Genomic DNA, 55498 nt, shown 5'->3' with positions numbered 1-55498 from the left:
CAGGCGACCCCAAGGCACCACCGCTCTTGTTCCTGCACGGGATCGGCGGGGCGGCCCGGGCCTGGCGTCATCAACTCGCATATTTCGGCAACCACTTCCGCGCCACGGCGTGGGACATGCCGGGCTATGGCGGATCGGCGCCGTTGGCCAATGTCAGCATTGCTGCCCTGGCGGATGCGCTGCAGGAATTCCTGCAACAGACAACAACCGCAAAACCAATCCTGGTCGGACATTCGATCGGCGGCATGATCGTCCAGCAATGGCTGACCCGACACAAGACCGACGCGCATGCCGTGGTGCTGGCGCAGACCAGCCCGGCCTTCGGCAAGGCCGACGGCGACTGGCAAAAATCCTTCATCGCGGCGCGGCTTGGCCCGCTCGATCGCGGCGAGACGATGGCCTCGCTCGCACCCTCGCTGGTCAAGGAGCTCGTCGGCGATGATCCCGATGCCGACGGCATGGCGCTCGCGCGCGATTGCATGGCCAGTGTTCCCGCGGCAAGCTATCGCGCGATGATGCTGGCGCTGATCGGATTCGACCAGCGCAACGCGCTCAAAGACATCGCCGTGCCGACGCTCCTCCTGTCCGGATCGAAGGATAATAACGCGCCTGCCCCGATGATGGCAAAGATGGCGGGCTATGTCCCCGCGGCCCGCTATGTCGAGCTTGCGGGCGTCGGCCATCTCGCCAATCTCGAGCGCCCCGACGCCTTCAATGAGGCCTTGAGCGGCTTCCTCAACTCCGTTGCGCCCACAACGGCGACGAATGCGCCATGACGATGCAGGTCAGCAAAAGCATGAATTCTCCCGACAAGATTGCGCTGGACGCGCCGATCTTCGATCCATCAGCGTTCCGCCTCGGCGACGAACAGGCGGCGATCATCGCGCGCGCACGCGAGATCGGCCAGACCGTTTTCGCCGCCCGCGCGGCGGCCTACGATCGCGACGCAACGTTTCCGACTGAAAACTACCGCGATCTGCATCGCATCGGCCTGCTTGGCATCGCGATTCCCAAAGCGCAGGGCGGGCTCGGCGCCGGCTATCAGACCTACGCGCTGGCGGCGGCCGAGATCGGCCGCTATTGCGGCGCGACCGCACTGACCTGGAACATGCACGTCTGCTCGACCTTGTGGACGGGCCCGCTTGCGGACGATCTCGACATGGACACCGCGATGCGCGCCGAGCACGAGACGCGGCGCGCGATCCACTACAAGCGCATCGTCGAGGACGGCGCGATCTATTCCCAGCCCTTTTCGGAAGGCGGCGCCGCGGCCGCCGGCGGCGTTGCCTTCGGCACGGAAGCAAAGCCGGTCAAGGGCGGCTGGATCATCAACGGCAAGAAGATTTTTGCATCGCTCTCCGGACACGCCGACTACTACGGCGTGCTCTGCACGGAGGTCGAGGAAGGCGCCAAGGCCTCGCGCCGCAACACCCTTTACCTGGCTATTCCTGCCAAGTCGGACGGTGTATCTGTGGTGGGGGATTGGGATCCGCTGGGGATGCGGGGCACGGTGTCGCGCACGCTCCTGTTCAAGGACGTGTTCGTGCCCGAGGACGCGGCGCTGATGCCGCGCGGCGTCTACTTCCAGGCGGCGCTACGCTGGCCGCACATGTTCCTGACGCTGTCGCCGACCTATATGGGCCTCGCGCAGGCGGCCTATGATTTCACCGTACGTTACTTGCGCGGTGAGGTGCCGGGCACGCCGCCGGTCAAGCGCCGGATGTATCCGACCAAGCAGATCGCGGTTGCGCAGATGCAGGTCAAGCTGGAGCAGATCAAGGCGATCTGGTTCCAGGCCATCACCGAAGCGCGCGCCAATCCCAGCAAGGAGCAGGTGCTGCGCGCTTATGCGGCACAATATTCCGTCATGGAGGGTGCGAACGAGCTTGCCGCGCTCGCGATCCGCACCTGCGGCGGACAAGCCATGCTGAAATCGCTGCCCCTGGAGCGCATCTATCGCGACAGCCGCTGCGGTTCGCTGATGCTGCCCTGGACGGCCGAGCTTTGCCTCGACCGCATCGGCCGCGATGCGCTGTACGAGCCCGGCGAAACGGACGACTAGCGGTGGACCTCTCCAGCCTGATCGATCGCAACGCGGCGTTTGCGCCAGACAAGGCGGCCCTGCGCTTCGAAGGCGCGAGCCTGAGCTATGCGGCCCTTGCCGCCCGGATCGAGCAGACCGCGGCTGCACTGAAGAGCGAGCTCGGCGTCGGCCGCGGCGATCGCGTGGCGATCCTGAGCCTGAACCGGCCGGACTATCTGGTGCTGCTCTATGCGTGCGCGCGCCTCGGCGCCATGCTGGTGCCGCTGAATTGGCGGCTCGCGGTCGCCGAGCAGATCTTCATTCTGTCCGATGCAAGCGTCAAACTGCTCGTGCTCGAGCAGGCCTTTGCTGGCGTAATCCCCGAGCTCGCGCGGAGCCTGCCGGGCACTTCCGTCGTCGGCCTCGACTTCGCGCCGCCGCATGGTCTCGCCTTCGACGCCCTTCTGGCGCGCGGGACTGGCGCTGGCCGCAATCCGCATATCGATCTCTCCTGCCCGCTGCTGATCGTCTACACGTCAGGCACGACGGGCCGGCCCAAGGGCGCGGTGCTGCGGCAGGAGGCGCTGTTCTGGAATGGCGTCATGAGCCAGCACATGCACGACCTCACATCTAGCGATCATGTGCTGACGGTGCTGCCGTTCTTCCACGTCGGCGGGCTCAACATCCAGACCACGCCGGCGCTGCAGATCGGGGCCACCGTCACGGTCCTGGCCCGCTTTGCGCCCGACGCGGCCTTGGCCTGCATCGAACGCGACCGTCCGACGCTGACCGTGCTCGTGCCGGCGACGATCCAGGCCATGAGCGATCACCCAGCCTGGACCACCACAGACCTCTCGTCGTTGAAGGCCATCGCAACGGGATCGACGATCGTGCCGCCGCCGCTGATCCAGCGGTTCGTCGACCGCGGCGTCCCCGTGCTCCAGGTCTATGGTTCAACGGAGACCAGCCCGATAGCGATCTACACCCGGTTCGGCGCGGACCTGTCGCGGCTGGAATCGACCGGCCTTGCCGGCCTGTGCTGCGAAGCCAAGGTGATCGACGATGCGGGTGTCGAGGTGCCGACGGACACGCCCGGCGAAATCGCCGTCCGCGGTCCAAACGTATTCTTCGAATATTGGGGGAATGAAAGCGCGACCCGCGAAGCGCTCAGGGATGGCTGGTATCGCACCGGCGACATCGGCCTTTGCGATGCCGAGGGCTACTTCTGGGTCCGTGACCGCAAGAAGAACATGATCATCTCCGGCGGAGAGAACATTTATCCGGCCGAGGTCGAGCGCGTCCTGCTGGAGCATCCCGATGTCAGCGAATGCGCGGTGATCGGCCGCGCCGATCCTCGTTGGGACGAGGTTCCCATCGCCTATGTCATCCGACGACAGGGGTGCAGGATCGAGGCAGATGAACTCAAGCACCATCTTCAGGCGCAGCTCGCGCGCTTCAAGGTCCCGCGCGACATCGTCTTCGTCACCGATCTGCCGCGCACCGCGCTGGGCAAGGTCCAGCATTTCCTGGTGAAGCAGATCGACGCACAATCGCGCACGCAAGGAGAGGTCTCTTGAAGATTGCGGTTCTTGGTGGCGGCAACGGTTCGTTCGCGGCCGCCGGTGACTTTGCGCTCGCCCGGCATGAGGTTCGGTTGTGGCGACGGGATGCGGACCAGGTTGCCGCTCATCGTGCCGCCGGCTCGCGCATTCTCGTGAAGGATCACGCCGGCAAGCACGACGTGAAGCTTGCGTTGGTTACGACCGATATGGCCGAGGCGGTTGCGGGCGCCGAGCTGATCCTCTGCCCCGCCCCGGCTTTTGCGCAGCCCGACATTGCGCGGCTGCTTGCGCCGCACCTCGCGGATGGGCAGGTCGTGTTCCTGCCGCCGGCGACTTTTGGCTCGATGATCTTTGCGATGGCCATGCGCGATGCAGGCAACCGCGCAAAAGCGTGCTTTGCCGAGACCGGCACCCTGCCCTGGCTGACCCGCAAGCACGGACCGTTCGAAGTCGCCATCACGATCCGCGCCAAGCGACTGCCGGTCGGCGTGTTTCCGCTGAGCGCGGCGCCGCACGCGTTGGAGGTAATCGGCCGCGCGTTTCCGAACGCCATTGAACCGTGTGGAGACGCGCTCTCCGGCGCACTGATGAACGCCGGTTGCATCATCCATCCGCCCCTTATCGTCATGAACGCCGGACCGATCGAGCATTTTGAGCGGTGGGACATCCACAAGGAAGGGACACAGGCCGCGATCCGCAGGGTCACAGACGCGCTCGACGCGGAACGCATCGCGGTGCGCGAGCGGCTGGGCTACGGCGCGCCGCATTTTCCGCTGGCCGATCACTACGCCAAGGAAGGCGAGATCTGGATGTACGGCCGCGGCTCGCACGACCGTCTCACCGATTCCGGTGACTGGCGCGAACAGCTCGTGCTCAGGGAGCATCGCTATATGCGGGAAGATCTGCGCCTCGGCCTGTCGCTGCTGGTCTCGGTGGCCGAGCTGGCCGATGTTTCAACGCCGCTCGCAAGGGCGTTTCTCGCCATCGGCGGCGCAATCTGCGGCGAGGACTTTTTGCGCGGAGGCCGCACGCTCGCAACGCTAGGACTGGGTGACCTGAAGAAGGCGGAGCTTCAGACAGTGCTGCGTGAGGGATTTTGAGCGATGACGACACGACCACTCATCGCCTGTCTCGGCGCCGGCCGCATGGGCCGCGGCATCGCGGTCGCGTTCGCCTATGCCGGGCATCCCGTGACGATGATCGACGTCAAGAACCGGTCGGCGGAGGATTTTGCCAAGCTCGAGGCCGACGCGCTGGGAGAGGTGCGGACGACCCTGGCGACGCTCGCACGTCTGGGATTGCTCACGGAAGCCGACGCTAGCACCGTGATGGCACGCGTCGCGGTCGTGCCCGCCGCCGAACATGACGCGGCCCTGTCACGCGCCGACCTGGTCTTCGAGGGGGTTCCTGAGATCGTCGATCTCAAGCGCGAGGTGCTGGCCGCGGCCTCAAGGCAGGTCAGCCGGGACACCATCATCGCGTCCACGACATCGACGATCCTGGTGGACGATCTCTCCGGCGCAATCGAGCATCGCGAACGCTTCCTCAACGTGCACTGGCTCAACCCGGCCTATCTGATCCCGCTGGTGGAGGTTTCTCCGGGAGCCGCGACCGATCCGGCGGCTGTCGAGAGGGTCAAGGGGCTCTTGGAGGGAATCGGCAAGGTGCCCGTGGTGTGCGCCGCCACACCCGGCTTCATCGTACCGCGCATCCAGGCGCTCGCCATGAACGAGGCGGCGCGCATGGTCGAGGAAGGTGTCGCGAGCGCTGAGGAGATCGACAAGGCGATCCGCTACGGATTCGGCTTCCGCTACGCAGTGCTGGGGCTGCTCGAATTCATCGACTGGGGCGGCGGTGACATTCTGTACTATGCCAGCCGCTATCTCGAAGGCGCGCTCGGCAGCGATCGCTACCGTTCGCCGGACGTGATCGCACGCAACATGCATGAGGGCCGGATCGGCCTGCGCACCGGCGCAGGCTTCCTCGACTATTCCGGTCTCGACGTCGAGGCCTATCGCGAACAGCGCCTCAAGGCGATGGTGGACATGCTCAGGCACTTTGGCCTGGCACGGCCACCCGTACTTTAGCCAAACACGTCCTGAAGCACGCCTTCACGCACAACCGCGACGCCATCCAGCTCGATGGTCGTACCCATCATCGGAAGGTCGAAATGACCTGCGGTGTAGCGGCCGGCAAACTCATTGGCCCCGGTGGAGAACAGGAAGTTGCCGGACACGGCGCGGAGCTCGGTGCCGTTGGTGTCACGCTGGTCATACATCGACAACGCCTCGTAGCGCGCCCCCGGATTCATGCCGAAGCCGACATGCGACACCGCATAGGCCTCGCGATCGCCCCAGGCGGCGAGATAGGCGCGCATCATCGCGGCATCGGTGCCCTCGCCCTCCAGCTCCACGACGTAGTCGTTCTTGAGTGTCATCTTCACCGGTGAAGACAGGTAGCGCTTGAACGTCAGGTTGATGTCGCCGGGTGCCATCACCAGCGTGCCGTTGATGGTTCCGCTCTTGGGGAAGCTCACGACGATCCCGCCCGGCCAGTGGGCCAGCGTTCCCGGCTTGTCGGTCCATCCCCACACGCCGACCGTCGATGCGCCGACCATATCGACGTCGAGCGCCGTGCCCGCCTTCGATGTCACGCGCATCCGCTTGGTTCCCCTCAACATCTTGGCAGCCGCGCGAACCCGCTTCTCCAGCGCCGGATCCGGCAACATGCGCTCGAGCGCTTCGGGATGCTCGTTGGAGATCACCTGTATGCGGGCGCCTGCCTTGAGAATCTCCGGCGTCTCCTTGGCGTGCATCAGGCCCTCGATGGTGCAGTCGACGACGAAACCCGCTTGCTGAAGCGCCGTCACGACCGGTCCCAATCCCTGGATCGCTTCGCTCGCGCCGGTGGACCGAACCGGCACGATGTGCCGGTTGCGCGGGGTCGGCAGAACCACGTGAAAGGGACGCGCGCCCATGCGCAACAGGGCGAGCTCTGCGATGTGAACGTTCAGCGCGCGCGACTGGGTTTCGGACAGGATCGCCGCGGTATCGCCGGCCTTGACGGCACACCTTTCAAAGATCTCGCAGAAGGCGTCGATCCATTTCGCTTCAATGCGATCCGCCAGCATGGTTCACTCCCGCTTCTTGGTCTCTTACCTAGTCAGCTTACGCTTCCGGGAAGCCGCGCAACAGGTAGGAGCGCACGGCTTGCAGCAGGCCGTTCAGGATCAGTCCCAGCAACGAGATCGTGATCAGCGGCACGAACATGTCAACCGCTTGAAAAGTGCGCGCCGCCGTGACGAGCATGTGACCGAGACCGTCGGTCGACGTGATCATCTCGGCCAGGAACACCACGATGCAGGAGATGACAAGCCCGATCCGGCAGCCGGTCAGGATCGACGGCATCGCAGCGGGCAAGACGACCTTGAACAGGATCTCGCGCCGCGGCGTTCCCGCCGCCATTGCCGACCAGATTAGTTTTTGCTCGACCGTTGACGCGCCGTAATATGTCGACAGAAGAATTGGAAACAGCGCGTCGGCGGTGACCAGCAAAATCTTCGATTCGTGGCCGAAGCCGACCAGAAGCAGCAGTGCAGGATAGAGCGCAACCTTCGGAAGCGGTGCGAGCACCCGCACGATCGGCCGCACAACGGCATTGAATGCCGGGTTGGCGGCCGCAGCGATGCCTATGCTTACGCCCAGCACGACCGCGATCAAGAACCCGCCGAACAGCCGGATCAGCGTCGCGGCGATTTCGTGGTGAAATGTGGTGGTGGTGAGTTGCTGCAGCAGACGGATAAACACAAGGCCCGGCGGGGGCAGCAAGACCACCGGCGCGACCCCGAACGATACGAGGCCCTGCCATAGCGCAATCACGAGCGCGATCGGCACCAGGCCAAGCAGGATGTCTCCAGTGATTGCGCTCGTCTTCATGAGAAGCTCACGGGCATGTCGAACTGGGGTTCGGACCAGCGCACCAGCCGCGCGCGGATCCGCTCGAACGCCGCGTCGAGGCAGATGCCCATCGCTCCCACGACGATGATCATGGCGAAGACGGTATCGTACTGGCCCATATCCAGCGCATTGAAGAGGATGTTCCCCGCACCCGATTGTCGCGCGATCATCTCGCTGGTGACCATCGTGATCAGTGCCAGCACCAGACCTGTACGGCAGCCGGTCAGGATCTCCGGCAAGGCCGCCGGCAGCACGATCCGGACAAGGCGCTGGGCCGCCGAGAGCCCCATTGCCGCGCCGGACCAGAGCATCTTCTCCTCGACCGCCTTGGCGCCCTCAAAACTGTGATAGATCACCGGCAGGCTGACGCCGAGAAAGATGACGAGCGTCTTCGAGACGTCGCCGACGCCGAGCCACAGCATGATGATCGGCATCAGTGCGGCCTTCGGCACCGGATAGATAACCATCAGCAGCGGATTGAAGAAGGCTGCCACCGCCCGGCTGCGTCCCATCATCAAACCAAGGGGAATTGAGACGGCGATGGCGAGCGCAAAGCCGATCGCCATGCGGCGGAGCGACGCCAAAATGTTGATCAGGGCGTCCTTGTCACCCAGGATCGAAGGGACGGCCCTGATAGCCTCGATCGCGGTCGGAAAGCTGTCATTCTTCAGCGCGAGCGAAGCGACCTGCCACACCGCGAGCAGGCCGATGCAGGCCAGCACCGGCGCGACACGCTTGAGCAGGGCCGATGACGACATCATGCGCCCGGTCCCGCTTCATCGCCGTCATCGAACATGCGCTCGATGCCGACGACATATTTCTGATAGCGCGGGTCGAGCAGCAGCTCGGTGCGCCGCCGCGGCCGCGGCAGATCGATATCGATGACCTGACGAATGCGACCCGGCGACCGGGACATCATCACGACCTTGTCCGAAAGAAAGACGGCTTCCTCCACCGAGTGGGTCACAAAGAGCACGGTCTTCCGGTCACGTTCCCAGATGTTGAGGAGATCGTTTTGCAGGCGCGTCCGGGTATGGGCATCGAGCGCACCGAAGGGCTCGTCCATCAACAGGACTTCCGGATGGTAGGCGAGTGTCCGCGCCAGCGCGACGCGCTGCTTCATGCCGCCTGATAGTTCCTTCGGGTAGAAGTTTTCGTATCCTTTAAGGCCGACCATCTCGATCAAGGCCCGGCTCTGCGCTTCGGCGTCTGCGGCGCGCACGCCCTGCTGGCGCGGTCCATACATCACGTTGCCGAGCACGCTCTTCCACGGAAACAGCGCGAACTCCTGGAAGACAGGACCGCGATCGGGGCCCGGACCGGCGATCGACTTGCCCTTCATTCGTGCCGAGCCACTGGTTGGGCTGACAAAACCGCCGACGATATAGAGGAGAGTCGATTTGCCGCAACCGGACGGCCCGAGGATGGATACGAAGGCGCCATCCTCGATCGTGAGCGAGATGTCCGAGAGCGCCAGGTGATCCTTGCGCGCCGACGTTTGAAATACCTGCGAGACATGGTCGATCTCGATCATCGCTGACGACGGCTTGCGCGTCGGCACGGCGTCAGGAGTTTCGCTCGACCTTGAAGGCACGACCTTCATTCTCTCTCCCGACTCATCCGCCAACATTCCGTGCCGTTCCCTGAATCCACGCAACTAACAGTGCGAGCTTAGCAAGAAACCTGCCAGACGCGCGTCGTTGCCCGCACGACCGTTCAGCCGAACCACGGCCACTCTGCCGGGCCTTCATGCGTCACAGCCCCGCCCGGCGCTTGGCCAACGAGTCGCGCGTACTTTGCAAGCGCCCCGGCGCGGTGTCGTGGCGGACGTGGCTTCCAGTCGCGTCGTCGCGCGGCAAGTTGATCTTCGTCGACCAGTAAATCAAGCCGCCGGTTGCCGGCGTCAATCCGGATCCTGTCGCCATCGCGCACGAGCGCGAGCGGGCCGCCAACGAAAGCCTCCGGCGATACGTAGCCTATGCACATGCCGCGCGTTGCTCCCGAGAAGCGTCCGTCCGTGATCAGCGCGACCTTCTCGCCCATACCCTGGCCATAGATGAGCGCCGTCACGCCGAGCATCTCGCGCATGCCGGGACCGCCGACCGGTCCTTCATTGCGGATGATGAGGACTTCGCCGGCTTGATAGCTCCGGTTTCGGACAGCCTCGACGCAAGCCTCTTCGTCTTCAAACACGCGCGCCGGCCCCTCGAAGGACAGCCTCTTGAGACCCGCGACCTTGATCACGGCTCCATCAGGGCAGAGGCTGCCTTTGAGCACGGCGACGCCGCCGTCCGACATGATCGGCTTGTGCGTGGAGTAGATGATCTCACCATCCGGCGCATTCGCGCTGCCGTATTCTTCTGCCAATGTTCGGCCGGTGACCGCCAGGCAGCTTCCGTCGACATGCCCGCTCTGAATCAATTCGCGGATGACGACCGCAGCACCGCCGATATCGTAGACGTCCTTGGCGGTGTATTTGCCGCCGGGCCGCAAATTTCCGATCAGGGGCGTCCGCGCAAAGACCTCGCCGACATCGTCGATGGTGAAGGAAATGCCGGCCTCGTTGGCCATCGCAGGCAAGTGCAGCGCCGCATTGGTTGAACCACCCGTCGCAGCCACGATCGCCGCGCCATTTTCAAGCGCCTTGCGCGTCACGATGTCGCGCGGCAGCGGGCCGCCGCGTTCGAGCATCTCCATGACCAGCCGCCCCGCCCGGCGTGAAGCCTGCGCGCGTTCGGCATAGACACCGGGGATCATGGATACGTTGGGAATGGTCAGCCCCATTGCCTCCGAAACCATTCCCATCGTGTTCGCCGTGAACTGGCCGGCACATGCACCGATGGTCGGCAGGCAGCTTCGTTCGATGCGTTCGAGTGTCGCACCGTCGATCTCGCCGGTCATGAAGCCACCGACGGCTTCATAGGAGTCGAGCACGGTCAGCGTTCGACCGTCGAGGCGACCGGGCAGCGCACTGCCGCCATAGATGAAGATCGACGGCACATTGCAGCGGATCATCCCCATCATTACGCCGGGCAGCGTCTTGTCGCAGCCGCCGAACCCGATCAGCGCGTCATAGGCGAGACCATGGACCACGGCCTCGATGGAGTCGGCGATCAACTCGCGCGAAAACAGGGAGAATTTCATCCCCTCGTGATTCATGCTGATGCCGTCGGAAACAGAGATGGTCGCGAATTCACGTGGCGTCCCGCCGGCCTCCTCGATCCCGGCCTTGGCGGCATCCACCTGAAAGTCATGCGTCATGTTGCAGGGCGTCTGCTCGCCCTTCATGCTGACGACGCCGACCATCGGTTTGGCGATGGCTTCATCGTCGAGCCCCATTGCGCGCATGAACGCGCGGTGAGGTGCCCGGTCGAGGCCGTCGGTCGTCACCCGTGATCGCAACTTTTTCATGCGTGCATCATCTTGGTCCGACGCCCGCAAGTCGGGGCGCCGCAGCTTCTTGATCCAGCCGGCCCTGGCGTCGGCTTATTGTATCGGCGCAACGATGGTCGGATGTTTGAATTGCGCAACATCGAGCTTCGGCAGCATCCCCGTCTCCGCGTAGATGTCGAGCATCTTCTGGATCGCAGGGAAATTCGGAGCGGCACCCGGATCGCGGCCGAAGTCGTTGTCCTTGAGCAGATATGTCTCGAGCACCGGAACGGGCGCCTTCAGCACTTCCGAGACCACCTTCAGCGTCTCTTCACGGTTGGCCAGCGCCTTCTTCATGCCCGAAGTGATGTCGCGCACATAGGCTTTCACCAGCTCGGGGTTCTTGTCGACGAAGTCTGCGCGGCAGGCTTCAAGGATATGCACGATGTTCGGCATGGCTTGCGACAACGAGAACAGCTTGCGGGTGCCTCCCTTGGCCTCGGCGCGCGCCGCAAAGGGCTGGTTCATGTTGACCGCATCGACCCGGCCCTGCCGCAGCGCGTCCTCGGACACGGCAAAACCGACTTCAACGAGCTTGATGTCCTTTGCCGGATCGATGCCGTTCTGCTTGAGCAGCATGTTGAACGGTCCCTGTGTGCCGCCGCCGATCACGGAGATGCCAACGGTCTTGCCTTTGAGATCGGCGATCGTCTTGATCGGCGAGTCCTCCATCACGGCCCAATAGACGGAGAAGCCGCCGGGCTTCTCGAACACGTGCTGGGCCACAATATAGGCCTTGAGATTGCCGCCGACCACGCCATTGGACAATGACAGCGGTGCTTGCGTCGCGCAGTCCAGCGCGCCTGCGGCAAGCGCCTGCGTCATCGGGGCTGTGCCCTGAAACTGGGTCCATTCGATGTTGTAGGTCTTGCCGAGATCGGGAAACTCGGCCGGCCTCTTCATCATCCAGTATTTGGACTCCTCAGCCGGAATGGTCCAGCCGACTCGGATTGTCTGCTGTGCCTGTGATGGGCTCGTGCTCGCGATGGCCGCCGTCAATGCCCCGAATGCCAGGATCCACTTCGAAACCGTCCGCATCATGCCGCTCCACTGCCTCGGCGCCAACCGGCGCCACCCAACCCGACCTGGGTCAAATGTTTCATGGTTCAAACAACGAGGCAAGACGGGCAAAACGTCCCAAAATTCTCGATCAGGCCCGACTTTGTGCTAAGGCGACCATGCGCTTGGCATCGCGCGGCGACAGAAGGAGACGACCTATGGCTGAATCCGCCGGAGCTCACCCGCATCCGGCCGAGAAGCTCGGCTATCTCGGCCTTGGGTTGATGGGCGCACCCATGAGCCGGCGGCTGCTGAGGGCCGGGCATGACGTGACGGTCTGGAACCGTTCTCCTGCAAAGACGGCCGTATTGGTCGAGGCTGGCGCGAAGGGCGCCGCGGCGCCGCGCGATGTCGCAGCATGTGCGACGATCATCTTCATGTGTGTGACGGATGCTGCGGCCGTAGAAGAAGTCGTTTTCGGTGCGGATGGACTCACGGCGGAAACCGAGCCCGGAAAGCTCGTGGTCGACTTCTCCTCGATCCACCCTGACGCAGCGCGCGACATTGCTGCGCGACTGAAGGCCGCAAATGGGATGGGATGGATCGATGCACCGGTCTCGGGCGGGACCAAGGGTGCCGAGGACGGTACGCTCGCGGTGATGGCGGGGGGAAATGCGGCCGACGTCGAACGGGTGAGGCCCTACGTCCTCGCCATGGCGCGCCGGCTCACACATATGGGCCCGACCGGCGCCGGTCAGACCACAAAACTCTGCAACCAGGTGATCGTGGGTTGCGCGATGGCCGTGTTGGCCGAAGCGACTCGGCTCGCCGTGAACGCCGGCATCGATGCAAATCGTCTGCCGGAAGCGCTCGCCGGCGGTTTTGCCGATTCCATTCCCCTGCAGCTCTTCGTCCCGCGCATGGTGCAGGGCATTCACTCGCCGCCGCTTGGTCACATTGCAACGATGCTCAAGGATCTCGATACGGTTGCCGACGTCGCACGGGCGACATCGACTCCGGTGCCGATGGCGTCGCTCGCCGGACAACTTTTCAGATTGGCGAAGGCTGCCCGCGGCGCGGATGCTGACGCACTCGAGCTCTACAAGCTCTCGACCGAGACTCGTTGAACTCGTCGCAGCTACTTAGCGTCAGACGATTTGTCGGGCATGAAGCGCCCATAGCTGCCACGCGCGAAAAGCAGCGGCTCCTGCCGGTTGTAGGAATAGGCCTCGACGGCGCCAAGAAAGATCACGTGATCGCCGCCATAGTACCGGTTGACGGACCGGCACTGAAAATTGGCCACGCAATCTACAAGGATCGGTGCGTTGCCGAGGCCCGGCTTCCAATCGACACCGGCAAACTTGTCGTCGGATGATTTCGCGAACGTGTTGGCAAGCGCCTGTTGGGACGCGCCTAGTATGTTTACGACGAAGTGGCTCGCATTCTGAAACACGGTGAGCGTCGACGAATAGACCCCGAGACTCCAGAGAACGAGCGGTGGATTGAGAGACACCGAGGCAAAGGAATTGCACGTCAGGCCAAAAGCCTTTCCGTCCGGAGCCGCAGCCGTGATGATCGTTACCCCGGTTGCAAAAGAGCCGAGGGCATTGCGGAAATCGCGGGGATCGATCGACGAAGAGTCACTCGCAAATTCGTTGGCAGGGTCAGGAGCAGCCGGCTGCTTGGGTTCATTCATCGGCCGGTCTCACAGCGTCAAATTCTCGGATGGCAAGTCAAGCGCCACCCGGCCATAATTCGTTCCCGCGGCATCGAAGCTGAACGCGAGATGCGAGTTGATCGCGTGAGCGTCGCGGAACTGTCGCTGCAGCACTCCCGTCGTGAACAAACCACGCGCGCCGCTCGCCGAAAACAACATCGAGACCGCCTCGGTGCAGAGATTGACCGAAAACGCCCCATCGCGCCGATACTTGGTCTTGGTCGCCATGCTCGGAATATGACCACGGCGCGCGTCATCCATGGCCTCGATGCAGGCCGAGCGCATGATCAGCCGCGCGGCGTCGATCTTTGCGGAGGCCTCGGCAATCTTGATCTGCGTGCTCTGGAAGTCGCTGAGCTTGGCGCGGTTGTAGGTCGAGATGCGATGCCGCACGACCTCGACATAGTCGTCGAGGCACGCTTGCGCATTGCCCAGCGCCACGCCGGAGAGCACGAAGGGAAACAGGGAGAACACCGGCAGCGCATAAAGCGGATTGGGATTCGCCGCGCTTCCGGGTGTTGGACCGCCGGCAAGATCGCCCACGGACACAGTCATGTGGTCGGCGACGAAGGCGTCCCTGACCTCGACATCGCCTGAGCCGGTCCCGCGCAGGCCGGCGACGTTCCAAGTGTCCAGGATCTTGTAGTCGTTCTTGGGAAGCAGGAAGATGCGATACTCGATCCCATCGGCATCGTCCTCCGAGGCGACGACGCTGGCCAGCATGTTCCATTCGCAGGATGCAACCCCCGACGAGAACGGCCAGCTTCCGTGCAGCCGATAGCCGCCCTCCACCTTCCTGGCGCGACCGGCCGGGAAGATGAAGGATGATGCGATCAGGGTGTTGGGATCCTTGCCCCATACCAGCTCCTGCGCCTTCTGCCCGAACATGCCGAGCATCCAGTGATGGCTCGCCAGATTGGCAAAATTCCAGGCCACCGAGGCGTCGGCCTGCCCGAGGAGATCTGCGCAGTCGATCAACGCAACGTAGTCGAACTCCGAGCCTCCGAACCGCTTGGGTTGGAGAATTCTGAACAGGCCGGATTCGTGTAGGTCGCGCTCGGTTTCAGGTGGCAGGCGCCGGAGCTCTTCGGTCCGCGCTGCACGCTCCCGCAGTTGCGGTACGAGCGCCCTACTCCCGGCGACCATCGCCGCGTAGGCCCGGTCACCCGATCCCTGACTCGTCCCTGGTTTTTGACCGCCAGCCGTCATCTGACTTCCTCGCATCCCCAGTGTTATGCGACTGGAACCCCAGCAAATCAAGCGAAGCAGACCTTACCGCGCCCGGTATCCCGGCTGTTCGAAAGGATGCGACGTCGCGAAGGCCGGGAGCGAAAAGCAGTGCTCAGCGAGCCGTGCAACGGTCGGGAAAGGGGTGAGATCCAGCTTGAGGAAATGCGCTCCGACGACCTGCCCCGCAATGCAGATATCCGCGATCCCCGGCTCCGCCCCCAGAACAAAGGGGGTGGACTGACGCTTGGCCAGGAGACGCTCGTAAGTCGCCAGTCCTTCCGTGGCCCAATGCGTGGCCCATTTTTCGATCGCTGCGTTGTCGGCCCCGAACTGGGCTGAGAGGTGGTTGCGAACGCGTGGCGTGACCAGCGGATGGGAGTCGGCAACCGTCATCAGGGCCAGCGCCCGCACATAGGCGCGATCGGCAGGGTCAGACGGCAGCAACCGCGGCTCCGGCTTGATGTCGTCGAGATACTCGAGGATCGCCAGCGACTGAAAAATCCGGCGGCCATCATGGATCAGGGTCGGAACGACGCGTTCGGTATTCACAGCGTCGTAGTCCGGCTTGAACTGCTCCCCGGAGAGGATGTCGACCGAGGTCTCCTCGAACGACAGTCCCTTGAGCTTCAAGGCAACGCGCACGCGGAAGGATGCAAGCGAACGCCAGAACCCGTAGAGTTGTATGCTCATCGCCTCGCTTTGGTGCACTCTGTGTGGGCGCCGACGCCCGTTCCTTCGGCCCTAGTCGGCCTGCTTGCCGAAGACGCCCTTCCCGGCAAGCTCCGCGATCCTACTGTCATCATACCCCAGCGCCTGCTTCAACACATCCTTGGTGTGCTCACCCAACAGCGGTGCCGCGATGGGGTCGATCGCTGGCGTCTGGCCCATCGTAACGGGCGGTTCGATGTTCGGGACCCACCCCGCCGTTGGGTGCGGAATGCGGTTCAGCCGCCCTCGCTCGGTGGCCTCCGGTGCGCCAAAGCCTTCTTCCACGGTACGGAGATAGCCGACAGGAATGTTGGCAAGCTTCATCTTCGCCATCCAATTTTCGAGACGATCGCCGGCAAAGACTTCGGCAATCGCGGCGCGCAGCTTCTCCTTGTTCTCGGACCGCGCCTTTCGGGTCGCAAATTGAGGATCGGTGATGAGGTCGGGCCGGTTCAAAACTTCCACCACGAGGCGGCGGTAAAGCCGGTCATTGGCACAGGCCATGTAGAGCGGCCCGTCGGATGCTTCGTAGACGCCGACGGTGGGAGACCCACTCGGCGAATTGCCGAATCGGCCGGGATTTTGACCGTTGATCAGATAGGCCATGCCATAGAAGCCGGTCATACCCATGGCAACGTCGAACAGTGCGACTTCGACGTGCTGTCCTCGACCGATCCGGTCGCGTGCGAGCAGCGCAAGCAGGATCGCGTTGCAGGCCGACATGCCGGTCGCCATATCGACGATGGGCGGCCCGGTCCGCACCGGTGGACCATCGGGAAACCCGTTCAACGACATGAAGCCGCTTTCGGCCTGGGTAATCGGATCGAAGCCGGGACGGGAGGCAAACGGCCCGCTCCGGCCATAGGCCGAGATCGAGCAATAGACCAGTCGCGGATTGCTCGGTGCGACCGACTCGTAGTCGAGCCCGAACTTCTTCATGACGCCGCTCGAAAAATTCTCGACCACCACGTCCGCCTTCTGGATCAGCTCTCGCGCCACGTCGCGCGCCTCCGGGACGGCGAGATCCAGCACCATGCCGCGCTTGTTGCGATTCAAGCTGAGATAGGCCGCACTTTCGCCTCCGATCTCGGCATGCTCATAAGCACGAGTATCGTCGCCGCCGTCGGGGTTCTCGATCTTGATGATCTCGGCGCCGAAGTCGCCGAGCGTTTGCGTGCACGCCGGTCCGGCCACCACGCGCGTGAAATCGACGACCAGCAGCCCGTCGAGAGCCGTGCCCTGCTTCCTGGCGCCGGGCTGGCGCTCCGGCAATTGCGGGATGACTGGCATAGGCGGGCACTCCCTGGCATCGGCTTCTCTCCGCCGATTTTCTTGCATCTGCGAACTTTTAAACGCGGCCTTAGCCGATCCGCAAGGGCCGCGTCCGGCCCGAGCCACCTCGCCCGTGGCAGACCAGCCATCAAGAGCGGAGTCACTTCACGCAAAAAAGAACCCGACAGCCGTCAGGCTGCTGGGCACTTAGGGAGTCCCAAGACGCTGGAAGCTTAGTCACCCACCAGCCATTCCGCCCGGCGGAAGAAGGGCTATTTTCCCAGCAAGCATTTTCGCCAGTACAGCGAGTTTGGCCAGGCCCATGGCGCTTCGGGCGCATACAGCTCATAGCCGGCCTTGATGAAATTATTCGCTGACGCAACATTGGCGGTGGTGTCGGAGATGATGCTGCGCCAACCGGTCCGACGTCCATGCGACTCGATTGCCCGCATCAGCCTCAACTGCAACGCCCTGCCCCGATGGCTTCTAAGCACGCCAACCCGACAAAAATAACCGGCGTTGCGAGCGCGCGTCGCCGGCACGACGCCGGCGAATGCCACGGGCTCCGCGCCGTCATAGGCAAGCCACCATGCTCCACGGGAGAACCGGAAGGACCGCACCGCCAAGGAACGTCGCATGATGGAGATCGGCGAGCGTCTCGGCGATGTCCTCGTCGTCCGCATCAGCGCCTCCTTCGAGAACAAGAGTGCGGCAGATCGCGGACGAGCGCGATCGTTTCGGGCGCGAACCCTATCCTCTTCCCGAGGGCCGCAGCGGCGCCGGCCTTAAGGCCGCGCCGCGGGCCGCCACGTTCGCGCGTGGGCGGCCAATAACGGAGCTGCGTGCAAGCGCAGCTCGGACAGCGGCGCGCTGATCGGCGCTCAATGAACGCGTGTCAACGAGGGCGAGGCCGCGATGCGCCGCCGCCGTCCGATTTCAGATATCGAAACGAAAAAACCCGCCGCGGATTTCTCCGTGCGGGTGGACCGACGCTTGTTTCGATGATGGCAATATACACCCGATTTGCCCGACGGGTCAAGCTCTATTTCTCTATTTCCGAATTTTTCTCCTCAAGCCCTGCCGGTCGACGCGCAACGAGGACGCTACCGACGCATTGCAACGCAATTTCGCGCTTTTGATTGCGAAGATAGATCTGGTTGCGCATAACACCCCTGTCCGGGCTCGACTTCGACTCGCGCTTCTCCAGAACGGTCACTTCAAGGCTGAGTTCGTCTCCTGGACGCACCGGGGTCGGCAGCCTGAGTTCGTCCCAGCCGAGGCCAGCGAGAACACGGAGCGAATAAGGCTGCGTCTTGCTCAACAAGGAAATGAGTATCGCAAAAGTGTGCGCGCCTGAGGCCGTCAGTCCCGCAAAGACCGATCGTGCAGCAGCCTCCTCATCGATATGGAAGGGCTGCGGGTCGTACTTTTGCGCAAACTGAATGATCTCGTCTTTCGAAACGAGGTACGGACCTGCCGTGCGCAAATGTCCGACCTCAGCATCCTCGAAATACAGTCGGGTCATCAATGCCCCTCCAACCGCATTGGACTGACGGACTGTAGCCTTCGCATCGCTCGAAGTCAGCAGGTCACTCCTGGCCAAATCGCACAACCGATCCGGCCAGCACATCAAAAAACCCGCGGCGGATGTCTCCACGCGGGTTGATCGATGCTTGTCTCAATGATGCCAATATACAGGCGATTTGCCCGACGCGTCAAGCCCTATTTCATAAATTCCGAACTCTTCCGATCGACCTCTGTTCGAGATACGTTTTCCGCCTAGCCGGCCGACAGAAGCGGCTCGTGAGGCAGGCGAACCGGCGCTGTGCCATCCGGCGCATTCGCCTCTTCCGCGAGCTTCCTCTCGATATAGGCGGTCACCGTTTCCGCGAACGAGCGCTGCACGCCGACCACGACGGCATGCTGATCCCATGCGTCCTGCTGCAGGAGACGCAGGCCGCTTTCGCGCTGGCTTCCTTCCGTCACCTCGACGTAGTCATCGATGGCGCACTCGGCCACGGGAATGGCACTGGGATCTCCAGCGGAGATCAGCCGGCGCAACAGGCGCTGGCAATTGTCGAATCCTCGCATGGTCAGGCATTACCCGCGCGACGATTTCGGCTTGGGCTGCCGGATGGGCTGGGTGTGCGTGCCGAAAAGCGCAAGCAGAAGCGCGATCTCTTCTTTCGAGCCGACCTGGATCATGAATATCTCCTTCTCGACCTGTTGGTCGCCCCCAGCGGCGGCGGAGTTCAGAACGATCTGGTTTCAGGCGTGTTTCAGGCGTGTTTCGTCACCCGCAGGGCCCTTCGGATTGCTCCGGAGGCCTGCACCGCCAACTTTAATAAAATCGTACAAACCGAATTTGGCGGAATGAAATCTCCGCCTGCTCAACTCCGCTTGACATCGATGCCGGGCGACGACGCCACGCGGCGATCGCCCGGCGAGAGGACAAGGAGCCGGACCGATGTACTTCGTCGCCGCCGCACTGCTGGTGCTGTCGGGACTGTTCTACTCCGCGAGCCATCACGAGATCGGCTCGTTCGGCGTGACCATGTGCACCTATGGTAGCGCCTTCTGCGAAAACCCGATGATCGTCTTTGCCGGCGCGGGCCTTGCCGCCGCCTGGGGTATGTTCGTCAGCATCAGATAGGCGCCCCCGCCTGCGACGCCTGCATCCCCTGACAATCCGCCGACGCCTTTTAGCGAAGTCTTATTGTGTTCGCCTTTAGGTAGCAGGCGGCTTCGATGCGAGGGGTGATCACAATGAAGCTGGGGATCACCTTCTGCAACGTAAAAATCAAATCGGTCGCCAATCCCGATCAGGCGCCAATCGCTCATGAGTCCTTCATGTTGTTTGCAAAGCGTTGGGGTGAGGCCCTCGTGCCGGTACGCTCGACGAAGGACCGTACCGCAGTCTCGATCTCTTACGCTGCCGAAACCGAGCTCTGGAACCGCACGCTGTCGTTCATGCTCCCGGCGGGCCTCATTGCCCTGTTCGGTCTCGGCTCGCTTGCCCTGTTCCTGAGATCGGACATGACGACGATCACGTCGGACGATGTGAATGATTTCTTCTGGTTGATTAGACCGTGACGTTTTCTAGACCTGTTGGCTGGACATGTTGAAGCGCCATATCGTTCTTGCACTTGTTGTCCTCGGAATAGCTTGGGTTGTGATCCGACAATGGACGCCGCAAGCATCCCTGCGTTATCGCATGACCGTCGAGGTCCAGACCCCGAGCGGCCCGAAATCCGGATCGGCCGTCCAGGAGCACGTGGTCTGGCGACAACGCCTGATTCCGCTCCCGGGCGCCGGCGGCTCGGATTGGGGCGGCGGCCAGCAGACATTCGGGGAAGCCCCGTTCGTGGATCTCGGCAATGGCGCGGTCCTGTTCGCGACGCTGCGCGATGTGCGATACAGCTACGATCGTGAGATCAACACCATCGCCTTCCGGGCTCTCCACATCGACGAACTCCGCAGGAAGCGGCCCAATGCCGGCGATGCAAGTATCCTGGACGACCTTGCCAGGGCCAAGCCGCTGAACGTGCTCGACCGCAAATACTATCCGGTGCTCGCGACCTTCACCGAGATGGCCAACCCGAAATCCCTTGTCGAAGTGTCCCCTGACAACCTCGCTGCTCGCTTCGGACAGGGCACCACACTCAGCAAGATCACATTTCAGGTCGTCGACCCCAGCACGCCGCTGACGACAGCCGTCACGGCCCGGTTTCCAGCTCTCGCCGCCGAGCGCGGACTTCTCACCCTGCCGCCCTCTTAGCGGCGTCTCCTCCGGGCTTCCATTCCGCTAGCGGACTGCTGATCGATGCGGCGCCCGCCTCCGGGCGCTCGGGCGCTCCTTGAAAGCCGGGCAAGACAATGAGGCGCTAATGAACGGCTTTGCCGGCGCGGCTCTTGCCGCCGCCTGTGGCACCTTCGTCAGCGTGCGATAGAGCCGGGTGAGGCAGACGCGTAGGGCGGCCGGTACCGGCCCGATCTGAGTTGCCTGTTTGGAACCAATGCCGGTCCATCGGCATATTTGGATCGGAACTGCAAAACCCAACGGTTAGGACCCGTATGCAGGAGGCTGTATCATGTTGCGTCGCCGTTTCAAGCAAACGCAATCCCTCGAAGAACGACTTTCAGAGCACGCGAAGCGTCTGCGCGAGGAAGCCAAATTGCTCCCGCCTGGCGCGGCGCGCGATGCGGCCCTTAGAAAGGCCCGGCAAGCCGAAACAGGCTCGCACATGAGCGAATGGCTGAGATCACCGGAGTTGCAACCGCCGAAGTGAGGCCGCTCGGAACGGCCAGGCTCGACGTTTTTCGCAATCATGCGGCTCAAAACACGTCCTGCAGCCCTGTGACAATTTCGCCTTGTGACCCAAGCAAACACCGTGCCCGCCGTCAATGTGCTAGGCTGAACTCGATCAGATCCCTCGGGGGGCTCGATGAAGCGGCGCGAGTTCATCACGCTCATAGGCGGTGCTGCGGCTTGGCCGCTCGAAGCACGCGCGCAGCAAGCCGGCCGGCGGTACCGCGTTGCGATATTGGGGCCCTTACCGTCGAGCTTTTTCGATGAATTGGGCAAGGCCGGATTTGCAAAAGGCGGCAATCTTGACATCGACAGCCGTGGCGACGGCGTGGCTGCGGCCTCGTACGCAACGGTCGCCGTTGAACTCGCCCAGGCAAATCCGAATGTCCTGATGGTCGTCGGGACTGAAGCTGCGCGTGCAGCACAGAAAGCAACACAACGCATTCCCATCGTGGCGATCGCGGACGACTTGCTCGGCAGCAAGCTCGTCGCCTCCATGCCCCACCCCGAAGGCAACACTACCGGCGTTGCCATCTTTGCCTTCCAGCTCGACGCCAAGCGATTGGAGTTACTGCATGAGGCACTGCCTCGTGCGCGACGAATAGCCGTTCTCGCCGACCGCGAGCCGATACCGAACATGAGTGCCCTCGAAAGTGCCGCCCGGGGTTTCGGCGTCGAGATCGTTCCGTTTGCCGCACGGTCCGAGGAGGACATCATCCGCGCGATCGACGCCATGTCGAGCGCGCAGGTCGAGGCCGTCAACCTGCTGGCATCGCCAATCCTATCAAGCAAATTCCAATACGTGATCCGCGATCGCCTGGCCCTGCGTCGCCTGCCAGCCATTTATCAATGGCCCGAGCAAGCGGAGGACGGCGGCCTGATAGGCTACGGTCCGCGCATCAGCGCGGTTTTCGACCAATGCGCGCGTCAGGTCGCAAAATTGTTGCGCGGCGCAAAAGTGGCTGATGTGCCCGTCGAGCAGCCGACCAAGCTCGAGTTGATCGTCAATCTCAAGACGGCCAAAACGCTGGGTGTCGAAATCCCACCGACGCTGCTCTCCCGTGCCGATACGACGATCGAGTGAGTTCGCGAGTTCGCAGGCATCGACGTTTCCGGCGATGATGCATGTTTACACCCGATTTGCCCGACGCGTCAACCCGAAATACTTATAATCCGAAAAATGCACGACGGTCCGCCCAAGGGAACTTCCGTCCCTACCCCGAGTTAGCCGGGAGATTTCGGCAACCGCATCTGATCTGAGGCACGGCCTTTCATGACCGAGACCGCCGTCTCCGCACCGCAAAAATCGATCACAATGGTGCTGAAACGGCTCGGGCCCGGCCTGGTGACCGGCGCCGCCGACGACGATCCCTCGGGCATCGCCACTTACTCACAAGCCGGCGCGCAATTCGGCTATGGGCTATTGTGGACGGTGTTTCTGACGACGCCGTTCATGATCGCCATCCAGCTCGTCAGCGCGCAGATCGGCCGCGTCACCGGCAAGGGCCTGGCGGCGAACGTCATGCAGGTCGCGCCGCGTTGGCTGGTGCTGGCGCTGGTTTCGGCTCTCGTCATTGCGAACACGTTCAACATCGCCGCCGACATCGCCGCCATGGCGGAGGCGCTGTCGCTCGTGATCGGCGGGCTCAATCACGAGCACGCACTGATCTTCGCGGCGCTGTCGACGCTGCTCCAGGTCTTCGTGCCCTATCGCCGCTATTCCCCGATCCTCAAATTCATGACGCTGGCGCTGTTCGCCTATGTCGCGACCGCCTTCACCGTAAAAATCCCTTGGAGCACGGCGCTGCTCGCCGCGGTCTGGCCGAAGGTGAATGTCAGTGCCGACTATTTTTTGATGGTGGTTGCGGTGCTCGGCACCACGATCAGCCCATATCTGTTTTTCTGGCAGGCCTCGCAGGAGGTCGAGGAGATGAACGGCAAGCATCGCCGTCCCCTGCGCCGGCTTCCGCGCGACGGCGCCCCCGAGCTCACGCGCATCAAGGCCGACACCACGTTCGGCATGCTGCTCTCGAACGGCGTCGCCTTCTTTATCATCCTGACCACTGCGTCGGTGCTTAACGCCAACGGCGTCACGAACATCAGTTCGGCAACCGAAGCCGCCGAAGCGCTGCGCCCGCTCGCCGGCGACTTCACCTTCCTGCTGTTCGCGCTCGGAATCATCGGAACCGGTATGCTGGCGATCCCGGTGCTCGCCGGGTCAGCGGCCTACGGCGTCGCGGAGATTTTCGGGTGGCGCGCCACGCTGGAGGCAAAACCCGACGAGGCGGTCGGCTTCTACGCCATCATCGCGGCTGCCACCGCGATCGGCTTCGGCCTCGGCTTCACCGGGATCGATTCCATGCACATGCTGGTGTGGAGTGCGGTACTCAACGGAATCGTCGCCGTCCCCATTATGGTGATGATGATGGCGATCGTGTCGAACCGGAAGATTATGGGCCGCTTCAGGGCGCGGACCTGGCTCATCGCGCTCGGCTGGCTCGGCACGGCCGTGATGGCGCTCGCCGTCCTCGCCCTGCTCGGCTCGTCCGCCCTCGGCGCCGCGTGACGCTAGGCCGGCGTCAGCGCCGCCGAGATCTGCGATGCGATGATGAAGGCCGCGAACACGGCCGGCACGCTGATCAATCTCAGAAACTGGTCTACGGAAAGCATCCCTGTCATCCCCCAAAGACAAAGCGCCCAAAGCGGTCCGCGCCTACTGCACCCGGTGCGCGGTCAGCTGATCGGCCGTCAGAAGCTGGTCGGAAATGGCGGCCCCACCCATGGTCAGGAGCGCCAGAATTGCAATCATGCCCAAAATCTTCATGGAACCGATGGTCGGTTCGGATTGTGGCCAAAAACGTCAGCGACTGGCGCAATTTCGGGACGATCCCGCGAAATATCGTGGCTGTCCCCAGCCTTGCCCGGCCCTCCGGGCGCCCCGTCGGGCTTCACGCGCACCCCCCGTTGGCTTAACAAGTTCCAGGGGAATTCCCGTCTGCCTCCGGCCAAGCCGCCGGATTCACAAAACCAAGAAGGCTCAACGGGCCAGCAGGGAGCGATATGACCAAATCATCAAAAGCAACGAGCCTTGAGATCCTCGCCTGCGATGCCGGCTGGCGAAACTACCATTTCGTCAAGCTAACGACCGAAGACGGCATCGTCGGCTGGAGCGAGTTCGATGAGGGCTTTGGCTCGCCCGGCGTCGGCGCCGCGATCCAACGTCTGTCGACCCGCGTCGTCGGCCAAAACGTCTTCCAACACGAGCGCATTCATGCCGAATTGTTCGCGGCAACGCGTCCCGCAGCCGGCGGCGTGGTGGCACAGGCGCTCGGTGCGATCGAGAATGCGCTGCTCGATGCCAAGGCGAAGCTGCTCGGCGTGCCCTGCTACCAGCTCCTCGGCGGCAAGATCCGCGACCGCGTGCGGGTCTACTGGTCGCATTGCGCGACCTGGCGGATCAATCACCCGTCCTGGTACAAGCCGCCGATCGAGAATCTCGACGGCGTCAAGGCGATGGGGCGCGAAGTGCGGGAGAAGAAATTCACCGCACTCAAGACCAACATCTTCTCCTATGACGAAGGCAAGCCGACCGGTTGGCGCCCGGGTTTTGGCTCGCCCTTTACGCCCGAGATCAATGTCGACCGCAAGATCCTGCGCGACCTCCACATGCATCTCGAAGCGATCCGCGACGGCGCCGGCCCCAACGTCGACATCCTGCTCGATTGCAACTTCAACGCCAAGACCGAAGGCTACCTGAAGATCCTGCGCACCATCGCCGACCTCGACATGTTCTGGGTCGAGATCGACAGCTTCAATCCGGAGGCACTCGGCTACATCCGCAGGCAAAGCCCGCATCCGATCTCGTCCTGCGAAACGCTGTTGGGCTTGCGCGAATTCCTGCCCTATTTCCGCGAACAGGCGATGGACGTCGCGATCGTCGATACGCCTTGGAACGGCGTGTGGCAGTCGATGAAGATTGCCGCGGCCGCGGAGGCTTTCGAGGTCAACGTTGCTCCGCATAATTTCTACGGCCATCTCTGCTCGATGATGAATGCGCATTTCTGCGCGGCCGTGCCGAACCTGCGGATCATGGAAATCGACGTCGATCGCCTGGCGTGGGACCACGAGCTCTTCACGCATGAGCCGGAGATCGTGAACGGCCATCTCATCATTCCGGATCGGCCCGGCTGGGGCACCGAGCCGAACGAGGAGGCGCTGCGCGCGCATCCGCCGAAGACGACCGGCGGCCTGCTCAACTACGGCCGCAAGAGCTAAATCACTGCGTGACGGGCCGAATGTCTTTGCCGTCCTACTCGCCCGCGCCGATCGCGTTGCTGGGCGTCGGGCGGTCGACGATCTGCTGACCGAACAGGCTTCCGATCAACTCGACCGCGGTGCGCGCCGTGCGTCCGCGCTCGTCGAGGAACGGATTGAGCTCGACGATATCGACGGAGCCGACGAGGCCGGAATCGTGCAGCAACTCCATGATCAGGTGCGCCTCGCGATAGGTCGCCCCGCCCGGTACCGTAGTCCCGACACCCGGCGCGACACACGGATCCAGGAAGTCGACATCGAAGCTGACATGCAGCACGCCGTCGCTCTCCTTCACCCGCTCGATGAAGCGACGGATCAGCACGCCGACGCCGAACTCGTCCATCTGGCGCATGTCCGCAACCCGGATGCGGCGCGCGCGGACGAGGTCCTTCTCAAGCTTGTCGATCGAGCGCGTCCCGAACAGCTCGAGCTGGCCCGGGTCGATCGAGGCCCGCGGCTCGCCGCCGAGCAGGCCGTCGAGCCCGGGCTCTCCGCAAAGGAACGCCGCCGACATGCCGTGCATGTTGGCCGTGATCGTGGTCTCCGGCGTGTTGTAGTCGGCATGCGCATCCAGCCAGAGCACGAACAGCTTGCGCCCACGCTCTTGCCAATGGCGCGCCATGGCATTGACCGAGCCCATCGACAATGAGTGGTCGCCGCCGAGGAAAATGGGGATTGCCCCAGTCCTGGCGATTTCATGGCCGCGGCTGCTCAGCGTCCGTGTCCAGCGCTGGATCTCGCGGTAGTGATTCGCCTTGTCGGGTGGCGTATCGGTGAGGTCGGCAATCTCGGCGACAGAGAGATCGCCGTAATCGTCCACGTCGAAACCAAGCGAATCGAGCAGCGTCGCAAGGCCCGCCGTTCGGAGCGCCGCAGGCCCCATCAGCGTGCCCCGCTGCGAGGCGCCCATGTCGATGGGGGCGCCGAGCAGCGCGATACGCCTGGTGCGATCCCATATCGTGCGATCGGTCACGGCCATCTCCTCGGCGATCAAGGTTGACCCTTGATATGCAAGCCTAACAGAGATTCGCATCCGTCGCTTCACGGATAGGTGCTCGCCGCTGCGGGAACAAATTCCATCGCGGCGCATTCCTGATTGCAGGGCCGGCACCCGCCGTTTCTCCACGGCGCCTGTCGCGGATAGCCAAGGTCTCTCGACCCGCTGTTCAAAGCAAGCGCTTGCGCGGATAGCCAAAGGTGCCGGCCTTGGAAAAGCGTATCGCGCGCAGCGGAGGCCTTCCTTGAGCACGGAAATACCGCAAGCAAATCCCCAGCCGGGCGTCGCCGAGCGGGCCGTCGATGCAGCAACCGACGTGTCCCGGACCGTCGGCGAAGTCGTGGGAGGATTGCGGGCCGCAGTCGACCGCCTGACGGCCGCGATCGAGGAGGCGCGCAGGCCGGGCAGGCCGCTGTCCACAGTCGCCGCGATCACGCGCGAGGCGCCGCTGGCGAGCTTGTTCGTGGCCTTCCTGTTCGGAGTTGCCGTCGCGCGCCGGCGTTAGAATCAGAACAGCTTTGGTCCGCGCCGATCGAGCTGGGCTTCCCAGGTCGCGATTGTAGCAGCGAGCACCATGATCGCTATTCCGATCACGCTCACCGCAACCTGAGCCATCAGGCTGGCGGACAGGTCAGTCAGGACAACCAGTCCGGCGAAGGACAGCAGCACCCCGAAGCAGTACATCGACAGGGAGTTCTCGCCGCAGCGGATCATCGCGATCGCAAACGGGCGCACCGGTCCGTGCAGATCCGGCGGCGTCAGACGCGAAACGACCACCGCCAGGGCCAGGAAATGCAGCAGGCGGACGGGTGCCAGATGGCTCTTGTAGATCGGATAGATCAGCTTCGTGACACTATCCGGTATCAGAATATTCAAGATGTCGAACTGCCAGCTCAAGACGACGATCAGGCTGAAGGCAAGATAGAGCATTGCCGCGATCAACGTCGCACGCGCCTCCACCAGCGGCCGGATCAGGTCGGCGCCCCCACCCGCATACCAGGCGCCGAACACGAACAAGAGCTGGAACGCAAACGGGTTGAAATACAGCTCTCCGCTCGGCCAGGCGGGCACGTGCCAGCTCTGGAGCTGGACCATCAGATACAGCAAAAACGACGCAGCCAGCGTCACCACCGGGATCCGCATGAGAAGCCACAACAACGGCGGGAATGCGAGATGCAGCAGGACGAAGGTCGGCAGGATGTCGGTATTGACGGGAGCATATTGAAGCAAGGCTGCCCGAACGATGGCCTCGCCCGGATTCTTGAAGAAGAAGCCCGTATTGGTTTCGTCGACAAAGCGTTCGCCGCCGCCGACGAGCCATATCACGGCAATATAGGCGACAAGCAGCAGGAGAAATGCGCAATAGATTTCGAGACTTCGCCGCAGCGCGCGCGTGACAACGGTCGACCAGCCCTGATCCTCCAGCGCGCCGCCATAGGCGAGCATGCAGGTGTAACCGGACACGAAGACGAACACTTCGGAGGTATCGCTGAACCCGTAATTGCGCAGCGTCAGCCATGCCAGCGTGTTGTCGGGAACATGGTCGATGAAGATGAACCAGAGCGCCAGACCGCGGCATGCATCCAGCCGCAGGTCGCGATACCCCTTCTTCTCGTGCGGAGGCGAGGCTTTGCGCGATTCCGGTTGATGCTTCGACACGATCTCGATGGGCCCCACGACAGACGGCCGTCGCTGCTCATGATAACGATTCGACGGCGCTTGTCTTCAGGCCGTCTCGAGGGGGGCCGGTGCCGCCAGGAATTGCCGCTCGAACGCGTCGGCCGGCATCGGACGGCCGAAGAAATAGCCCTGCCCTTCCTCGCAGCCCATGTTGACGAGGAAGTCGGCGGTGGCGCCGTTCTCGATACCCTCGGCAATCACGGACAGACCGAGCTGCTTGCTCAAACCGACGGTCGAACTGACGATTGCAGCATCGTCGGAATCGGCAAGCAGATTGAACACGAACGACCTGTCGATCTTGAGACCGTCCAGCGGAAACTTCTTCAGATAGCTGAGGCTCGCATAGCCAGTGCCGAAATCATCGAACAGGATGCGAACGCCAAGCTGCTGGATCCGCTTGAAGATGTCGAGCACCCGCTCCTCGTCAAGGAGCAGGATGTCCTCGGTAACCTCCAGCTCCAGCAACCCCGGGGACAAACCCGTCGACTTGAGCAACTCCGAGACTGCATGCGCGAGGTCGCCGGAATGCAATTGCGACGGCGAGAGATTGATCGCGACGCGGACGCTGTGACCCGCGAGTTCCCAGGTGCGCGCCTGCCGGCACGCGGTTTCCATCACCCAGTTGGCGATCCGCTCGGATAGAGCGGACGTATTGACGACCGGCATGAACTCCCCGGGTGACACGTAACCGCGCACGGGATGACGCCAGCGGATGAGTGCTTCGGCGCCCATCAAGGCGCCGTCGACGAGGCAAACCTGCGGCTGAAAGAACAGCTCGAACTCGCTGCGATCGGCGGCATGCGCAAGCTCGGCCTCCAGGGTCAGCCGGTTCTCCAGTTCCTGCCTGATGGTGCTCTCGAAGATGACATGGCTGCCGCGGCGGATCGCCTTTGCCCTGCACAGCGCAAGGTGCCCGTTGCCGAGGAGGTCTTCGGCGGTTGCGCCACCGTCCGGATAGACCGCAACCCCGATGCTGATCCTGACACGGTGCTGGCGCGTGCCGGCCGCGAGCGGTAGCTCGAACGCCCCTGTGATACGATCGGCAAACTGCGCGACGCCTTCAGTCACCTCGCTGCAATCGAATGCGACCGCAAACTCGTCGCCGCTGAGCCGCGCGACCAAGCCCTTGTCGCCGACCGTCTTGCGCAGACGTTCCGCTACGGCCTGCAGCACGAGATCTCCCGCCGCATGCCCCAGCATGTCGTTGATCTGCTGGAAGCCATCGAGCCCGATCACCAGGAGCGCGACTTCGTGCGACCTCAACTCGGCTCCCGCGATCAGACCCACGAGGCCGGAATGCAGCGTGTTGCGGTTGGCGAGGCCGGTCAGGGAATCATATTCGGCGAGGTATTTGACGCGCGCGGCTTCGCGCTTTCGCACCGAGATGTCGCGCAGAATCGCGCCGTACTGGAATCCTTCGGTGCCCTGCCAGCCCGAGAAGCTTGCCTCGACCGGAAATGTCTCGCCGTTCTTGCGGCGTCCTTCGAACTCGACGACGACGGCTCCGCCCGGAACGAGGAGCGCCTGACGCGCGGCATCGCGCATCGAAAAGGCCTTGGCGCGCCGATCGGTCGGAGCGGCGCACAGCGCTTCGAAGGGTCGGCCGATCATCTCCGCCGGCATGTAGCCGAAGATCGCGCTCGCACCGGGATTCCACACGGTGATCATATGGTTCTCGTCTGTGCAGACGAGACCATCGCCCAGCGACATGGCAATGCGGTGGAAACGGCTTTCGGCGATGCGACCGAGCAGGCTACGGAAGTCGATCTCGTCAAGTGCGATCGCGGTGAGGTAGGCGACGACGGCGATATGGAACAGCGAGGTGTCGATGACGAGCGGCCATTTCGTCTGCACCAGCAGGGCGGCGAGTTCTACGACGACGGCTGATGCAACGAGTACCACGACCCGGACGCCGGGAGCTTGGCGACGCCACGAAACCAGCATCAGCAGTGACAGAATGGCGATGCCGATCGCCATGCCGACGTCGGAGGTCCAGTGCAGCGTTCTCTGTTGCAGGATCGATTCCGTGGCCAACGCCTGAAGCACGGGCCCCGATACGACGATACCGTTCGGAACGCTGAAGCGATCACCAAGCTCGAGCGCGGTCGCGCCGACGATGACTTTCTTGTCCTTGAGCCGGGCCAGGGCCGCCGGTTCGCCGAGCAGCACATCGGCATAGGAGACGCGCGGAATCGAAGCCGCGCGGATGCTGTAGTCGATCAGGAACGGCGCGCCTTGCTGGGCGTATTGCCCGGCGATGACCGCAGCCATCGACGGCAGGAACTTGCCGTCCAGCTTGTCGCCGAGAGGATAGCGCCTTACGAGCCCGTCGGATTCGATCGCGACATTGACGAGCGCTGCCCAGGACTGATCGCTAAACTGTTGCAGAGGCCGGTTGATGTGAAGACCACCACCGATCGGCGACGGCTGCTTGAAGGACGGCAGGATCGTCGAGCCGCCCGCGTCCTGCAACGCCTTCACGAAGGCAGCATCGGACGCGGCGTCGGACGGCGTACTGAAATCAACGTCGAAGGCGACCTCCTGGACCCCTGCGCTCTCGAGCTTGGCGAGCAGCTCGGCATGCATGCGGCGCGGCCAGGGCCAAACACCGATCCGATCGATCGAAGGTGCGTCGATCGCAACGACGACAATATTTCCGCTCGCCTCGCGCGACTGCCAGGCAAAGCGCAGGTCGGTGAGCGCGCTGCGGAGCGCACCGTGCCATCCCGTCGACAGCACGATCGCAAGCGCGGTCACCACCAAAATGTGCGGCCGATAGCGTTTCACCTTGTTTCCCCCGCACATCACGCGGTCGCGTGAGGCGCCCCCGATCGTTCTCAGCGGCTAGTGCTTGTTGCGGCCATAGGCATGGCCGTGGCCGTTGCTGCCATCACCGCCGCCGTTTCCATTGCCGTTGCCGTTGTTGCCCTTGCCGTTCCCGGTGGCACCACTGTTGCCGTTTCCATTGCCGTTTCCGGAGCTTCCGCCGGAGGCATCGCTCGACGAACCTGACGATGTCGCAACGGTCGTCGTCCCGCCGGACGAGCTCGAACTGCTGCTGCTGCTCGTGGACGAGCTGCTGCTCAGGCTTGCCGCGGTCTGGCCGGTGCTGTTGGAGGCAGTCGTCGTTGTAGTGGTCTTCGTATCGCTCCAGACGGTGTCCGTGCTGGAAGTGCTTCGCGTCGCGGCCGATGTGACGGAGCCGTGGGCGAGCCCGTGCGTGGCCTTGTGCACGTTCAGCTTGACCTCGCCGAGTGCGCCCGAGATGCGTATCACTCCCGGCTTTGATGATGGTGCGCCCGTGGCCTGGTGCGAACGGGAGGACAAACCGCTCGCCTTGCTTCCCTTGTCGATCGCAGCAAGTGCGTGGATGGCACGTCCGTTCGCGGCATTGCGCGGCGCGGTCAGGCCGGACTTGGGCACGGGAATGCGCTCGATCGTCGAGGCACGCGGCTTGCCCTGTTCGATTGGATTGAACGTGCCGGCGCCGCCGAGGCTCAGGCCCGGCTTGCCGTGCTCGAATGCCGTCGCGGACTGACCCGGCATCACCTGGGCAATCTGTCCGGTCTTGAAATCAGACACTTCGACCTGGCCGCGGACCACGCCGACCTTGGTGCTGCCGGCACCCACGGTCACGCTGAACTGCGTTCCCTTGACGACGGCGGCGAGATAGGGCGTCTCGACCTCGAAATGCTTGACGTTACGCTTCTCGACCTCGAGCAGGATCGAGCCAGCCTGCTGCACGATCGTGGTCGAGAGCCCGTCCTTCTTCTCGGCCGGCAACCCGACCACCGAGTTCGGCGAGATCAGGATTGTTTCTTCGCCGCGCACCAGCAGCACGCGCCCGTTACGTCCCGTGCGAATGGTGTCGCCGGGCTTCAGTGCCTCCTCCTGCTTGAGCGAGACCTGTTGTGCGCCGTCGGTCGCGATCCAGACGTCGCCGGACGCCTTGCTGACCGACCAGACGCCGCCGTCCGCGGCGAAGGCGCTTGAGCCGATTCCCACTAACAGGGCGGCCATCAAGGCGCGCCGCATTCCGTCTCTGCCGAGCATGATGATCCTCAGACCGCTTGCATCTGGCAGTGAGGCTTACCGGAAATGTTTCAAGATAGAATTAGCTGGAACCCCGGCAGGGTGGACGGCCGCATTAACGGATCATTGACCATAAAAAACTATGAAAAATCATGCGGCTAACAATTCTTTATCGGACCCGGAGGCTCCCTCCGTCGAACTACGGAGGTCGATCCGACGCTAGGATACGCTGGAGGTTCCGTGTTACCGCTCTTGCCGCCCTTGTATCGACGATCCCGGGAATTCCGCAAACACTCGCGCAACAGGCGAATAACCCCGGCTTCGACCCGCGGCAGACCGAGAAATATTTCGAGACACAGTCCGATCAGGAATCGGGCGCTCGTCCCTCCGTAAGACTACCGATGCCTGGTAGGCCCGATCTGGGCGGCGACACCAGACCGCAATTCGTCCTGCAGGGCGTCACGATCAGCGGCACCCATGCGGTCCCCCGAGACCGCCTCGCAGCAGCCTACCAGCCCTATCTCGGCAAAAAGGTCTCGCAGGCCGATCTCGCCGCGATCGCGGGCGCGATCGGCGATATCTATCGCATGAACGGCTTCCATCTCAGCCGGGCGATCGTTCCGCCGCAGGACATCGAGAAGGGCCGCGTTCGCATCCAGGTCGTCGAAGGAAGCATCGTCGAAGCCCAACTCAGGGGAGACGGCGCCGAGCAGTTTGGCATCAGGCCGATGCTCGGCCCGGTTCTGTCGGAGCATCCGTCACGATTGACCACGCTCGAGCGACAGCTTTTCCTGATCAACGCCCGGCCGGGCGTTCGAATCCTGGACACAGCGATCGAGGAGCTTGGCGGTCCGACCGGACGCTTCCGCCTGATCGTCGTCGTCAAGACCTGGCACATCTTCACCTCGTTCGGGATCGACAATCTCGGTTCGTCATCGGTCGGGCCATGGCAGACCTATGCCACCGCGGCATTCAACTCCTACCTCGCACCCGGTGACACGCTGGCAGTGAACCTGTCGACCATCGCGAATGATCCGCGCGAGCTCGGTTTCGGCCGGCTGTCCTATGACGTTCCGGTCGGCGTGGATGGCGTGCGCCTGGGCATGTCGGCGCTGTATAGCGAAGTCCGGCCGGGTGACGCGCGTCGGCTCGACAACGACGTCACCAAGACGGAAGCAATCGAGCTTCGCGCAAGTGTCGCGCCCCTGCAATCGCAGTTGTCGTCGCTGACGCTGACAGCGGCGCTCGGCTTCAGCAACGTGTCGGAACACGATGCATTCGGCCCGTACTACAACGACCATATCCGGACCGCGAGCCTGACCTCCGACTACCGGCTGCAGGACAGGTTCGGCGGCACCAATTATCTGACGTTGGGCTACCGCCAGGGGCTCGACATTTTCGGCGCCTCGCATTTTTACGACGACCTCCTGTCCCGCGACGGCGCGTCGTCGAACTTCTCGGTGCTGAACTTCTGGTTCACGCGTTACCAGACTCTCACCGACGCCTGGTCGATCAAGCTGTCCGGCGCCGGCCAGACCGCTTCCCGACCACTGTTTACGTCGCAGCAGTTCTACCTCGGCGGAGCAGCCTTCGGACGCGGCTACGGCGCAGCGGAGATCAGTGGTGACAACGGACTCGCCGGCTCGTTCGAGCTTCGCTTCGACCATAAGCTCAGTTTCCGCTATTGGAGCGGCTATCAGTTTTACGGCTTTGCAGATGCCGGTGCGGTCTGGAACGATGGCTACCGCCTGACCGACGGCCTGTCGCTGACATCCGCCGGCGCCGGCGTGCGTCTCTTCCTGCGGGACGATCTGCAGGCTGATTTCGGCGTCGCCTTCCCGCTTAGCTATCGCGCGCCCGACAATGAACGGCGCAATCCACGCTTCCTGTTCACGCTGTCGAGCGCATTGCGGCTTTACCCGGAACGCGGCAAGGGGCACTGCCTCTAGGACGGCCTTTCGCACTGCAAGCCTTCACGTGTGCGGCGCAGTTGCGGCATGCTTGCCTAAATTTAATCCAGACTTCTGCTCACGATTGCTCGATCCGCGAGTTCCCTATCACCATGTTCAGGGGAACGTGATCGGGTGGAAACGATGAAAAGGGCATTTGCAATTCTGGCCTTCCTCTGCGTACTCGCCGTCAGCGAGTACGTCGTCGTGAGCAAGTTCGCCATCCGTCACGAGACGTTGAACTACCTCGACGCCTCGCGCCAGCGGCCGATCTCGGTCGATGTCGCGGTTCGCCGGGACTACGAGGTCAAGGCCAATCTTGGCCTCTGGAAGCTTCCGCTCGCCGTCATCAGCAACGGCAATACCGTCAGGAACACCGAGTATTCATTTCTCGCGAACGCGCTCGCCGCGCGCGGCTATCTCGTCGCCAGCATCCAGCAGGACTTGCCGAGCGACCCCCCGCTGATGACGGTTGTCGGCCAACCCTATGTCGGCCGGCAGGCGGTCTACATGCGCTGCGAGGCGAACATCCTCTTCGTGCTCGGTCAATTGAGGAAGTTGCAGGACAACGCCGATTTCGACCACATTACGCTGGTCGGCCATTCCAACGGCGGCGACGTCTCCATGTATGTGGCCAAGCAGCATCCGGAGCTGGTGTCCAAAGTCATCACGCTCGACAATTTGCGCGTCCCGTTCGTGGTCAGGGATAACCTGAAAATCCTGTCGTTCCGCTCGAAGGATCCGAACTTCACCACGGACCCCGGCGTACTGCCGACGGCGGAGCAGGCCAAGTCGCGCGGTATCGACATCGTCCATACCGGCGCCCAGCACACGGAGATGAGCGATCGCGGACCCAACTCGGTCAAGGAGAAGATCCAGGCGACGCTCGATCAATTCCTGCGCTCGAGCGCCAGCAGCGCGCTGGCGCCCGCCGATACGACCAGCCCGATGATCATGAATCCCGCCGACTACTAGCGGGACCGCTTTGCGGCAGATCAAGGCGCCGCCGGCCCGTTTGCGCGACAAGAGGCTCCATGGAGGCGCCGGAGTGTCCGATGTCGCACTATGCCGAAAGCCTGGAGCTACCCGTCGCGCGGACGCCTCGATTCGTCCGCCGCCTCTATCGCTCTGCCCGGCGGCTTGTCCGCGCGATCGTCACCCGCATCGACCTGTCGCAATTCCCGGGATCGTGTTGTGGGTGAGGATGCCGGTCCACAAAACCATCGGCCAGGAACAAGCATGCACGCGAGTTTGAGACGTTTTCCGCTCTTGCTGGCCGTGGCTGCGAGCGCGTACGGATCAGCAGCGCTTGCCGCCGATCCCGATCATGGCGCCGATCTCGCGAAGCGCTGGTGCGCGAGCTGCCACGCGGTGACGAGCGAGCAGAAGCAGGCGAGCGCGGACGTCCCGACCTTCGTCGCTATCGCACGCAAGCCGGACTTCAATCCGGAGAAGCTCGCCTTCTTCCTGCTCGATCCGCATCCGAAGATGCCGAACTTCCCGCTGAGCCGGAACGAAGCCGCCGACATCGCGGCCTATATCGGCGCCCTGCGCTAGATCATTGCGTCCGCGGCGTTAGCCCTTCCCCTTGCCGCCCTGCATCAGGCTGCCGGTCATCTGGCGCATGTGCTCGCCGGCACTCGTGAACTGGCTGCGCAGGAAATCGGACTGGATGCGCATGGCCTCCTGAAGGTCCGTGGCGTGAACGAGTTTGCGCGCGTGCTCGAACGCCGACTTCATGTTCTGCTCGGTAAACGCCAGCGCCTGCTTCGAGACCTCCGTTCCGGTCCCGGGCACCGATGACATCGACTTGGTGGCAGCTTCGAAGAACATGCCGAAGGCCTTTTCCGCCTGGTCGATGGTCTTTTCGGCCAGATCGCGCAATTCGGCCGGAACTTCGAGCTTGGGTTCGATCATGTCGCCGTCCTCCCTTGTCCGTGACTGGATATCACATTTGCCGGGTGGCGTCCTAGCGGCACAGCCGAACCCGAGCCCGGTCAAGGGCCGGATAGGGCCTGGCTCAATCTCCCGGGTCGCGTCAGGCGGCCCAAAAGGCGCTCGGATCAGGACAGGGGATGCTCGGAAATGGTTTCGTCGGTGGCGAGGTCTTCCACCAGCTTGATGATTTCGAAACGCTGCTGCCTCTCCAGCTTCATGAAGGCTCGCAGAAGCCGCAGGCTCTCAATGCTCTGGCTCGAAGGCGCACCCAGTTTCAGGTGCATTTCAGTGGCGAAACCAAGGTTCTTCATCCTGCACCTATCGCAAGGAACGGCTCTGGATAGCGAACATGTGAATCATGCTCGAATGCCGACGTCAGGGACGCGGCGCTTCAGCTCGGGCGGACCACAGGGCCAACACACCGACCGGCATACCCTGGCTTCATACTGCCGACCCGACCAGGTTGCAATTATGCCAAGGAACAACTCCTCAGGCAAGTTAAACCGGTAACCGAGGGTTGCTCAACGGGCATCGCACCTCGGCAATTCCGGATGGACACACTATGGCGTCGACGTCCGACGGCGGCAAGACACGTGCGATCTGTTGACGCAATCCCGTCTTGATCAGCCTCAATGCGCTGAGACATGCGCCTGTTTTGTTTCCACATGTGTCCATGGAAGCGCCGGATGTGATGCGAACATACTATTTCGATTTGAAGGATGGTGTTCCGGTCCGTGATCGCCGAGGGCTGGAGTTTGCTACCCCGGGCGCGGCGATCGCGCACAGCAAGGATCTGGCGCAGCGGCTTCGCAACGAGCGCAGCATTCAGGACCCGCGGTTGATCATTACCGTGCTGGACGAGTCCGGCACGGAGGTACATCGCGAACCCGTGTACCCGGATCGGCCCTGAGCCCCTATTGCTTCTTTAGCGTGTAGACCGTGTTATTGAGGCCGACCTCGGCAGTGGTCCTGTCAACGAAGTGGAAGTCGATTTCACAACCGGTCTCAAGGGTCTTGGTCTTGTCGCTCGCAAAGCCGAGCGAGGCGGCAAGCGCCTTCGGCTCCGCCTTCTTGTCGGCGCGCTGCATCTCGTCCAGCGCCCCCTGGAAGATCATGTCAGGGCCATAGTCCGTCATCTTGTATTGCGGGTCGAGGGCAGGAAAAGGGACGCGGACCTGAGATCTCCTTTGCCTTGAAGACAACAATCTTGCCCAGCAGGCGCGCACGCTCTGTATCGTCAGGCTTTCGCTGCGGATCGGCCCACGGCGCCGCGACTGCGGATGTGATCTTCCAGCCGCCGACGTAAGAAGGATCGCCGGCACGTGCCGCACATGTCGCCACAAGCGATGCCACAAGGAAAACAAGAGCTGCCAGCTTCACGAAAATGTCCTCAATTGGTTTGCAGCGCTTGGACGCCGCGGCGCGCGCCGGGGTTCATCGGATCCCATCAAATTTCTACAGCCACATGAACCGCCGTTCAGGAATGAGCGACCAAAGCCCATGCGATACGGCCACGCAGATCAAACGGGCGCCATGGCTGATACCTCCTCACGATTCGGGCGCGCGTCAGCACCAAGGGAAGTCGGTATGCTTTCTCGCAGCGATCTCATCAAGGGCGCCGCTTTCGCGCTTCTCACTTTCGCTACCACACACGGCGCATGGGCGCAGGAGACCAAGATGAACCTGTTCAAGATCATTACCGTCAAGGACGAGATCATCGTCGGCCTCAGCCCGGAGGAGCTCAAGGCGCTCGGCGGTAACGATGCAAGCGCCGTCGCCCATGCGCTCGCGCAGAAGGGCGACCTGACCGTGTGGCAGTACAACGTCCACCGCGGCCCGAACGGCGAAATGCAGCAGGCGCCCACCGCCAAGATTGGCCTGCTCGCCAATTCCTCGCTCCGCGTCGAGCCTTACACGACGCCGTATCAGATTGTGCCGCATCCATAAGGCAATGGACCGTGCGCCAACGGCACAAGCCGTTGGCGCACCGCGCTTGCGACGCGAGGTTACCGCTCGATCGATCCGTCCGTCGCAAAGCCGTAAGACAGCGCCAGCCGGTCGAGGCATTCCTGGAGCCGCTTCGAAAAATAGTCGTTCCAGCGCTGGCTGCGAACGGCGCGGCGCTGCCCGATCTCCTCCATGGTCAGCCCGAGGATCAGCACGTCGTGCACCAGGGCGGCACCGTCGGTGCCGAGCTCGCGCTTGATCCGGTTCAACCGCAATACTGCCTGGCGCTGGCTTTCGGTAACGGACTCTCGGCCACGCACTCCGTCGACATATTCGCGCGTCGGGTCGACCGCCTGCGGCCCGCGCTCCGCCCGCTCCCAATCGCTTTGGAAGGCGCGGCCGCCACGGTACTGGGCCTCGTCGATCTGGTGGTGGGAATGCAACCGGCCGAGCGGATCGTTGCGGATCGCACGCAAGGCAACGATCTTCTCCCCCGGTTCCAGCGCGAGTGGGTTATCGACCTCGACCATCACCACATCGGCATTGAGCGTCAGGTCGCGTGATCGGCGGTCATTGGTGCTCGCAAGCCGGTATGACTTGCTACGCTTGGCGCGTGCCACTTCGGTTACTCCTTGCAAACAATGAAAGATGAGCGCGATCGAAGAGTTCGCGGTTCAGGCGACGCCCACGATCCTCAGCACCACTGCGGCACGTTCCGAAGCCGTGTCGGGTCCCCAGGTCAGACGGAAGTGCGGCGCGCAATAGCTCGAGCCCCGGCGCCTTGGATAGCCGCAGAAGGTGATTTCCTCGCCTTCCTTGTCACCGCCATAGGGGTAGCGGCAGTCGTCCGATTCGAGTTCGAGCAGCGAGATCAGGCGCGGGCGGATGCCGACGCAGCAGAGTTTGACCGGTTCGGCCGGCCTGAAGGCCGCCTTCGGCGGCTGTTGCAACCCGCGCGGGAGCGATTGGTGCGAAGCCGCGGAATCGTCCTGCGCCGCTGTCGCCAGCGATGGAACGATGGATGGACTGTCCACGCGCGGTTGCGCCGACAGCCCCATCCGGCGCGCGCGGCCGAGCACCGCGCTCCTGGTATAAGCCGTTCCGAACGTTCTGTTAATTTCCCTGGCGATGTCCGAAAATGAAAGTCCCTTGAGGACAAAGTCGCGCAGCGCGCCGGAATGCTCCGGCGCCCAGTTGCTGGGTTCCATGAATGCCTGCCTGTGATCCGCGCCCGCCGACCAATCGTCCGGGCGCAGATTCACATTCCGATATTCCGAACAAAAAGTCAACGTTCAATTCGGATATTCAGACGATTGCGATTGCATCGTTTCCGAATTTCGGATTACAAGGGAGCAGAAGATGGCCAAATGAGGGAATCACCATGCTTGACGTCACAATGATCGAACGGGGTCTGAAGAGGTCGGGAAAGAGCAAGGGTGGGCTTGCCGCGGCCATGGGCGTTCGTCCCGGCGCGGTCTCCGAGATCCTCGGTGGCGAGCGCCTCGTGAAAGCTTCGGAAATTATTCCGATCATGGAGTACCTTGAGCTGAATCTCGCGCCGATCATGGGCAGGGTCGGCGCCGGCGCCGTGATCGAGCCGGATTATGAACAAGTGCCCCCCGAGGGGCTCGGCGACGTCGCCCTTCCCTTTGCGATCATGGAAGAAACTGTCGCCTTCGAGGTCACCGGCGATTCGATGCTGCCCAAATATGAGAGCGGCGACGTGATCGTCGTGTACAAGGAGCAGCGCTTTCCACTGTCGAGCTTCTACGGCGAGGAGGCCGTCGTCCGGCTGAAGACCGGAGAGCGCTACCTGAAGACCATCGAGCGGGGCAAATCCCCCTCGGTCGTCAATCTGACCAGCTTCAACGCCAAGCCGATCGTCGGCGTGAAGCTCGAATGGGTCGGGGAGATATGCCTCAGCATGCCGAAGGGCCAGCTCGAGCGGCTACGCTCCAAGTCGGCCCGGTCGCGCAAGGGCAAGGGCAAGTAACGCCGCACCGACCAGATTTCCGATTTTTGGAAATCGACTTGACTTTCTTCCGATTTTCGGAAATAATGCCCTGCCTTGGATGACGCCGAGGCAGGGCAGAAAATCTCAATGCAGTATTTCGTCGTGATGATCGACTATGGCCGGCGCGGACGCGAGGCGATCGTCGATCCGGAAGTGACCCGGCGGGAGGTGATTTCCCGCGTCGTCTCCGGCGAAGACCGGAACATATGCTTCATCCACGAAATCACGGACGCCGCGGTCGTCGATGCGACCGAGGACATCCTCGCCGAAGCAGCCCTCCCCGAGGTTCCGCCCGACGACGTCGATCTCCAGGCGGTGCATCTCGACCACGCACGCGACCTGCGCAAGCACGAGCGGGCGTGACGCGAGGCCTCAAGGACCTGCGTCACGGCCCCACGAAAGCGTCACACCAACAGCACCGTCGATCCCGTGGTCTTGCGCGCGGCAAGATCGGCATGCGCCTTCGCGGCGTCCTTCAGCGCATAGGTCTGGTGCACCTCGATCCTGACCGCCCCTGATTTCACGATGTCGAACAGTTCGTTGGCCATCGCAACCAGGTTCTCGCGCTTGGCCGCGTAAGTGAACAGGGTCGGCCGAGTGACGTAGAGCGAGCCCTTCTGCGCGAGCAGGCCGAGATTGAGCGGCTCCACCGCGCCGGAGGACTGGCCGAACAGCGCGGCAACGCCGAGCGGCGCAAGGCAGTCGAGTGATTTCAGGAACGTGTCCTTGCCGACTGAGTCATAGACCACGGGCACCTTCTTGCCCCCGGTGATCTCGTCGACGCGCTTCACGAAGTCTTCGCGCGTATAGACAATGACATGGTCGCAGCCATGCGCCTTGGCGAGCTTGGCCTTGTCGTCGTTGCTGACGGTGCCGATCACGGTCGCACCGAGATGCTTCGCCCACTGGCCAAGGATCAGGCCGACGCCGCCGGCCGCAGCGTGGAGCAGGATGGTGTCGCCGGCCTTTACGCGATAGGTCTGCCGGATCAGATATTGCGTCGTGAGCCCCTTCAGCATCATCGCCGCAGCGGTCTTGTCGTCGACGCCGTCGGGCAGCTTCAGGAGACGATCGGCTGGAATGAGCCGCGCCTCGGAATAGGCGCCGAGCGGCGATGCGCCGTAGGCGACGCGATCGCCCGGCTTCAGATCGGTGACGCCGGGACCGACCTCCTCGACCACGCCGGCCGCCTCGCTGCCGAGCCCGCTCGGCAGTTGCGCCGGGTAAAGGCCGGAACGATTGTAGATGTCGACGAAGTTGAGACCGACGGCGGTGTGACGGATGCGCGCTTCGCCGGGACCGGGCTTGCCGACCTCGACCTGCTCCCAGACCAGAACTTCCGGACCGCCGGTCCTGTGAAAACGGATGGCATGCGTCATGGGCGTTGCTCCCTTATTGTTGGAGTGTAGGTCGGACCACCTGGATCGCGCTGTGAAATAGGCATTTAGTCCGCCCGTTACAGTACAGATCCGTAACAAGAATGTCACAGCCAACGGCAAACGGCCGCCGTTCCGTCTCTGTTCGAAAGAGTTGATGCCCGGGCTTGCGCCGTTGGACGTAGATTCTGCGCGGGGTTGATGGTCGCCTGCGAAGGAGAGTCGAGATGCCAGCCTATGTTCAGCATCATCAGGACATCGAGATCGCGCCTGTGATTTGCCCCTCATGCATGGGGTTCTTGCCGATGTATGTGCGCGAGGTGGAGCCGCACTGGAGCCTTGCCAAGATCGACTTCGTCTACGAATGCGCCGATTGCGGCGGTGAGGTCAGGCAGACCATCCGCAAGCACTGATCGCTCGCGCGGGCTCGCCGGTATTTGCGCTCAGCGGAAATAGTCCGCGAGCGCGCAGGCCTATTCCCTCCCAAACGAGGCTTGTTCTTTGCCGGGAACGTTGGCAGAACAAGCCTCACGCAAGACCATTTGGGAGCGCCCTTCGTGGCTGATCAGAAGGCCTCGACCTCGATCGAGGCAGTGGAGAGCGGCCTCGCCGCGCAAGGCTATATCGCGAGCCGGCAGATCGCGACCGCCGTTTATTTGTCGCAGCAGATCGAGAAGCCGATCCTGGTCGAGGGCCCCGCGGGCGTCGGCAAGACCGAGCTTGCGAAGGCGATCGCCGCCTGGCGCGGCATGAAGATGATCCGCCTGCAATGCTACGAGGGGCTGGACGAGGCCAAGGCGCTCTACGAGTGGAAATACGCCAAGCAGCTTCTCTACACGCAGATCCTCAAGGACAAGCTCGGTGAAGTGCTCGGCGGCGCGCAGACGCTGCACGCGGCGCTCGACCAGCTCCACACGTTCGGTGACGTGTTCTTCTCCAAGGAATTCGTAGAGCCGCGCCCCCTGCTCCAGGCCCTGGAGCAGCCCGGCGGCTGCGTGCTGCTGATCGACGAGATCGACAAGTCGGACGCCGAATTTGAATCGCTGCTGCTGGAAATCCTGTCCGACTTTCAGGTCACGATCCCCGAGCTCGGCACCGTCTCGGCTATCGCACCGCCGACGGTGATCCTGACCTCCAACAGCGAGCGCGATCTCGGCGATGCCCTGAAGCGGCGCTGCCTGCATCTGCATATCGGCTTTCCCGAGCAGCGGCTCGAGGAACGGATCGTCGAGAGCCGCGTGCCCGGCATCTCGCAGACATTGCGCCGGCAGATGGTCGGCTTCATCCATGAGATCCGTACGCTCGACCTGAAGAAGCTGCCGTCGGTCAGCGAGACCATCGACTGGGCACGGGTGCTGGTGCTGTTGCAGGCCGGCGAGCTCGATACCGAGATCGTCAAGGACACCCTCAACGTGCTCCTGAAATACGAGGCCGACATCGAGGCGGCGCTACCCCAGGTCACCACCTTCATTGCGAAAGCGGCACGTCACAACGTCTTTGGCTGAGCGGGATGCGGGAGAATCTCCATCGCTTCTTTCGGGCTGCGCGCGGCGTCGGCGTCCGCGTCTCGCCGGCCGAGAGCATCGATGCGATGCGCGCGGTCTCGCAGGTCGGGTTTTCCGACCGCGACATTCTGCGCGACACGCTGCTGCTGACGCTGGCCAAGACGCAGGACGAGAAGCTCGCGCTTGGCGACTGCTTCGACCTGTTCTTCAGCCAGCCTGAGCCTCAGCAGGAACAGCCCGCCAACGACGACAACGCCCCCGAGGGGAACAATCAGTCCCCCTCGTCGGATGCGTCCGGCGATGCGAGCGGCAGTGAACCCGCCGAGAGCCTGGGACCGCTCGCGCAGATGTTGCTGTCACAGGACCGCAACGCTATCGCGGCGGCGCTCGCGAATGCCTCGGCGGCAGCGTCACTGTCCGACATCCGCTATTCAACCCAGCGCGGCATCTTCTCGACCCGCATCCTCGATGCGATGGGTCTGCAGCGCCTGCGCGACGACCTCGATGGCCTGACTGCGACGAACCCGTCGCTCGCCGAACGGCTCCGCGCCGCGCTCGACGGCTTGCGCGAAGCCGTGCGCGACGCGGTTTCGCAAGGGCTGGCGCTCTATGCGCGCGAAGAGGCCGAGAATTTGCGCAATGAGATCCTGCGCAACGCACCACTCGCCCGCATCGAGCCTCGGCAGGTGGAGCAGATGCGCCACCTGATCCGCCAGATCGCGCGACGCCTTCGCGAACGCTACTCGAAGCCGCGCAAGCGCCAGCGCCGCGGCCATCTCGACGTCCGCCGGACGCTCCGCCGCAACGCCGCGTGGGGCGGCATCCCCTTTCTCACGGCATGGAAGCGCAAGCATCGCGACCGGCCAAAGATCGTGGCGCTGTGCGACGTCTCCGGCTCGGTCGCAAGAGTCTCGGACTTCTTCCTGCTGTTGATCCACTCCCTGCACGAAGTGGTCGACGACGTCCGTTCCTTCGCCTTCTCCTCGCATCTGATCGAGGTCAGTGACATCCTGGAAGCGAACACGCCCGACGCCGCGATGGCCGAGATCATGTCCAAGGTCGGTTTTGGCTCATCCGACTACGGCTCCTCCCTCGACGACTTCGAGCACGAGTTCATGAGCATCCTGACGCCGCAGACCACGGTGATCGTGCTGGGTGACGCCCGCAGCAACAATCTCGATCCGCGCGCCGACATCCTCAAGCGTATCTCCGAGCGTTCGAAGCGCCTGGTCTGGCTCAATCCCGAAGGACGCCTCGCCTGGGGTTTCGGCGATTCCGAGATGCCGCGCTACGCGACGTTCTGCACCGTCGTGCGCCAATGCGCGACCGCCCAGCAGCTCGAGCGTGCCGTGTCGGATATCGTGGCGACGTATCAGTAGACGTCGGTTCTATAGCCCTCCGTCACGCGCGCAATGGAGCGTGAGCGAGATTGCATTCCCTGAAATGATGGGCGATTTCTTCGAGCGCGCGCCGCTCCCACTCTTCGGCCTGCGCGAGCCAGAAAACCCGGCGACCGGAATCCAGCGCCGCGCGTTCACGGCACAACGATTCCTGACTGCGAATTTCCACCAGCCTGTTCATGCACTCCACTCCTGCCGCGTGAAGCCATTTCCTCGCGGATGAGCGTAACAGAGTCTTGAATGGCCTGTGCGATTTTCCTGTGCACATCGCAGTGCGGAATGCGGCAGCGATCCTTCCGCGTGCGCCGCGCAATTCGCAGCGCAGCATCACATGCAAATCATCAAATGGTGATCCGTCATCGGAACGATATTCGCGCGCCAGCGATCTTAACTATTGTGGCGCAACAGACTGCGTCAATTTGTGAAGAGGCGTTCCAAACAGCTATCGAATTGCGGACTCAATGTCGTCGCATGGTTTTCACGCAGCGCCGTTAACTGGTGCGCACGATCGCCGGATATTCCGAGGCAGCATGAACGACGATGTCGACTACGATCTAACGTCCGACCAGTGGGAAGCGCTGAAGGCGCTTCGCCATCACGCCTTGCGCGATCGTCGTGTGAAGGCCTACCTGATCGAGGACCTCGCCAAGCTCGGCCTCGTTGCGGTCAGCGACGGCCTTCCACTGCTGACGCCAACCGGCCGCAAGGTGCTGGTGCGAGGGTCATGCCGGCTGCTGGATCTTGCGGCGTAGCATCTGGAAACGCCCAAGCATCCTAAAATATCTGCGCGATCACGATCGCATAGGCGACGAACACCACGCCGAGTCCCCACACCATCCCTGGGACCTGTGACCGGCGCCCGACGGTCACCTCCAGTGCGATGTAGGAGAGCGTGCCCAGCGCCATGCCGTTGATGAGGTTGTTGGTCAATACGGTGACCAGCAGGGTGAGCACGATCGGCACTGCATTGCCGAGATCGGTCATGTCGATGCGGGCAAGCCCCTGCATCATCAGGACGCCGACCAGCACCAGCGCGGGCGCGGTGGCCTGCGCCGGGATGATGACGAAGATGGGCCAGAAGAACAGCGCCAGAAAAAAGAACGCTGCGACCGTTAGCGAGGTGAGACCGGTTCGCCCGCCCGCCTGCACGCCGGTGATGGACTCGATATAGGCCGTGACGACCGACGTGCCGAGCAGTGGGCCGACGATGGATGCCGTCGCGTCGGTGGCGAACGCAGCCGTGGCATTCGGGATCGAGCCGTCGGGGCGGCGCAGATTGGCGGCCCCGGTCACGCCGATCAGCGTACCGAGAGTCGAGAAGAATTCAGCGCAAAGGAAATAGAACAGGAGCGGCAGCGCGACGACGAAATGGCTGAAGAGATAACCGATATCGAGCGCCATGAAGGTGCTCGTCGGCCAGCGCGGCCACGACATGATCGCTGAGGGCACCGAGGTGACCATCTTGCCGTTGGCGCCGGGAACGAAAAAGCCGATCAGGGTCAGCACCGCAATCGACAGGATGAGCGCCGCCGGCACCCGCCGCGCCACGAGCACCGGCGTGAGGAGGAGACCGAACAGCGTCAACAGCACCGGCGGACTGCGCAGAGATCCCATCGCGATATAGGTCGAGGGGTTCTGTACGATGAATCCGGCGCCGCGCAGCGCGATGAAGACGATCAGGGTGCCGACGGCAGCCTGAATGCCGATCTTCAGCGCTTCGGGAACGTCCTTGGCGACACGCTCGCGCAGCTTCGACAGGCTGAGGATTAGGAACAGCACGCCGGTGAAGGCGACCATGGCGAGCGCGCCCTGCCAGGGCATGCCCATCTGCTTGACGATCACATAGGTGAAGATGACGTTGGAGCCCATCGCAGGCGCAACGGCGAGCGGCAGGTTGGCCCACAGCCCCATCATGACAGAGCCGAAGATCGCAGCCAGTGCCGTGGCGCTGACGAGATCGGCGCGGTCCATTCCCGCATTGGACATGATCGCCGGGTTCACCGCGATGATATAGGCCATCGCCGCAAAGGTGGTCGCGCCGGCCATCACCTCGCGGCCGGCGCTGGTGCCGCGCTCGGTGAGGCGGAAAATGCGGTCGAGTGCGCCGACCGGGGCGTCCGATACCGAACCTGATGCAATCTCTGCGGCAGCCGCCTGCGGCGTCATCTCGGTCATCGCGGTCGCTCCTTCACCAGACTACCGGGTGCGCTTCACCCGTCTGCACATTGATGAACCCGAGCGGGGCCTGCTCGCACGGCGCCACCAGCACCCAGCTCCAGGGTGCGCAAGTCAGCGTTGCGAACATCAGGCGTTCGGGGAATCCCGGGTACCAGCGCGGCCGGAAGGTCGGCTCGTACATCCAGTCCACCTTGCGCCCCTCGGCATAGAGCGCCTGCATCTCGGCATCGAGCGCCTGCGCGGAGCGGCAGCTCATCAGCCCTCCGATCTCGAAGCGAACGGTGGCGGCGAGTTCGCCTTCGCGCACCAGCGCCCATCCACCCTGAAGTTCGACCAGCGCGTTGACGGCCTTCGCCATCGCCACGTCGGAGGAGCCGACCACCCAGATGTTGTGCTTGTCATGCGCGACCGAACAGGCGAGCGCCGTGTCCGGCGTCCGCGGCCCGCAGCCGCGCCAAAACATCTTCGCCACCTTTCCTTCGCCCGAGAAGCGGTCGACGATGGCGAATTTGGTGATGGACTCGCTCTCGTCGCGCTGCACGACACCGTCGCGCACCGGCAGTTCGAGGGTGTAGAAATCTGGATGCCAGTGGAAGGGCCGGATCACCGCGGCCTTCATCGTGGTGCAGCCTGCATCGGCCCGCAGCTCGAAATCCTCAGGCCTGATCGCGCGCTTGATATTGACGGTCTTCGTCGCCCAGTCCGGCCACTGGATCTTGGGCACCTCGCCGAGATAGCGCTCGCCTTCGGAGACCTGGGCGCCGTCGGCCCAGACTTCGGCGATACTGAGCCTGGCAACATCAGAGAGCAGCACGACGTCGCCGAAGCGTCCCGGAGCCAGGCTGCCGACGAACGGCGTGAGCCGCATGTGCCGCGCCGGATTGATGGTGAGACACTGGATCGCGATTTCCGGCGCGAGGCCCGCTTCGATCGCGACCCTTGCATTGTGGTCGCTGGCGCCGAGCTCGAGCGTATGGCTGGCGCTACGATCGTCGGTCGTGAATGCGATCTGCGACCAGTCCTGCAAACCCTTGGCAAGCAGCCATGCCACGATCTCGGGCATGGCGTAGATGCGCAACTCGACGAAGAGGCCGCGGGTGAGCTTGTCCCAGGTCTCTTCCGGCGTCTGCACCTCGTGATCGGACGCGAGGCCCGCGGCAGCAAAGGCGTTGATCTCTGGAAGATCGCGCAGGCCCGATGCGTGCCCCTCGACGACACCGCGAGCCGCGAACGTCGCCTCGATCATGCCCCAGAGTCGCTTGTAGGACGGATTGTCCGGATTCCAGACCGCTGGCCAGTCCATCACCTCGTCGAGCCCGGTGACCATCAGGCTTTCGGCCATGAAGCGTGCCTGCTCCTCACGGCCATACCAGCCGCCGCCCCATTCATAGGCTGTCGGCGGCACCGCCGATCCCGGCTGCGGAAAGATCTTCAGCGGCGATCCACGACGGCGCGCCTCGAACCAGAATTCGAGATTGCGCGGCCCGTTGACGTTGGAGAATTCGTGGCTCGCCTCGCAGGTCCAGGTATTGCCGTGCGGCAGCACCAGCGCAGCCTCCCATTCCGGCGTCAAGTGCGAGCTTTCGATGTGCTTGTGCACCTCGCCGAAGCCCGGCACCGCCGCGAGATCGGGCCGATGCACACGCTCGCCGACCTCGCCCGGGTAGCTGCCGGCAGGACCGACCCATGCGATGCGACGGCCCTTGAAGACGATCTCCTGATCCTCGCTCCAGCTCCGGCTGTGCACGTCGAGCAGCCGGCCGACCCTTAAGCTGCGATCGGCCGGACGGCGGCCGAGCGCCGTCAGCACGAGATCCTGGCGGATGCGCACCTCGTCGGCGGCGTTGATCATGAGATCGTCCGGCAGCCTGTCAGGGGATGTCATGGCCTGCTCCACTTCATGCCGGCTCCTTCGCAGCGGCGGCTCGCTTCCGCTGCGGCTTGCCGCTTTTGCCTGCCCGTTGCCTTGCCGCAGCCGCATCGCGCTTGCGAACATCATTCAGAAGCGTGGAGAGCGCCCATTCGATCGCATCGGCGATCTCCGTGCTCGACATGCCGAAATCTTCGCGCAACGCGCTCCAGGCCAGCACGTTGTTGAGGTAGCTCGCGAGCGCCTCGGCCCGGCGGACCTCCTTCGTGCTGAGATGCCTTGCCAGCGGCGCCATCGCCTTGTGGTGCTGATCGATCAGGTGCCGCCGGAAGCCCGCGCGCACGCGGCGGCCGACCCGCGTCATCGCGATGGCACGGGCGAGATGCGGATGTTGATCGAAACTCTTGCAGAGCTTGCGGAAAATGCCCGGCAGCTCGTCGGGCGATGTGAACGGGATGTAGCTGAAGACGTTGTCCTCGATCCACTCGCCGGCAGCCTCAAAGAGCTCGGCGCGGGTCTTGAAGTGGCGGTAGATCGTCCGCTCGGCGACCTTTGCGCGTTTGGCGACGGCGGCCACGGAGACCTCGTCGGCGGCCTCGTCCTCGAGCGTCTCGACGAACGCGGCCACGATGCGCTGCCGCGTCATCTCGGCATATTCGTCACGCAGGCTGGGTTCGCGTCGCTTTGCTGCCTTCATGTCATAAGTCTGACATCCGTTGATTTTCGGCGTCAAGCCGAGATTTGAGGCAAACGGCGCCGCGGTAATGGGCGTGCCGGTCCTGCACGGACGCGCCGGCGGCGCGAGATGTCCGCCGCCCTCCGCGTAACGCGCTGACCTCGGTCTGCCGGACCTGCTCTTTTCTTCGGGCGGAGAATGTGTGACAGGAACGGAATGCGCACCACAGCCGTCGACGTCTTTCGTATCGCCACCAGGGGTCCGGGGGACGTCTCGGGCCTCCTAAGCCTGATCGCATCCGGCAGGATCGATCCAAAATCGATCCTTGCGATCCTGGGCAAGACCGAGGGCAACGGCGGCGTCAACGACTTCACCCGCGAGTATGCGGTGTCGGCGCTCTGCGCCGCGCTTGCGCCACACCTCGATCTGCCCCCTGACGGCGTCGAGCAGCGCATCGCCTTCGTGATGTCCGGCGGCACGGAAGGTGTGCTGAGCCCGCACCTCACGGTCTTCACACGCCACAAGGTCGAGCACGGGGCTAAAGGCGTGTCCGGCAAGCGGCTGAGCATCGGCATGGCGCATACGCGCGATTTCCTGCCCGAGGAACTCGGACGCAGCGCGCAGATCCAGGAGACGGCAAAGGCGGTCGCAACCGCCATGGCGGATGCCGGCATTGCCGATCCGCGAGACGTACACTTCGTCCAGATCAAGTGCCCACTGCTGACAAGCGATCGCATCGAGGCGGCGGCGGCGCGCGGCAACAAGACCGCGACGACAAGCGCCTATACGTCCATGGCCCATTCGCGCGGGGCGTCGGCGCTCGGCGTGGCCGTGGCCCTCGGCGAGATCGACGGCGAGGTTCGCGATGAGGACGTGCTGCGGCGCTACGACCTGTTTTCGGCGGTGGCATCCACCTCCGCCGGTATCGAGTTGATGCACAATGTCGTCATCGTGCTCGGCAATTCGGCTTCCTCCGCGAGCGCGTTCGAGATCGGCCACGCCGTCATGCGCGACGCAGTCGACGTCTCCGCCGTGATCGAGGCCTTGAGGAGCGTGGGACTGGACGTCGGCGCTGAACCCGCGCCCGGCCGCGAGTTCGTCAACATCTTCGCCAAGGCCGAGGCGTCTCCGAGCGGCACCGTACGCGGCTTCCGTCACACCATGCTCGAGGACACCGACATCAGTTCAACGCGGCACGCGCGCGCCGCGGTCGGCGGGTTGATCGCCGGCCTCGCGGGCACCGGCGCCGTCTATGTGTCCGGCGGCGCCGAGCATCAGGGACCGGCCGGCGGAGGCCCGGTCGCTGTCATCGCGCGGCTCATGCCTGAAAGATAATCTTTTGCTCTCCGCTAAAATCGGATTTGCTTCCCGCCGAAGCTCGCGCAAGCAACGACGCTGCGCCGGAGCCAACGAGGGAGCAGCCCATGAACGGCCTTGGCGGACTGAACAAATCGCCCAACGGCGTCGTGATCGGTCTGGTGCAGTTGCAACTGCCGAACGTCGTCACCAAGGCGGACCTCGCGCGGCAGACCGAGCGCATCGTCTGGATGGTCGGCAAGGCACGGCGCAATCTCTCCACTATGGATCTCGTGGTCTTCCCCGAATATTCGCTGCACGGCCTCTCGATGGACACCAATCCCGAGATCATGTGCCGGCTCGACGGGCCTCAGGTCGCGGCCTTCAAGAAGGCCTGCATCGACAACAGGATCTGGGGCTGCTTCTCCATCATGGAGTTCAACCCGCACGGCAATCCCTACAATTCCGGCCTGATCATCGACGACCACGGCGAGATCAAGCTCTATTACCGTAAGCTTCATCCCTGGATCCCGGTCGAGCCCTGGGAGCCCGGCGACATCGGCATTCCCGTCATCGAAGGACCGAACGGCGCGAAGATCGCGCTGATCATCTGCCATGATGGCATGTTCCCGGAGATGGCGCGGGAATGCGCCTACAAGGGCGCTGAGATCATGATCCGTACTGCCGGCTACACCGCGCCGATCCGCGAGGCCTGGCGTTTCACCAATCAGGCCAACTCGTTCCAGAACCTGATGGTCACCGCAAACGTCTGCATGTGCGGCACCGACGGCTCCTTCGATTCCATGGGCGAAGGCATGATCGTGAACTTTGACGGCAGCGTGCTTGCCCACGGCACGACGGGGCGAGCCGACGAGATCATCACCGCCGAGGTGCGCCCCGATCTCGTGCGCGAGGCCCGCATCAACTGGGGCGTGGAGAACAACATCTACCAGCTCTGGCACCGCGGCTATGTCGCGGTGAAAGGCGGCGCGATGGACTGCCCCTATACGTTCATGCAGGACATGGTCGCAGGCACCTACCGTCTGCCGTGGGCGGATGAGGTCAAGATCACCGACGGCACCTCCTGCGGCTTCCCGGCGCCGAGCCGGATCTTTGGCAAGACCGCGAAGGCTGCCGAATAGGCACTTCTCGCCGCCCAACCGCGACAATCTGGCACGGTTGTTGCTCGTTTCTGACGATCGCGACGTCGTCAACAACGGGGAGCCACCATGTCGACCATCACCGCGGCCTCGGCCGCCGAGCGCAAGCCGCTCTATACCTCGCTGTTCGTCCAGGTCCTGGCGGCGCTGACCCTCGGCATCATCCTCGGCATGGTCGTGCCCGACTTCGCCATCGGCCTGAAAATCCTGAGCGACGCCTTCCTCAAGCTGATCTCGATGATCGTGGCCCCGATCGTGTTCTGCGTGGTCGTGCACGGCATTGCGGGCGCCGGCGACCTCAAGAAGGTCGGCCGCGTCGGCGTCAAGGCACTGGTCTATTTCGAAGTCATGACGACGGTGGCGCTCGTGGTCGGCCTGTTACTGGCTTTTATCTTCGGCCCCGGCCACGGCATGAACATCGATCCGTCGACGCTCGATGCAAAAGCGCTCAACACTTATGCCGACAACGCCCACAAGCTCCAAGGTGGCGGCATCGGCGCCTTCCTGCTCAACGTCATCCCCTCGACCTCGTTCGACGCGCTCTCGCGCAACGACGTGCTCCAGGTGCTGTTCTTCGCGGTCCTGTTCGGCGTCGGCCTGGCGCTGGTCGGCGGCGAGAAGGGCAAGCTCGTCACCTCGATCATCGACGCAGCCTCCACCGTGCTGTTCCGCGTCATGGGGCTGATCGTGCGGGTCGCCCCGCTCGGCGTGCTCGGCGCGGTCGCCTACACCGTCGGCAAATACGGCGTTGGCTCGCTCAAGCAGCTCGTTTCGCTGGTGATGCTGTTCTACGTCTCGGTCGGCATCTTCGTGCTCGGCGTGCTCGGCGGCGTGTTGGCCTTGGCCGGAATCAACATCCTCAAATTCCTCAGCTACCTGCGCGAAGAACTGACCATCGTGCTTGCCACCGCCTCCTCGGATGCCGTGCTGCCGCAGATCATGAAGAAGCTGGAGCGGATGGGCGTGAAGGATTCCGTGGTCGGCCTCGTCATCCCGACCGGCTATTCCTTCAACCTCGACGCCTTCTCGATCTACCTCACGCTTGCCGTCGTGTTCATCGCGCAGGCAACCAACACACCGCTGTCGTTCGGCGATCTCCTGCTGGTGCTCGGCGTCTCCCTCATCACCTCGAAGGGCGCCCATGGCGTGCCGGGCTCGGCGATCGTGATCCTGGCGGCGACGCTCAACGCGGTGCCGAGCATTCCCGCGATCGGCCTCGTGCTGGTGCTGTCGGTCGACTGGTTCATCGGCATGGCCCGCGCGGTCGGCAACCTCATCGGCAACTGCGTGGCGACCGTCGTGGTTGCGGCCTGGGAAGGTGACCTCGACCGCGCCAAGGCGGCAAAGGTGCTGGAAGGCGGTGAGCTCGTGGACGTGACGGCGGGCTAAGGCGCGATGGCATTTGGGCCCGAGCACACGGTGTTGGCAAAAAAGGGTTGAAAACAACCCCATGCACAGTAGCCGGGGTCTCAGGGGTGAGCGACTACGGATTTTACGAAATAGCTCTTGACCCGTCAGGCAACTCAGGTGTATATTGTCATCATCGCAAGGGGTGGGACGAACCTTTGCAGCAGGCGATACGCTGCCCTCCAAGTCGTGACGGCGCTTGGCTGAATCGCTCAACTCCACTCACCTCTCCCAAGGGAGAGGTCAACTTCCAACGCCGCGCCAATTCAGCCCAATCCCATCGCCGTTTGAACCAGAAAGCCCGTGACGCAACAAAACACCATGGATTTCTTTCGGTCGGAAGACCTTGATTGATCGATGGATGGAGCCGGCCTGTGGGATTTTTGCTGAGAATTGTGCTTGCAACCGCTCTCGTGAACCTTGCTCCAGCCGTCGCCCAGGCGAAGAATGCTGTTGCTTCTCCTGCCTTGCAGAAGGAATTCGATAGCTTCATCGAGAAGTTTCGCGCGGCGCTGAGGGCAAACGATTCCGTCGCCGTCGCCGGTATGACACGATTGCCGTTCATGAACGACAGCGCAATTCACGACGCCGCGCAATTTCGCGCCAAGACCTATGCGACCTTTTTCACGGCGAAAAATCGCGCGTGTATCCAGCGCGGCAAGGCCGTCTACGATCGCGATCAAGAGAAGAATGACAACTACTTCGTCTTCTGCGGCGAGACCATCTTCGTCTTTACCAAGACGCCGGCGGGGTTCCTTTTTACGGACGTCGGCGCGAATGACTGATTAGGCAACAACGCTACCATCGGGCCGCTGAGCATTTATGAGTCCGCGCGCTCGTCGTCCCAATGGAGAAGCGGCGTTCCATACGCCCTTCGCCAAACCGAGAGGAAGCGCGGAAACCAGGAGTGCGCAACCGCGCCCTTGTAGGCCCAGGTGCGATACTTCAACCCCTGTTCCGAGATCAGCTCCTGATATCCGCCGTGCACCTCGGTCGCGATGCGAATGTCCTTCAGTATCCCCTTCGCGCAGGCGCGATAGGTCTCGCGGCCTGAATGCTCGTCATAGTCCAGCATGCGATCCGCAAATTCGACGTTGAAGGTCGGCCAGGACGAGCGGCCCTGATAGGCCGGGGCTGCGATCTTGTGGATCATCTTGTTGCGCGGGTTCTCCGCCGACACCAGGAAATGGAAGGTGCCGGGGATGCGGAAGCGCGGCTCGGCAATGATCAAATCCGTGGTGCTTGCCACCAGCGCGCGTTCGCTCGGCTCGCTCAGGTCCCAAAAGCCGCGATGCACGCTGACGAAATCCAGCGCAACTTCCGACACCGGCGAACCTGCCGGGCCGTCCAGGGAATGCCTGACGTAGCCGTTCTTGCCGAACAGGCGGAGAAGCTGCTGCTTGTAGCGGACGAGATCGCACCCGAGGAGCCGCGTCAGTTCGCCCTTAGCGACAACGCCGAGCTGCACACCCCACAGAAACGTCGTGTAGACGCAGGCATTGGTGACAAAGCGCCGACGTTCGGCGCGGGTGTCCGTGGCCGCGGAACGAGGCCTGTTGACGTCGCAGAGCAGATACCTGGCGCCGTCGTCATCGAAAGGCTCGAGTTCGCTCGCGAGCTGCAGGATCGCCCGTTTGAGGTCGACACCATATTCGGCAAGCAGGAGACGACCGGCATGCGCGCATTGCGACATCGCCAGATAAGACGACGCGCGCTGGTCGGCAGAGATCATCTGCTGCAGTCCTGCAATGATGCCGAGCAACGTGTCCGAGGGGCGGGAAAAATAGTTCACGCCGAGATAGCGGGCCCGTCCGGCCGGCACGATGGTCGTCGTGACGACGTTGGCACGAACCGCCTCCAGCATCAGCCGGACGCTCTTTTCGAGCAGGCGCACACGCCGGATAGCGTCCTGCGAATCCATGATGGTCTCGGGGTCGAGAACGTCAGGATAGAACCAGGCAAAATCGCGCGGGTAGTACGCCGATGCGTGCGGCGCGCCCGTGACGAGGAAGGACTCGGTCGACGAAAACGCACTGTGCATCGAGTGCCGGTAGAGGTCCTCGATCGCCGTCGACAATTGATGCGACTGTCTCAGGAATCGGTCACTGAGAAAATTGACCGCCTGGAGAGCGTTGGCGACCCAGGTCGCAACCACCCCCTGGTAGAACCGATTGTCATCGTGCGGCGAGAACGGAATATCGCTGTTCATACAAGTTGTTGGACGAAGCTGCGCAAGCGTTGCATTGGCAGTTGGGACCCTGACTTGATTCGTATATCAGTCAGATGACAGCAATATTCAGCGCCTGCGGCCATCGCCGGCGTGCGAGGTCTAGAGCGGGATGGGAGAAGGCCGTGTACCCATAAACCCGACGGCGTGATGCGACTAAAGCAATGTCTGCTTTGCCCCTATAGCGACCGACTTCGTGCGGCAGCGCAATAGGTCGCAATGGGCCGATTTTGTTGCAGAAGTCGGCAGGATCGACGCTCTCAGCCGGGGCAGAGATCTGAAAATTTGGGCTCGCGATCTCTCGGCCGCCTGCCCGGCATGGGC

At 63.1% G+C, this 55498-nt stretch carries 57 protein-coding genes (1 of these 57 cut by a window edge); 29 read left to right on the top strand and 28 right to left on the bottom strand.

Annotation, left to right across the window (positions count from 1 at the left end):
* The 5 genes in view from JQ632_RS03315 to JQ632_RS03295 are tightly spaced (at most 3 nt apart) and all read left to right on the top strand, a layout consistent with a single transcriptional unit that may run on beyond the window.
* On the top strand, window positions 1-776 hold the 3' portion of the coding sequence (locus JQ632_RS03315; RefSeq protein WP_212400851.1) for an alpha/beta fold hydrolase. 31 nt of this gene lie to the left of the window's left edge; 776 of the gene's 807 nt are visible here — the last part of the coding sequence; its start codon lies beyond the left edge, outside the window; its stop codon occupies window positions 774-776.
* Entirely contained in the window at window positions 773-2062 is a 1290-nt protein-coding gene (locus JQ632_RS03310; RefSeq protein WP_212400850.1) for an acyl-CoA dehydrogenase family protein, read from the top strand. The genes JQ632_RS03315 and JQ632_RS03310 overlap by 4 nt, the downstream gene beginning before the upstream one ends.
* A gap of 2 nt (window positions 2063-2064) precedes the next feature.
* Window positions 2065-3600 carry an AMP-binding protein gene (locus tag JQ632_RS03305; protein ID WP_212400849.1) on the top strand — a complete coding sequence of 512 codons (1536 nt, stop codon included), beginning with the start codon at window positions 2065-2067 and terminating at the stop codon, window positions 3598-3600.
* A complete protein-coding gene (locus JQ632_RS03300; protein ID WP_212400848.1) occupies window positions 3597-4685 on the top strand; it encodes an NAD/NADP-dependent octopine/nopaline dehydrogenase family protein in 1089 nt (362 codons plus the stop codon). Before JQ632_RS03305 ends, JQ632_RS03300 begins: the two co-directional genes overlap by 4 nt.
* 3 nt (window positions 4686-4688) lie before the next feature.
* Window positions 4689-5672, top strand: coding sequence for a 3-hydroxybutyryl-CoA dehydrogenase (locus JQ632_RS03295; RefSeq protein WP_212400847.1), 984 nt, complete (start codon window positions 4689-4691; stop codon window positions 5670-5672).
* On the opposite strand, the gene JQ632_RS03290 is transcribed toward JQ632_RS03295, so the two are convergent.
* From JQ632_RS03290 to JQ632_RS03265, 6 genes are all read right to left on the bottom strand, one after another.
* Window positions 5669-6715 (bottom strand): peptidase M29, encoded by a 1047-nt coding sequence (locus JQ632_RS03290; RefSeq protein ID WP_212400846.1) that lies wholly within the window; start codon window positions 6713-6715, stop codon window positions 5669-5671. The two genes, JQ632_RS03295 and JQ632_RS03290, sit on opposite strands and share 4 nt — an antisense overlap.
* Before the next feature lie 37 nt (window positions 6716-6752).
* On the bottom strand, window positions 6753-7520 hold the full coding sequence (locus JQ632_RS03285; RefSeq protein ID WP_212400845.1) for an ABC transporter permease: 768 nt from the start codon (window positions 7518-7520) through the stop codon (window positions 6753-6755).
* On the bottom strand, window positions 7517-8302 hold the full coding sequence (locus JQ632_RS03280; RefSeq protein ID WP_212400844.1) for an ABC transporter permease: 786 nt from the start codon (window positions 8300-8302) through the stop codon (window positions 7517-7519). The genes JQ632_RS03285 and JQ632_RS03280 overlap by 4 nt, the downstream gene beginning before the upstream one ends.
* Window positions 8299-9144, bottom strand: coding sequence for an ABC transporter ATP-binding protein (locus tag JQ632_RS03275; protein ID WP_212400843.1), 846 nt, complete (start codon window positions 9142-9144; stop codon window positions 8299-8301). Before JQ632_RS03275 ends, JQ632_RS03280 begins: the two co-directional genes overlap by 4 nt.
* Before the next feature lie 113 nt (window positions 9145-9257).
* Window positions 9258-10952, bottom strand: a complete 1695-nt coding sequence (ilvD, locus tag JQ632_RS03270) for a dihydroxy-acid dehydratase (protein ID WP_212400842.1) — start codon at window positions 10950-10952, stop codon at window positions 9258-9260.
* 75 nt (window positions 10953-11027) lie between these two features.
* On the bottom strand, window positions 11028-12014 hold the full coding sequence (locus JQ632_RS03265) for an ABC transporter substrate-binding protein (protein WP_212400841.1): 987 nt from the start codon (window positions 12012-12014) through the stop codon (window positions 11028-11030).
* 176 nt (window positions 12015-12190) lie between these two features.
* Here JQ632_RS03265 and JQ632_RS03260 point away from each other — a divergent pair, with 176 nt between their 5' ends.
* Window positions 12191-13099, top strand: coding sequence for an NAD(P)-dependent oxidoreductase (locus tag JQ632_RS03260; RefSeq protein ID WP_212400840.1), 909 nt, complete (start codon window positions 12191-12193; stop codon window positions 13097-13099).
* Between the two features lie 11 nt (window positions 13100-13110).
* Here JQ632_RS03260 and JQ632_RS03255 read toward each other — a convergent pair whose 3' ends face one another.
* The 7 genes from JQ632_RS03255 to JQ632_RS03225 form a co-directional block, all read right to left on the bottom strand.
* Window positions 13111-13668, bottom strand: a complete 558-nt coding sequence (locus JQ632_RS03255) for a flavin reductase family protein (protein ID WP_212400839.1) — start codon at window positions 13666-13668, stop codon at window positions 13111-13113.
* Between the two features lie 9 nt (window positions 13669-13677).
* Window positions 13678-14898 carry an acyl-CoA dehydrogenase family protein gene (locus JQ632_RS03250; RefSeq protein ID WP_212400838.1) on the bottom strand — a complete coding sequence of 407 codons (1221 nt, stop codon included), beginning with the start codon at window positions 14896-14898 and terminating at the stop codon, window positions 13678-13680.
* Window positions 14899-14961: 63 nt separating this feature from the next.
* Window positions 14962-15609, bottom strand: coding sequence for a maleylacetoacetate isomerase (gene maiA / locus JQ632_RS03245; protein WP_283817636.1), 648 nt, complete (start codon window positions 15607-15609; stop codon window positions 14962-14964).
* A gap of 51 nt (window positions 15610-15660) precedes the next feature.
* The gene (locus JQ632_RS03240; protein ID WP_212400836.1) at window positions 15661-16917 is read right to left on the bottom strand and encodes a CaiB/BaiF CoA-transferase family protein; all 1257 of its coding nucleotides are present in this window, start codon (window positions 16915-16917) and stop codon (window positions 15661-15663) included.
* A 254-nt stretch (window positions 16918-17171) separates the two neighbouring features.
* Window positions 17172-17537 (bottom strand): GNAT family N-acetyltransferase, encoded by a 366-nt coding sequence (locus JQ632_RS03235; RefSeq protein WP_312015562.1) that lies wholly within the window; start codon window positions 17535-17537, stop codon window positions 17172-17174.
* Window positions 17538-17941: 404 nt separating this feature from the next.
* The gene (locus JQ632_RS03230) at window positions 17942-18424 is read right to left on the bottom strand and encodes a MaoC family dehydratase (RefSeq protein WP_212400835.1); all 483 of its coding nucleotides are present in this window, start codon (window positions 18422-18424) and stop codon (window positions 17942-17944) included.
* Window positions 18425-18678: 254 nt separating this feature from the next.
* Window positions 18679-18990, bottom strand: a complete 312-nt coding sequence (locus JQ632_RS03225) for a hypothetical protein (RefSeq protein WP_249151311.1) — start codon at window positions 18988-18990, stop codon at window positions 18679-18681.
* 376 nt (window positions 18991-19366) lie between these two features.
* On the opposite strand from JQ632_RS03225, the gene JQ632_RS03220 reads away from it, so the two are divergent.
* From JQ632_RS03220 to JQ632_RS03185, 7 genes are all read left to right on the top strand, one after another.
* Complete coding sequence (locus JQ632_RS03220) at window positions 19367-19552, top strand: hypothetical protein (protein ID WP_212400834.1); 186 nt, start codon at window positions 19367-19369, stop codon at window positions 19550-19552.
* A gap of 113 nt (window positions 19553-19665) precedes the next feature.
* A complete protein-coding gene (locus JQ632_RS03215; RefSeq protein ID WP_212400833.1) occupies window positions 19666-19992 on the top strand; it encodes a hypothetical protein in 327 nt (108 codons plus the stop codon).
* Between the two features lie 121 nt (window positions 19993-20113).
* Window positions 20114-20677: a hypothetical protein gene (locus JQ632_RS03210; RefSeq protein ID WP_212400832.1), complete on the top strand. Its 564-nt coding sequence runs from the start codon at window positions 20114-20116 to the stop codon at window positions 20675-20677.
* A gap of 313 nt (window positions 20678-20990) precedes the next feature.
* Complete coding sequence (locus JQ632_RS03205) at window positions 20991-21188, top strand: hypothetical protein (RefSeq protein WP_212400831.1); 198 nt, start codon at window positions 20991-20993, stop codon at window positions 21186-21188.
* Window positions 21189-21344: 156 nt separating this feature from the next.
* Window positions 21345-22292 (top strand): ABC transporter substrate-binding protein, encoded by a 948-nt coding sequence (locus JQ632_RS03200; RefSeq protein WP_212400830.1) that lies wholly within the window; start codon window positions 21345-21347, stop codon window positions 22290-22292.
* Window positions 22293-22481: 189 nt separating this feature from the next.
* Window positions 22482-23774: an NRAMP family divalent metal transporter gene (locus tag JQ632_RS03195; RefSeq protein ID WP_212400829.1), complete on the top strand. Its 1293-nt coding sequence runs from the start codon at window positions 22482-22484 to the stop codon at window positions 23772-23774.
* Between the two features lie 494 nt (window positions 23775-24268).
* Window positions 24269-25483 (top strand): mandelate racemase/muconate lactonizing enzyme family protein, encoded by a 1215-nt coding sequence (locus JQ632_RS03185; protein WP_212400828.1) that lies wholly within the window; start codon window positions 24269-24271, stop codon window positions 25481-25483.
* A gap of 34 nt (window positions 25484-25517) precedes the next feature.
* On the opposite strand, the gene rocF is transcribed toward JQ632_RS03185, so the two are convergent.
* Window positions 25518-26495: an arginase gene (gene rocF / locus JQ632_RS03180; protein ID WP_212400827.1), complete on the bottom strand. Its 978-nt coding sequence runs from the start codon at window positions 26493-26495 to the stop codon at window positions 25518-25520.
* Between the two features lie 268 nt (window positions 26496-26763).
* Between rocF and JQ632_RS03175 the strand changes: the two genes are divergently transcribed.
* Window positions 26764-27024, top strand: coding sequence for a hypothetical protein (locus JQ632_RS03175; protein ID WP_212400826.1), 261 nt, complete (start codon window positions 26764-26766; stop codon window positions 27022-27024).
* A gap of 2 nt (window positions 27025-27026) precedes the next feature.
* On the opposite strand, the gene JQ632_RS03170 is transcribed toward JQ632_RS03175, so the two are convergent.
* The 3 genes from JQ632_RS03170 to JQ632_RS03160 form a co-directional block, all read right to left on the bottom strand.
* A complete protein-coding gene (locus tag JQ632_RS03170; protein ID WP_212400825.1) occupies window positions 27027-28178 on the bottom strand; it encodes an OpgC domain-containing protein in 1152 nt (383 codons plus the stop codon).
* 66 nt (window positions 28179-28244) lie between these two features.
* On the bottom strand, window positions 28245-30986 hold the full coding sequence (locus JQ632_RS03165; RefSeq protein WP_212400824.1) for an EAL domain-containing protein: 2742 nt from the start codon (window positions 30984-30986) through the stop codon (window positions 28245-28247).
* 57 nt (window positions 30987-31043) lie between these two features.
* Window positions 31044-32252, bottom strand: a complete 1209-nt coding sequence (locus JQ632_RS03160) for a FecR domain-containing protein (protein WP_212400823.1) — start codon at window positions 32250-32252, stop codon at window positions 31044-31046.
* A gap of 131 nt (window positions 32253-32383) precedes the next feature.
* Between JQ632_RS03160 and JQ632_RS03155 the strand changes: the two genes are divergently transcribed.
* From JQ632_RS03155 to JQ632_RS03145, 3 genes are all read left to right on the top strand, one after another.
* On the top strand, window positions 32384-34180 hold the full coding sequence (locus tag JQ632_RS03155; protein ID WP_212400822.1) for a ShlB/FhaC/HecB family hemolysin secretion/activation protein: 1797 nt from the start codon (window positions 32384-32386) through the stop codon (window positions 34178-34180).
* A gap of 144 nt (window positions 34181-34324) precedes the next feature.
* Window positions 34325-35155 carry an alpha/beta fold hydrolase gene (locus JQ632_RS03150; RefSeq protein ID WP_212400821.1) on the top strand — a complete coding sequence of 277 codons (831 nt, stop codon included), beginning with the start codon at window positions 34325-34327 and terminating at the stop codon, window positions 35153-35155.
* Window positions 35156-35419: 264 nt separating this feature from the next.
* Complete coding sequence (locus JQ632_RS03145; RefSeq protein ID WP_212400820.1) at window positions 35420-35737, top strand: cytochrome c; 318 nt, start codon at window positions 35420-35422, stop codon at window positions 35735-35737.
* Between the two features lie 18 nt (window positions 35738-35755).
* Here JQ632_RS03145 and JQ632_RS03140 read toward each other — a convergent pair whose 3' ends face one another.
* Together JQ632_RS03140 and JQ632_RS03135 are read right to left on the bottom strand one after the other, a co-directional pair.
* Entirely contained in the window at window positions 35756-36097 is a 342-nt protein-coding gene (locus tag JQ632_RS03140; RefSeq protein ID WP_212400819.1) for a phasin, read from the bottom strand.
* A gap of 146 nt (window positions 36098-36243) precedes the next feature.
* Window positions 36244-36429, bottom strand: coding sequence for a hypothetical protein (locus tag JQ632_RS03135; RefSeq protein ID WP_212400818.1), 186 nt, complete (start codon window positions 36427-36429; stop codon window positions 36244-36246).
* Window positions 36430-36809: 380 nt separating this feature from the next.
* Between JQ632_RS03135 and JQ632_RS03130 the strand changes: the two genes are divergently transcribed.
* A complete protein-coding gene (locus JQ632_RS03130) occupies window positions 36810-37028 on the top strand; it encodes a DUF6894 family protein (protein WP_212401016.1) in 219 nt (72 codons plus the stop codon).
* Window positions 37029-37032: 4 nt separating this feature from the next.
* Here JQ632_RS03130 and JQ632_RS39225 read toward each other — a convergent pair whose 3' ends face one another.
* Window positions 37033-37254, bottom strand: coding sequence for a hypothetical protein (locus JQ632_RS39225; protein WP_249151309.1), 222 nt, complete (start codon window positions 37252-37254; stop codon window positions 37033-37035).
* Between the two features lie 451 nt (window positions 37255-37705).
* On the opposite strand from JQ632_RS39225, the gene JQ632_RS03120 reads away from it, so the two are divergent.
* Entirely contained in the window at window positions 37706-38065 is a 360-nt protein-coding gene (locus tag JQ632_RS03120; RefSeq protein ID WP_212400817.1) for a hypothetical protein, read from the top strand.
* A 59-nt stretch (window positions 38066-38124) separates the two neighbouring features.
* Here the strand turns inward: JQ632_RS03120 and JQ632_RS03115 are convergent, their stop codons facing one another.
* Window positions 38125-38685, bottom strand: a complete 561-nt coding sequence (locus JQ632_RS03115; RefSeq protein ID WP_212400816.1) for a hypothetical protein — start codon at window positions 38683-38685, stop codon at window positions 38125-38127.
* A gap of 54 nt (window positions 38686-38739) precedes the next feature.
* The gene (locus JQ632_RS03110; RefSeq protein ID WP_212400815.1) at window positions 38740-39273 is read right to left on the bottom strand and encodes a GcrA family cell cycle regulator; all 534 of its coding nucleotides are present in this window, start codon (window positions 39271-39273) and stop codon (window positions 38740-38742) included.
* Window positions 39274-39446: 173 nt separating this feature from the next.
* Here JQ632_RS03110 and JQ632_RS03105 point away from each other — a divergent pair, with 173 nt between their 5' ends.
* Both JQ632_RS03105 and JQ632_RS03100 read left to right on the top strand, forming a co-directional pair.
* The gene (locus tag JQ632_RS03105) at window positions 39447-40058 is read left to right on the top strand and encodes a S24 family peptidase (RefSeq protein ID WP_212400814.1); all 612 of its coding nucleotides are present in this window, start codon (window positions 39447-39449) and stop codon (window positions 40056-40058) included.
* A 108-nt stretch (window positions 40059-40166) separates the two neighbouring features.
* Window positions 40167-40442, top strand: a complete 276-nt coding sequence (locus JQ632_RS03100; RefSeq protein WP_212400813.1) for a hypothetical protein — start codon at window positions 40167-40169, stop codon at window positions 40440-40442.
* Window positions 40443-40483: 41 nt separating this feature from the next.
* Here JQ632_RS03100 and JQ632_RS03095 read toward each other — a convergent pair whose 3' ends face one another.
* A complete protein-coding gene (locus tag JQ632_RS03095) occupies window positions 40484-41458 on the bottom strand; it encodes a quinone oxidoreductase (protein ID WP_212400812.1) in 975 nt (324 codons plus the stop codon).
* 224 nt (window positions 41459-41682) lie between these two features.
* Here JQ632_RS03095 and JQ632_RS03090 point away from each other — a divergent pair, with 224 nt between their 5' ends.
* The 3 genes from JQ632_RS03090 (at window position 41683) to JQ632_RS03080 (ending at window position 44339) form a co-directional block, all read left to right on the top strand.
* Window positions 41683-41868: a hypothetical protein gene (locus tag JQ632_RS03090; protein ID WP_212400811.1), complete on the top strand. Its 186-nt coding sequence runs from the start codon at window positions 41683-41685 to the stop codon at window positions 41866-41868.
* Window positions 41869-42012: 144 nt separating this feature from the next.
* Window positions 42013-42960 carry a MoxR family ATPase gene (locus JQ632_RS03085; RefSeq protein WP_212400810.1) on the top strand — a complete coding sequence of 316 codons (948 nt, stop codon included), beginning with the start codon at window positions 42013-42015 and terminating at the stop codon, window positions 42958-42960.
* Window positions 42961-42965: 5 nt separating this feature from the next.
* Window positions 42966-44339, top strand: coding sequence for a VWA domain-containing protein (locus JQ632_RS03080; protein WP_212400809.1), 1374 nt, complete (start codon window positions 42966-42968; stop codon window positions 44337-44339).
* 22 nt (window positions 44340-44361) lie between these two features.
* On the opposite strand, the gene JQ632_RS03075 is transcribed toward JQ632_RS03080, so the two are convergent.
* Window positions 44362-44541 (bottom strand): hypothetical protein, encoded by a 180-nt coding sequence (locus JQ632_RS03075; protein ID WP_212400808.1) that lies wholly within the window; start codon window positions 44539-44541, stop codon window positions 44362-44364.
* 349 nt (window positions 44542-44890) lie between these two features.
* On the opposite strand from JQ632_RS03075, the gene JQ632_RS03070 reads away from it, so the two are divergent.
* Window positions 44891-45112, top strand: coding sequence for a hypothetical protein (locus JQ632_RS03070; RefSeq protein WP_212400807.1), 222 nt, complete (start codon window positions 44891-44893; stop codon window positions 45110-45112).
* Window positions 45113-45134: 22 nt separating this feature from the next.
* On the opposite strand, the gene JQ632_RS03065 is transcribed toward JQ632_RS03070, so the two are convergent.
* From JQ632_RS03065 to JQ632_RS03055, 3 genes are read right to left on the bottom strand one after another with little or no spacing between them, the layout of a single operon-like run.
* Window positions 45135-46535, bottom strand: coding sequence for an NCS2 family permease (locus JQ632_RS03065; protein ID WP_212400806.1), 1401 nt, complete (start codon window positions 46533-46535; stop codon window positions 45135-45137).
* Window positions 46536-46548: 13 nt separating this feature from the next.
* Window positions 46549-48423, bottom strand: coding sequence for an adenine deaminase (locus JQ632_RS03060; protein WP_212400805.1), 1875 nt, complete (start codon window positions 48421-48423; stop codon window positions 46549-46551).
* A gap of 13 nt (window positions 48424-48436) precedes the next feature.
* Window positions 48437-49105: a TetR/AcrR family transcriptional regulator gene (locus tag JQ632_RS03055; protein ID WP_212400804.1), complete on the bottom strand. Its 669-nt coding sequence runs from the start codon at window positions 49103-49105 to the stop codon at window positions 48437-48439.
* A gap of 195 nt (window positions 49106-49300) precedes the next feature.
* Here JQ632_RS03055 and JQ632_RS03050 point away from each other — a divergent pair, with 195 nt between their 5' ends.
* The 4 genes from JQ632_RS03050 (at window position 49301) to JQ632_RS03035 (ending at window position 53732) form a co-directional block, all read left to right on the top strand.
* Entirely contained in the window at window positions 49301-50419 is a 1119-nt protein-coding gene (locus JQ632_RS03050; protein WP_212400803.1) for a ring-opening amidohydrolase, read from the top strand.
* Window positions 50420-50508: 89 nt separating this feature from the next.
* Window positions 50509-51522, top strand: a complete 1014-nt coding sequence (locus tag JQ632_RS03045; RefSeq protein ID WP_212400802.1) for a formamidase — start codon at window positions 50509-50511, stop codon at window positions 51520-51522.
* Window positions 51523-51609: 87 nt separating this feature from the next.
* Window positions 51610-52929 carry a dicarboxylate/amino acid:cation symporter gene (locus tag JQ632_RS03040; RefSeq protein ID WP_212400801.1) on the top strand — a complete coding sequence of 440 codons (1320 nt, stop codon included), beginning with the start codon at window positions 51610-51612 and terminating at the stop codon, window positions 52927-52929.
* Between the two features lie 392 nt (window positions 52930-53321).
* A complete protein-coding gene (locus JQ632_RS03035) occupies window positions 53322-53732 on the top strand; it encodes a hypothetical protein (RefSeq protein ID WP_312015555.1) in 411 nt (136 codons plus the stop codon).
* Between the two features lie 35 nt (window positions 53733-53767).
* Here JQ632_RS03035 and JQ632_RS03030 read toward each other — a convergent pair whose 3' ends face one another.
* On the bottom strand, window positions 53768-55156 hold the full coding sequence (locus JQ632_RS03030) for a hypothetical protein (protein ID WP_212400800.1): 1389 nt from the start codon (window positions 55154-55156) through the stop codon (window positions 53768-53770).
* Window positions 55157-55498: the final 342 nt, after the last annotated feature.

Origin of the sequence: Bradyrhizobium liaoningense (genome assembly GCF_018130955.1) — a bacterium.
In the GTDB taxonomy this organism is placed as follows: domain Bacteria; phylum Pseudomonadota; class Alphaproteobacteria; order Rhizobiales; family Xanthobacteraceae; genus Bradyrhizobium; species Bradyrhizobium liaoningense_C.
This window is presented reverse-complemented; position numbering and strand designations above follow the sequence as displayed.

Bases quoted from the DNA above. Each gene is read 5' to 3' on its own strand.
- JQ632_RS03310 (WP_212400850.1), top strand. From the start codon at position 773: ATGACGATGCAGGTCAGCAAAAGCATGAATTCTCCCGACAAGATTGCG.
- JQ632_RS03295 (WP_212400847.1), top strand. From the start codon at position 4,689: ATGACGACACGACCACTCATCGCCTGTCTCGGCGCCGGCCGCATGGGC.
- JQ632_RS03290 (WP_212400846.1), bottom strand. From the start codon at position 6,715: ATGCTGGCGGATCGCATTGAAGCGAAATGGATCGACGCCTTCTGCGAG.
- JQ632_RS03285 (WP_212400845.1), bottom strand. From the start codon at position 7,520: ATGAAGACGAGCGCAATCACTGGAGACATCCTGCTTGGCCTGGTGCCG.
- JQ632_RS03280 (WP_212400844.1), bottom strand. From the start codon at position 8,302: ATGATGTCGTCATCGGCCCTGCTCAAGCGTGTCGCGCCGGTGCTGGCC.
- JQ632_RS03275 (WP_212400843.1), bottom strand. From the start codon at position 9,144: ATGAAGGTCGTGCCTTCAAGGTCGAGCGAAACTCCTGACGCCGTGCCG.
- ilvD (WP_212400842.1), bottom strand. From the start codon at position 10,952: ATGAAAAAGTTGCGATCACGGGTGACGACCGACGGCCTCGACCGGGCA.
- JQ632_RS03265 (WP_212400841.1), bottom strand. From the start codon at position 12,014: ATGATGCGGACGGTTTCGAAGTGGATCCTGGCATTCGGGGCATTGACG.
- JQ632_RS03260 (WP_212400840.1), top strand. From the start codon at position 12,191: ATGGCTGAATCCGCCGGAGCTCACCCGCATCCGGCCGAGAAGCTCGGC.
- JQ632_RS03255 (WP_212400839.1), bottom strand. From the start codon at position 13,668: ATGAATGAACCCAAGCAGCCGGCTGCTCCTGACCCTGCCAACGAATTT.
- JQ632_RS03250 (WP_212400838.1), bottom strand. From the start codon at position 14,898: ATGACGGCTGGCGGTCAAAAACCAGGGACGAGTCAGGGATCGGGTGAC.
- maiA (WP_283817636.1), bottom strand. From the start codon at position 15,609: ATGAGCATACAACTCTACGGGTTCTGGCGTTCGCTTGCATCCTTCCGC.
- JQ632_RS03240 (WP_212400836.1), bottom strand. From the start codon at position 16,917: ATGCCAGTCATCCCGCAATTGCCGGAGCGCCAGCCCGGCGCCAGGAAG.
- JQ632_RS03235 (WP_312015562.1), bottom strand. From the start codon at position 17,537: ATGCGACGTTCCTTGGCGGTGCGGTCCTTCCGGTTCTCCCGTGGAGCA.
- JQ632_RS03230 (WP_212400835.1), bottom strand. From the start codon at position 18,424: ATGACCCGACTGTATTTCGAGGATGCTGAGGTCGGACATTTGCGCACG.
- JQ632_RS03225 (WP_249151311.1), bottom strand. From the start codon at position 18,990: ATGCGAGGATTCGACAATTGCCAGCGCCTGTTGCGCCGGCTGATCTCC.
- JQ632_RS03220 (WP_212400834.1), top strand. From the start codon at position 19,367: ATGTACTTCGTCGCCGCCGCACTGCTGGTGCTGTCGGGACTGTTCTAC.
- JQ632_RS03215 (WP_212400833.1), top strand. From the start codon at position 19,666: ATGAAGCTGGGGATCACCTTCTGCAACGTAAAAATCAAATCGGTCGCC.
- JQ632_RS03210 (WP_212400832.1), top strand. From the start codon at position 20,114: ATGACCGTCGAGGTCCAGACCCCGAGCGGCCCGAAATCCGGATCGGCC.
- JQ632_RS03205 (WP_212400831.1), top strand. From the start codon at position 20,991: ATGTTGCGTCGCCGTTTCAAGCAAACGCAATCCCTCGAAGAACGACTT.
- JQ632_RS03200 (WP_212400830.1), top strand. From the start codon at position 21,345: ATGAAGCGGCGCGAGTTCATCACGCTCATAGGCGGTGCTGCGGCTTGG.
- JQ632_RS03195 (WP_212400829.1), top strand. From the start codon at position 22,482: ATGACCGAGACCGCCGTCTCCGCACCGCAAAAATCGATCACAATGGTG.
- JQ632_RS03185 (WP_212400828.1), top strand. From the start codon at position 24,269: ATGACCAAATCATCAAAAGCAACGAGCCTTGAGATCCTCGCCTGCGAT.
- JQ632_RS03160 (WP_212400823.1), bottom strand. From the start codon at position 32,252: ATGCTCGGCAGAGACGGAATGCGGCGCGCCTTGATGGCCGCCCTGTTA.
- JQ632_RS03155 (WP_212400822.1), top strand. From the start codon at position 32,384: ATGCGGCTAACAATTCTTTATCGGACCCGGAGGCTCCCTCCGTCGAAC.
- JQ632_RS03150 (WP_212400821.1), top strand. From the start codon at position 34,325: ATGAAAAGGGCATTTGCAATTCTGGCCTTCCTCTGCGTACTCGCCGTC.
- JQ632_RS03145 (WP_212400820.1), top strand. From the start codon at position 35,420: ATGCACGCGAGTTTGAGACGTTTTCCGCTCTTGCTGGCCGTGGCTGCG.
- JQ632_RS03140 (WP_212400819.1), bottom strand. From the start codon at position 36,097: ATGATCGAACCCAAGCTCGAAGTTCCGGCCGAATTGCGCGATCTGGCC.
- JQ632_RS03135 (WP_212400818.1), bottom strand. From the start codon at position 36,429: ATGAAGAACCTTGGTTTCGCCACTGAAATGCACCTGAAACTGGGTGCG.
- JQ632_RS03130 (WP_212401016.1), top strand. From the start codon at position 36,810: ATGCGAACATACTATTTCGATTTGAAGGATGGTGTTCCGGTCCGTGAT.
- JQ632_RS39225 (WP_249151309.1), bottom strand. From the start codon at position 37,254: ATGACGGACTATGGCCCTGACATGATCTTCCAGGGGGCGCTGGACGAG.
- JQ632_RS03120 (WP_212400817.1), top strand. From the start codon at position 37,706: ATGCTTTCTCGCAGCGATCTCATCAAGGGCGCCGCTTTCGCGCTTCTC.
- JQ632_RS03110 (WP_212400815.1), bottom strand. From the start codon at position 39,273: ATGGAACCCAGCAACTGGGCGCCGGAGCATTCCGGCGCGCTGCGCGAC.
- JQ632_RS03105 (WP_212400814.1), top strand. From the start codon at position 39,447: ATGCTTGACGTCACAATGATCGAACGGGGTCTGAAGAGGTCGGGAAAG.
- JQ632_RS03100 (WP_212400813.1), top strand. From the start codon at position 40,167: ATGCAGTATTTCGTCGTGATGATCGACTATGGCCGGCGCGGACGCGAG.
- JQ632_RS03095 (WP_212400812.1), bottom strand. From the start codon at position 41,458: ATGACGCATGCCATCCGTTTTCACAGGACCGGCGGTCCGGAAGTTCTG.
- JQ632_RS03090 (WP_212400811.1), top strand. From the start codon at position 41,683: ATGCCAGCCTATGTTCAGCATCATCAGGACATCGAGATCGCGCCTGTG.
- JQ632_RS03080 (WP_212400809.1), top strand. From the start codon at position 42,966: ATGCGGGAGAATCTCCATCGCTTCTTTCGGGCTGCGCGCGGCGTCGGC.
- JQ632_RS03075 (WP_212400808.1), bottom strand. From the start codon at position 44,541: ATGAACAGGCTGGTGGAAATTCGCAGTCAGGAATCGTTGTGCCGTGAA.
- JQ632_RS03070 (WP_212400807.1), top strand. From the start codon at position 44,891: ATGAACGACGATGTCGACTACGATCTAACGTCCGACCAGTGGGAAGCG.
- JQ632_RS03065 (WP_212400806.1), bottom strand. From the start codon at position 46,535: ATGACCGAGATGACGCCGCAGGCGGCTGCCGCAGAGATTGCATCAGGT.
- JQ632_RS03060 (WP_212400805.1), bottom strand. From the start codon at position 48,423: ATGACATCCCCTGACAGGCTGCCGGACGATCTCATGATCAACGCCGCC.
- JQ632_RS03055 (WP_212400804.1), bottom strand. From the start codon at position 49,105: ATGAAGGCAGCAAAGCGACGCGAACCCAGCCTGCGTGACGAATATGCC.
- JQ632_RS03050 (WP_212400803.1), top strand. From the start codon at position 49,301: ATGCGCACCACAGCCGTCGACGTCTTTCGTATCGCCACCAGGGGTCCG.
- JQ632_RS03045 (WP_212400802.1), top strand. From the start codon at position 50,509: ATGAACGGCCTTGGCGGACTGAACAAATCGCCCAACGGCGTCGTGATC.
- JQ632_RS03040 (WP_212400801.1), top strand. From the start codon at position 51,610: ATGTCGACCATCACCGCGGCCTCGGCCGCCGAGCGCAAGCCGCTCTAT.
- JQ632_RS03030 (WP_212400800.1), bottom strand. From the start codon at position 55,156: ATGAACAGCGATATTCCGTTCTCGCCGCACGATGACAATCGGTTCTAC.